This window comes from Pleomorphochaeta sp. (assembly GCF_050031695.1).
Lineage (GTDB): Bacteria > Spirochaetota > Spirochaetia > Sphaerochaetales > Sphaerochaetaceae > Pleomorphochaeta.
Window position 1 is genome coordinate 1 of record NZ_JBNAIC010000005.1, and the last position, 57,671, is coordinate 57,671.

The 57,671-nt window shown below is 28.1% G+C and carries 42 protein-coding genes and 2 tRNA genes (1 of these 44 running past the window's edge); 20 read left to right on the forward strand and 24 right to left on the reverse strand.

Annotated elements, in window-relative coordinates; genetic code table 11:
- Nucleotides 1-7 precede the first annotated feature (7 nt).
- The 7 genes from ACPKM0_RS00405 to ACPKM0_RS00435 all read left to right on the forward strand — a co-directional run bounded on the left by ACPKM0_RS00405 (nucleotide 8) and on the right by ACPKM0_RS00435 (nucleotide 8,151).
- Nucleotides 8-81: transfer RNA gene (locus ACPKM0_RS00405), tRNA-Arg, on the forward strand.
- A 123-nt stretch (nucleotides 82-204) separates the two neighbouring features.
- A complete protein-coding gene (locus ACPKM0_RS00410; protein ID WP_472472820.1) occupies nucleotides 205-972 on the forward strand; it encodes a tryptophan-rich sensory protein in 768 nt (255 codons plus the stop codon).
- Between the two features lie 61 nt (nucleotides 973-1,033).
- Nucleotides 1,034-2,002, forward strand: coding sequence for a Rieske 2Fe-2S domain-containing protein (locus ACPKM0_RS00415; protein ID WP_472472821.1), 969 nt, complete (start codon nucleotides 1,034-1,036; stop codon nucleotides 2,000-2,002).
- A 45-nt stretch (nucleotides 2,003-2,047) separates the two neighbouring features.
- Nucleotides 2,048-3,646, forward strand: coding sequence for a phytoene desaturase family protein (locus ACPKM0_RS00420; protein ID WP_472472822.1), 1,599 nt, complete (start codon nucleotides 2,048-2,050; stop codon nucleotides 3,644-3,646).
- Between the two features lie 277 nt (nucleotides 3,647-3,923).
- Nucleotides 3,924-6,119, forward strand: a complete 2,196-nt coding sequence (gene katG / locus ACPKM0_RS00425) for a catalase/peroxidase HPI (RefSeq protein WP_472472823.1) — start codon at nucleotides 3,924-3,926, stop codon at nucleotides 6,117-6,119.
- 58 nt (nucleotides 6,120-6,177) lie between these two features.
- Nucleotides 6,178-7,437, forward strand: coding sequence for a UV DNA damage repair endonuclease UvsE (gene uvsE / locus ACPKM0_RS00430; RefSeq protein ID WP_472472824.1), 1,260 nt, complete (start codon nucleotides 6,178-6,180; stop codon nucleotides 7,435-7,437).
- A 15-nt stretch (nucleotides 7,438-7,452) separates the two neighbouring features.
- On the forward strand, nucleotides 7,453-8,151 hold the full coding sequence (locus tag ACPKM0_RS00435) for an alpha/beta fold hydrolase (RefSeq protein ID WP_472472825.1): 699 nt from the start codon (nucleotides 7,453-7,455) through the stop codon (nucleotides 8,149-8,151).
- 5 nt (nucleotides 8,152-8,156) lie between these two features.
- Here the strand turns inward: ACPKM0_RS00435 and ACPKM0_RS00440 are convergent, their stop codons facing one another.
- The 8 genes from ACPKM0_RS00440 to ACPKM0_RS00475 form a co-directional block, all read right to left on the reverse strand.
- Nucleotides 8,157-8,786: a D-sedoheptulose-7-phosphate isomerase gene (locus ACPKM0_RS00440; RefSeq protein ID WP_472472826.1), complete on the reverse strand. Its 630-nt coding sequence runs from the start codon at nucleotides 8,784-8,786 to the stop codon at nucleotides 8,157-8,159.
- On the reverse strand, nucleotides 8,779-9,687 hold the full coding sequence (locus ACPKM0_RS00445; protein WP_472472827.1) for an ROK family protein: 909 nt from the start codon (nucleotides 9,685-9,687) through the stop codon (nucleotides 8,779-8,781). Before ACPKM0_RS00445 ends, ACPKM0_RS00440 begins: the two co-directional genes overlap by 8 nt.
- A gap of 77 nt (nucleotides 9,688-9,764) precedes the next feature.
- A complete protein-coding gene (locus tag ACPKM0_RS00450; protein ID WP_472472828.1) occupies nucleotides 9,765-10,667 on the reverse strand; it encodes a substrate-binding domain-containing protein in 903 nt (300 codons plus the stop codon).
- A gap of 25 nt (nucleotides 10,668-10,692) precedes the next feature.
- The gene (locus ACPKM0_RS00455; protein WP_472472829.1) at nucleotides 10,693-11,706 is read right to left on the reverse strand and encodes an ABC transporter permease; all 1,014 of its coding nucleotides are present in this window, start codon (nucleotides 11,704-11,706) and stop codon (nucleotides 10,693-10,695) included.
- A gap of 12 nt (nucleotides 11,707-11,718) precedes the next feature.
- Nucleotides 11,719-13,227, reverse strand: a complete 1,509-nt coding sequence (locus tag ACPKM0_RS00460; RefSeq protein ID WP_472472830.1) for a sugar ABC transporter ATP-binding protein — start codon at nucleotides 13,225-13,227, stop codon at nucleotides 11,719-11,721.
- Nucleotides 13,228-13,326: 99 nt separating this feature from the next.
- On the reverse strand, nucleotides 13,327-14,787 hold the full coding sequence (locus ACPKM0_RS00465; protein ID WP_472472831.1) for a sugar ABC transporter ATP-binding protein: 1,461 nt from the start codon (nucleotides 14,785-14,787) through the stop codon (nucleotides 13,327-13,329).
- A 7-nt stretch (nucleotides 14,788-14,794) separates the two neighbouring features.
- A complete protein-coding gene (locus ACPKM0_RS00470; protein ID WP_472472832.1) occupies nucleotides 14,795-15,817 on the reverse strand; it encodes a sensor histidine kinase in 1,023 nt (340 codons plus the stop codon).
- Nucleotides 15,810-17,348, reverse strand: coding sequence for a response regulator transcription factor (locus tag ACPKM0_RS00475; protein ID WP_472472833.1), 1,539 nt, complete (start codon nucleotides 17,346-17,348; stop codon nucleotides 15,810-15,812). The genes ACPKM0_RS00470 and ACPKM0_RS00475 overlap by 8 nt, the downstream gene beginning before the upstream one ends.
- A 119-nt stretch (nucleotides 17,349-17,467) precedes the next feature.
- Here ACPKM0_RS00475 and ACPKM0_RS00480 point away from each other — a divergent pair, with 119 nt between their 5' ends.
- Nucleotides 17,468-20,338, forward strand: coding sequence for a DEAD/DEAH box helicase (locus ACPKM0_RS00480; RefSeq protein WP_472472834.1), 2,871 nt, complete (start codon nucleotides 17,468-17,470; stop codon nucleotides 20,336-20,338).
- On the opposite strand, the gene ACPKM0_RS00485 is transcribed toward ACPKM0_RS00480, so the two are convergent.
- The gene (locus tag ACPKM0_RS00485) at nucleotides 20,325-20,720 is read right to left on the reverse strand and encodes a (deoxy)nucleoside triphosphate pyrophosphohydrolase (RefSeq protein ID WP_472472835.1); all 396 of its coding nucleotides are present in this window, start codon (nucleotides 20,718-20,720) and stop codon (nucleotides 20,325-20,327) included. The genes ACPKM0_RS00480 and ACPKM0_RS00485 overlap by 14 nt on opposite strands.
- 118 nt (nucleotides 20,721-20,838) lie before the next feature.
- Here ACPKM0_RS00485 and ACPKM0_RS00490 point away from each other — a divergent pair, with 118 nt between their 5' ends.
- From ACPKM0_RS00490 to ACPKM0_RS00500, 3 genes are read left to right on the forward strand one after another with little or no spacing between them, the layout of a single operon-like run.
- The gene (locus ACPKM0_RS00490; RefSeq protein ID WP_472472836.1) at nucleotides 20,839-22,425 is read left to right on the forward strand and encodes a response regulator; all 1,587 of its coding nucleotides are present in this window, start codon (nucleotides 20,839-20,841) and stop codon (nucleotides 22,423-22,425) included.
- Between the two features lies 1 nt (nucleotide 22,426).
- On the forward strand, nucleotides 22,427-24,196 hold the full coding sequence (locus tag ACPKM0_RS00495; protein WP_472472837.1) for a sensor histidine kinase: 1,770 nt from the start codon (nucleotides 22,427-22,429) through the stop codon (nucleotides 24,194-24,196).
- Between the two features lie 2 nt (nucleotides 24,197-24,198).
- Nucleotides 24,199-25,173, forward strand: coding sequence for a sugar ABC transporter substrate-binding protein (locus tag ACPKM0_RS00500; protein WP_472472838.1), 975 nt, complete (start codon nucleotides 24,199-24,201; stop codon nucleotides 25,171-25,173).
- A gap of 54 nt (nucleotides 25,174-25,227) precedes the next feature.
- Here ACPKM0_RS00500 and mglC read toward each other — a convergent pair whose 3' ends face one another.
- The 3 genes from mglC to ACPKM0_RS00515 form a co-directional block, all read right to left on the reverse strand.
- Nucleotides 25,228-26,250, reverse strand: a complete 1,023-nt coding sequence (gene mglC / locus ACPKM0_RS00505) for a galactose/methyl galactoside ABC transporter permease MglC (RefSeq protein WP_472472839.1) — start codon at nucleotides 26,248-26,250, stop codon at nucleotides 25,228-25,230.
- A gap of 13 nt (nucleotides 26,251-26,263) precedes the next feature.
- Complete coding sequence (locus ACPKM0_RS00510) at nucleotides 26,264-27,769, reverse strand: sugar ABC transporter ATP-binding protein (protein WP_472472840.1); 1,506 nt, start codon at nucleotides 27,767-27,769, stop codon at nucleotides 26,264-26,266.
- 72 nt (nucleotides 27,770-27,841) lie between these two features.
- A complete protein-coding gene (locus ACPKM0_RS00515; RefSeq protein ID WP_472472841.1) occupies nucleotides 27,842-28,858 on the reverse strand; it encodes a galactose ABC transporter substrate-binding protein in 1,017 nt (338 codons plus the stop codon).
- 216 nt (nucleotides 28,859-29,074) lie between these two features.
- Here ACPKM0_RS00515 and ACPKM0_RS00520 point away from each other — a divergent pair, with 216 nt between their 5' ends.
- Nucleotides 29,075-30,292 carry an aminopeptidase gene (locus ACPKM0_RS00520; RefSeq protein ID WP_472472842.1) on the forward strand — a complete coding sequence of 406 codons (1,218 nt, stop codon included), beginning with the start codon at nucleotides 29,075-29,077 and terminating at the stop codon, nucleotides 30,290-30,292.
- Between the two features lie 69 nt (nucleotides 30,293-30,361).
- Here ACPKM0_RS00520 and ACPKM0_RS00525 read toward each other — a convergent pair whose 3' ends face one another.
- Both ACPKM0_RS00525 and topA read right to left on the reverse strand, forming a co-directional pair.
- Nucleotides 30,362-31,411 carry a PIN domain-containing protein gene (locus ACPKM0_RS00525; RefSeq protein WP_472472843.1) on the reverse strand — a complete coding sequence of 350 codons (1,050 nt, stop codon included), beginning with the start codon at nucleotides 31,409-31,411 and terminating at the stop codon, nucleotides 30,362-30,364.
- A gap of 87 nt (nucleotides 31,412-31,498) precedes the next feature.
- The gene (topA, locus tag ACPKM0_RS00530; protein ID WP_472472844.1) at nucleotides 31,499-34,051 is read right to left on the reverse strand and encodes a type I DNA topoisomerase; all 2,553 of its coding nucleotides are present in this window, start codon (nucleotides 34,049-34,051) and stop codon (nucleotides 31,499-31,501) included.
- Nucleotides 34,052-34,404: 353 nt separating this feature from the next.
- Between topA and ACPKM0_RS00535 the strand changes: the two genes are divergently transcribed.
- Nucleotides 34,405-35,112, forward strand: coding sequence for a hypothetical protein (locus tag ACPKM0_RS00535; RefSeq protein WP_472472845.1), 708 nt, complete (start codon nucleotides 34,405-34,407; stop codon nucleotides 35,110-35,112).
- Between the two features lie 92 nt (nucleotides 35,113-35,204).
- On the opposite strand, the gene ychF is transcribed toward ACPKM0_RS00535, so the two are convergent.
- A complete protein-coding gene (ychF, locus tag ACPKM0_RS00540) occupies nucleotides 35,205-36,311 on the reverse strand; it encodes a redox-regulated ATPase YchF (protein ID WP_472472846.1) in 1,107 nt (368 codons plus the stop codon).
- A gap of 107 nt (nucleotides 36,312-36,418) precedes the next feature.
- On the opposite strand from ychF, the gene hflX reads away from it, so the two are divergent.
- Nucleotides 36,419-37,714: a GTPase HflX gene (gene hflX / locus ACPKM0_RS00545; protein ID WP_472472847.1), complete on the forward strand. Its 1,296-nt coding sequence runs from the start codon at nucleotides 36,419-36,421 to the stop codon at nucleotides 37,712-37,714.
- 31 nt (nucleotides 37,715-37,745) lie between these two features.
- Here hflX and ACPKM0_RS00550 read toward each other — a convergent pair whose 3' ends face one another.
- The gene (locus ACPKM0_RS00550) at nucleotides 37,746-38,228 is read right to left on the reverse strand and encodes a hypothetical protein (RefSeq protein ID WP_472472848.1); all 483 of its coding nucleotides are present in this window, start codon (nucleotides 38,226-38,228) and stop codon (nucleotides 37,746-37,748) included.
- Nucleotides 38,229-38,490: 262 nt separating this feature from the next.
- On the opposite strand from ACPKM0_RS00550, the gene rlmN reads away from it, so the two are divergent.
- The 3 genes from rlmN (at nucleotide 38,491) to ftsH (ending at nucleotide 41,992) form a co-directional block, all read left to right on the forward strand.
- Complete coding sequence (gene rlmN, locus ACPKM0_RS00555; protein WP_472472849.1) at nucleotides 38,491-39,516, forward strand: dual-specificity RNA methyltransferase RlmN; 1,026 nt, start codon at nucleotides 38,491-38,493, stop codon at nucleotides 39,514-39,516.
- Complete coding sequence (locus tag ACPKM0_RS00560) at nucleotides 39,516-40,064, forward strand: DUF3267 domain-containing protein (protein WP_472472850.1); 549 nt, start codon at nucleotides 39,516-39,518, stop codon at nucleotides 40,062-40,064. Before rlmN ends, ACPKM0_RS00560 begins: the two co-directional genes overlap by 1 nt.
- Nucleotides 40,065-40,132: 68 nt before the next feature.
- A complete protein-coding gene (ftsH, locus tag ACPKM0_RS00565) occupies nucleotides 40,133-41,992 on the forward strand; it encodes an ATP-dependent zinc metalloprotease FtsH (protein WP_472472851.1) in 1,860 nt (619 codons plus the stop codon).
- Between the two features lie 96 nt (nucleotides 41,993-42,088).
- Here the strand turns inward: ftsH and ACPKM0_RS00570 are convergent, their stop codons facing one another.
- The 5 genes from ACPKM0_RS00570 to ACPKM0_RS00590 all read right to left on the reverse strand — a co-directional run bounded on the left by ACPKM0_RS00570 (nucleotide 42,089) and on the right by ACPKM0_RS00590 (nucleotide 48,199).
- Nucleotides 42,089-42,970: an ABC transporter substrate-binding protein gene (locus ACPKM0_RS00570; RefSeq protein WP_472472852.1), complete on the reverse strand. Its 882-nt coding sequence runs from the start codon at nucleotides 42,968-42,970 to the stop codon at nucleotides 42,089-42,091.
- A gap of 20 nt (nucleotides 42,971-42,990) precedes the next feature.
- Complete coding sequence (locus ACPKM0_RS00575; protein ID WP_472472853.1) at nucleotides 42,991-43,620, reverse strand: ABC transporter permease; 630 nt, start codon at nucleotides 43,618-43,620, stop codon at nucleotides 42,991-42,993.
- Between the two features lies 1 nt (nucleotide 43,621).
- Nucleotides 43,622-44,761 (reverse strand): betaine/proline/choline family ABC transporter ATP-binding protein, encoded by a 1,140-nt coding sequence (locus tag ACPKM0_RS00580; protein WP_472472854.1) that lies wholly within the window; start codon nucleotides 44,759-44,761, stop codon nucleotides 43,622-43,624.
- Between the two features lie 611 nt (nucleotides 44,762-45,372).
- Nucleotides 45,373-47,172 carry an alanine--tRNA ligase gene (locus tag ACPKM0_RS00585; protein ID WP_472472855.1) on the reverse strand — a complete coding sequence of 600 codons (1,800 nt, stop codon included), beginning with the start codon at nucleotides 47,170-47,172 and terminating at the stop codon, nucleotides 45,373-45,375.
- 91 nt (nucleotides 47,173-47,263) lie between these two features.
- A complete protein-coding gene (locus ACPKM0_RS00590) occupies nucleotides 47,264-48,199 on the reverse strand; it encodes a DNA-processing protein DprA (protein WP_472472856.1) in 936 nt (311 codons plus the stop codon).
- Nucleotides 48,200-48,441: 242 nt separating this feature from the next.
- Between ACPKM0_RS00590 and ACPKM0_RS00595 the strand changes: the two genes are divergently transcribed.
- From ACPKM0_RS00595 to carB, 3 genes are all read left to right on the forward strand, one after another.
- Nucleotides 48,442-48,514, forward strand: a tRNA-Phe gene (locus tag ACPKM0_RS00595).
- A 217-nt stretch (nucleotides 48,515-48,731) separates the two neighbouring features.
- Entirely contained in the window at nucleotides 48,732-49,862 is a 1,131-nt protein-coding gene (gene carA, locus ACPKM0_RS00600) for a glutamine-hydrolyzing carbamoyl-phosphate synthase small subunit (protein ID WP_472472857.1), read from the forward strand.
- A complete protein-coding gene (carB, locus tag ACPKM0_RS00605) occupies nucleotides 49,855-53,064 on the forward strand; it encodes a carbamoyl-phosphate synthase large subunit (protein WP_472472858.1) in 3,210 nt (1,069 codons plus the stop codon). The genes carA and carB overlap by 8 nt, the downstream gene beginning before the upstream one ends.
- 71 nt (nucleotides 53,065-53,135) lie before the next feature.
- Here the strand turns inward: carB and ACPKM0_RS00610 are convergent, their stop codons facing one another.
- The 3 genes from ACPKM0_RS00610 to purD form a co-directional block, all read right to left on the reverse strand.
- The gene (locus ACPKM0_RS00610; RefSeq protein WP_472472859.1) at nucleotides 53,136-53,807 is read right to left on the reverse strand and encodes a hypothetical protein; all 672 of its coding nucleotides are present in this window, start codon (nucleotides 53,805-53,807) and stop codon (nucleotides 53,136-53,138) included.
- Between the two features lie 129 nt (nucleotides 53,808-53,936).
- The gene (locus ACPKM0_RS00615) at nucleotides 53,937-57,614 is read right to left on the reverse strand and encodes a phosphoribosylformylglycinamidine synthase (RefSeq protein WP_472472860.1); all 3,678 of its coding nucleotides are present in this window, start codon (nucleotides 57,612-57,614) and stop codon (nucleotides 53,937-53,939) included.
- A 22-nt stretch (nucleotides 57,615-57,636) separates the two neighbouring features.
- Nucleotides 57,637-57,671, reverse strand: the final stretch of a protein-coding gene (purD, locus tag ACPKM0_RS00620) for a phosphoribosylamine--glycine ligase (protein WP_472472861.1). The gene runs 1,219 nt beyond the window's last position; the window shows 35 of its 1,254 coding nt (coding positions 1,220-1,254); the start codon falls outside the window, past its right edge; the stop codon is at nucleotides 57,637-57,639.

Genomic DNA, 57,671 nt, shown 5'->3' on the forward strand with positions numbered 1-57,671 from the left:
ATTAACCGCCCTGTTAGCTCAGCTGGATAGAGCACTTCCCTCCTAAGGAAGGGGTCGGACGTTCGAATCGTCTACGGGGCATTCTTTTTATTCAAAACAAACTCCACTTTATTATATGTATTATCACCTTATTTGTTAGGAATGAAATTTTTTCTACTCCACATATGTTTTTATGGTATAATAAAATAAATGGAGGCAAAATTCATGAAAAAATCAACTCAAATATTTGTATTACTTACCTATATCTTAATGATTGTAGTTAATACATTAGCAAATACTTTACCAATTAATGGAGTAGATACAGGTGTTATATCAGACTCTTATCCTAATCTTTTTGCCCCAGCTGGTATAACATTTGCAATTTGGGGAATAATATATATTCTTCTTGGCATGTTTACTTTCTATCAATTAGGAATAATTAATAAAAATGATGAAATAAGTAATGAATTATTAAATTCGGTTGGTATCACTTTTACAATTTCTTCTATAATTAATGCTTGTTGGATTTTTGCATGGCATTATCAAATTATATGGTTATCATTAATACTAATGCTATTACTATTATCATCATTGATGAAAATAGTAATAACTATAAAAGAAGAAAAATTAAATGCAAAAGAAAAATTATTTGTTAAAGTCCCTTTCAGTGTATACTTTGGATGGATAACAGTTGCAACTATAGCAAACGTAACTATATTTTTAGTTTCTCTTAATCTAAAAGGCTATGGTTTTTCAGAACCACTTTGGGCAGTACTTATTATTATTGCAGGAGCACTTATTGGTAGTGTAGCTCTTCTTAGAAATAAAGATTATTTTTATGGCCTCGTAATTATATGGGCATATTTAGGAATATTAATAAAACATACAACTGTTTTTAATTCAATGTATACATCTGTAATAGTAACAACTATAGTTTGTCTAATTGTCGTATTAGCAGCTACAATATATGCATTTACAAAAAAAGAATATTAATTGAAACTAGCTGATTTAAAATAAAATTCTATCAATAATTACAAACTTTGGAGACTGCTAAATGATAAGAAACCAATGGTATGCAATACTAGATTCAAAAGAAATACCTAAAAAAGGCATAATTGGTACAAAACGCTTTGGTGAAAAACTTGCTCTATGGAGAGATGGAGATGAAATCGCATGCATTTTTGATAGATGCTGCCATAGAGGAGCTTCAATAAGTAAAGGAAAAATAGTAAATGGACATGCACAATGTCCATTCCATGGTTTTGAATATGATAAAAATGGGAAAGTAACATTAATCCCAGCAAATGGCAAGAAAAAAGAAGTCCCAGATAGATATAAAGTAAATGCTTATATAGCAAAAGAAGAATATGGTTTTATTTGGATTTTTTGGGGAGATAAAAAAGAAAATTTACCCAATATACCCTTCTTTGAAGATTTGAAATCAGGATTTTACTACTCGCAGATAAAGGATCACTGGCCAGTTCATTATACTAGATGTATTGAAAATCAAATGGATGTAGTTCACATCCCTTTTGTTCACCACAACACCATTGGCCGAGGTAAAAAAACAGTAGTTTATGGACCAAAAATAAAATGGGAAGGAAATAAGCTAACTTGGTATGTTAAAAACCTAGTAGATGATGGGAAAATTGAAGCTAAAGGCCCAAATGAAATGGGAGATGAAGAAGACCTATTCTCTCTTCAAATAATTATGCCAAATATTTGGCATAATATAATAGCAAAAAAAGTTAGAGTATTTGCTGCTTTTGCACCTATTGATGAAGAAAACACCCTTATTTACTTACGGTTCTACCAAGCATTTATGCCTATATGGGGTCTTAGACATATAGTAGGATTTTTTGGAAAAGTATCTAGTAATATTATTTTAAAACAAGATAAACGAGTTGTAATAACACAACAACCAAAATATTCAAACATGAAAATGGATGAAAAATTAATTCAAGGTGATAGACCTATTGCTGAATATAGAAAAAAAAATGAGGAACTTAAGAACTTAAAATAATCATTATTTTAAGAAAATAAATATTATAAAATGAGGTATCTCTAAATGGATAATAAGAACAAAATTATAATAGTAGGGGCAGGAATTTCCGGTCTAACAACAGCCACATCTTTAGCTATGAAAGGACACAATGTAACAATACTTGAAAAAAATGATACTTGTGGTGGTTTGGTTAATTCTTTTGAAAGAGATGGTTTTATTTTTGATGGTGGAATAAGAGCTGTAGAAAACTCTGGCATGTTAATACCCATGTTAAAGGAATTAGAAATTGATTTAGAGTTATTACAGAGTAAAGTATCAGTAGGAATAGAAGATAAAATTATAGTTGCTGATAATAAAGATAGCATTAATGATTATGAAAGAATATTAAAAGAGCTCTATCCAAACAGCACAAACGATGTTGAAAAAGTTATAAAAGTAATTGCTAAATTTGATACATACATGCAAGTATTATTTGGAAATGACAGCCCTTTTTTCAAAGATGTAAAAAGGAATCTTGGTTACTACTTTAGTACCTTTATTGTTTGGATATTTAAATTCTTAGCTACGGGTGCTGCAATTATGAGAATGCAAATTCCTATGGAAAAATTCTTAAATGACTTACTAGAGGATAAAGCTTTAAATGATATTATTTCACAACATTTCTTTAAAAAAACTCCTGCTTTTTTTGCTATGAGCTATTTCTCTTTATATCCAGATTATTATTATCCAAAAGGTGGAGTTGGATCCCTTCCAAAAGCATTAGCTACTAAAATTATTAAACTTGGATCAGAAATTAAAAATAATACTGAAATAATAGATATAGATGCAAAAAATAAAATTCTAAAAGATACTGATGGCAATGTATATGAATATGACAAACTTATTTGGTGTGCTGATATGAAACATCTATATAGTAAGATTAATCCTGAAGATTTTACTTCTTCAATAAAAGATAAATTAATAGACGAAAAAAATCGTATACTATCTAGTCATGGCGCTGAATCAGTATTCACTTTATTCTTAGAAGTTAATCTACCATATGAATATTTTAAAAATATCTCTGCCGGACATTTCTTCTATACTCCATCAAAAAAAGGTTTAGGAGAACTTCATAGAAAAGATCTTAATAATATTTTAAACAATTGGGACAATCTTGATAAAGAAGATTTTTACAAATGGTTAAAAGCATATTGTGATTTAAATACTTTTGAAATATCAATACCAGTGTTAAATGATATTGATGCAGCACCTAAAGGAAAAACAGGTATTATTGCAAGTTTCCTCTTTGACTATGAATTAACAAGAAGAATTAAAGAAGAGGGCTGGTATGATGAATTTAATGAAAAAATCTGTGAATACATAATTGATACTTTAAATTCATCAGTATATAAAAAATTAAAAGACAATATAATTAGCTATTTCAGTGCTAGCCCATTAAGCATTAATCAAAGGGTTAATAGCTCTGAAGGTGCAATTGTTGGATGGTCATTCGAAAATGAAATTCCAATAAAAGCTTCAATGCTAAATATGAAAAATGCCATTATTACCCCTATCCCAGATTTATATCGCGCTGGACAATGGACTGTTAGCCCTGCAGGATTACCAACTAGCATTATGACAGCAAAAATGGCTGCTGATTTAGTTCATAAAGAACTTTCATAAAAGGCCTATCATAAAAAGTTAGCTAATAGTTCTATAAAAAACAAATAGAATTATTAGCTTTTTTTATCCTTGAGAAATATTTATAGTCTTTTGTTAAGATTTTACAATTTAATTTCGTATATTTATTATTTCTCCATACACTTATAAAAAAAGTAATGGTACAATTAAATGTTAAAAAGAAATTAGTTGTGCTTCTTTATTTAACATCCTTATTATATTTTTTAACTTTATATATTTTTTATATAAATCGTCTCACACAGAAAATAGGTAGGTTAAAATGAGTAATGTAGAGAAATGCCCGGTTACGGGTCACACAAGACATGGGGACACTAAAGGTACATCCAATAAAGAATGGTGGCCAAATCAATTAAACTTGAAAATTCTCAATCAAAACTCTTCTATGATTAATCCCTTAGGAGACAAATTTGATTACAAAAAAGAATTCGAAAAGTTAGATTTAAAAGCAGTTAAAAAAGATATTTTTTATACCTTAACTGATTCAAAAGAATGGTGGCCAGCAGATTATGGTAATTATGGTCCATTATTTATTAGAATGGCTTGGCATAGTGCTGGAACATATAGAGTAAATGATGGTAGAGGTGGAGGAAATACGGGAAATCAACGACTTGCTCCATTAAATAGTTGGCCTGATAATGTAAATTTAGATAAAGCAAGAAGACTATTATGGCCTATTAAGAAAAAATATGGGAAATCATTATCTTGGGCTGACTTAATGATTTTAGCAGGTAACTGTGCACTTGAATATATGGGCTGCAAATTAATTGGTTTTAGTGGTGGTAGAGTTGATATTTGGGAACCAGAAGAAGATGTTTATTGGGGCCAAGAAAAAGAATGGTTAGAAAAAGGTAGAACAACTAAAGATAAAGAACTAGAAAATCCTTTAGCTGCTGTCCAAATGGGTCTAATCTATGTAAACCCTGAAGGTCCTAATGGAGAACCAATACCTAGAGATTCAGCTAGAGAAATAAAAGTTACTTTTGAAAGAATGGCAATGAATGATGAAGAAACAGTTGCATTAATTGCAGGAGGACATACATTTGGTAAATGTCATGGTGCAGGTGATGCTTCTAATGTTGGCCCTGAACCAGAAGCAGCTAAATTAGAAGAACAAGGCTTAGGTTGGATAAGTAAATATAAGAGTGGCAAAGGATCTGATACTATCAGTAGTGGAATTGAAGGAGCATGGACCCCAAACCCAATTAAATGGGATGATGGATATTTTAAAGTTTTATTTAAATATGAATGGGAACTTGTAAAAAGCCCAGCTGGAGCTTATCAATGGCTTGCTAAAGATGTTGAAGATGAAGATATGGTAGATGATGCTCACATAAAAGGTAAGAAACATAGACCAATGATGACAACTGCTGATTTAGCTCTTAAATTTGATCCAATTTATAACAAAATTGCTCTACACTTTTCTAAAAATCTAGACGAATTTGCTATAGCTTTTGCTAAAGCATGGTTTAAACTTACACATAGAGATATGGGACCTTCGACAAGATATTTAGGATGCGAAGCTCCTAAAGAAAATTTTATTTGGCAAGACCCTATTCCAAAAATAGATTATACAGTTATAGATTCTAATGATATTTCTAAATTAAAAGAAATGATAAATGAAAGTAACTTATCAATATCTGAATTGGTATCAACAGCTTGGGCATCTGCTTCAACATTTAGAGTTTCAGATTTTAGAGGTGGAGCGAATGGCGCAAGAATAAATTTAAAACCTCAAATAGAATGGACAGTTAATGAAAGTGGTAAATTAATTCCTATCTTAGATAAATTAATTACAATAAAAGAAAACTTTAATAAAAAATGCTCAGAAGGTAAAAAAGTTTCTTTGGCTGATATAATAGTCTTAGGAGGCTCAGTAGGTATTGAGAAAGCTATAAAAAATGCAGGTTATGATATTGAAGTTCCTTTTGCCCCTGGAAGAAATGACACCACTCAAAGCTTAACTGATATTAATTCCTTTAAATATTTAGAACCTATGGCTGATGGTTTTAGAAATTATTCACATTCCTCTTATTCTAATATTAGTGAAGAATTATTAATTGATAAAGCTCAACTTTTAACTCTAACAACTCCTGAAATGACTGTATTATTAGGAGGATTACGAGTATTAGGTATAAATTACAATAATTTAGAATTAGGAGTTTTAACAAAGAATAAAGGTGTATTATCAAATGATTTCTTTGTAAACTTATTAGATATGGAAACTAAGTGGCTTCCTATGAATGAAGAAGGTACTACTTTTATTGGTATTAATAGAAAGACTGACAAGAAAATGTGGACAGCTTCAAGAGTAGATTTAGTTTTTGGTTCAAATTCAGAATTAAGAGCAGTTGCAGAAGTATATGCAGCCGATGATGCAAAAGAAAAATTTATTAATGATTTTATAAAAGCTTGGCATAAAGTTATGAATCTTGATAGATTTGACTTACATAATTAAAAAATAGCTAGTAGTAATTAAATTTTAATTACTACTAGCAAACACACTAGGAGAAATAATGGCAATAGGTTATGCATGTATTCATTTAGGTGATTTTGAAACAAAATTATCAACAATACAACTTAAATATTATGCAGAAGAGAAACTCATAGAAATCATCAATAAAAATCTTGATGCATTTCAGTCAATTCTTAAATATAATATCGAAAATAATATTAAATTGTTTAGACTCAGCTCAGATATTATTCCTTTAGCTTCACATCCTATCAATACACTTTCTTGGTGGGAAATTTTTCAAGATAAATTTGAAAAACTATCATCATTAATTCATGAAAATAATATTAGAATTACTATGCATCCAGGACAATACACATTAATCAATTCCCCAAAAGAAGATGTAGTAAGAAAATCAATATTGGATTTAGAATACCACAATAAGCTATTAAAATGTCTTAATTGTGATAACACTAGTAAGCTTGTTTTACATATCGGAGGTGTATATTCTGATAAAGAATCTGCAATGGAGAGATTTATTTTTAATTTCAACAAATTGGATAATGAAATAAAAAATAGACTAATTATTGAAAATGATGATAAATCATATACAATAGATGATGTATTATATATTTCTTCAAAAATAAACATTCCTGTAGTTTTTGACAATCTACATCATAAATTAAATCATAGCTCAAATAATAGCTCAAATGAGTTTGAACTAATCAATAAATGTAATCAAACATGGAAAATAAGCGATGGAAAGCAAAAAATTCACTATTCTCAATCAGCAAATAACTATAAAAATGGAGCACATTCAAAAACTATTAATTCAAAAGAATTCTTATCTTTTTATAACAATTTAATTAATAAAGATATTGATATTATGCTGGAAGTTAAAGATAAAAATCTTTCAGCTATCAAATGTAATCTTCTTACAACTGAAGAAAAACAAATAAAATATTTAGAAAGAGAATGGGCTAAATATAAATATTATGTTTTAAGTAATTCGCAATCAAATTATAATAAAATAAGAAATTTACTTAAAGATAAGAAAAGTTATGAAGTAATAAAGTTCTATGAAATAATCGAAAATACTATGCAAATAGAACTCTCTAAAAATTCTCAAATTAATTCAATAGATCATATTTGGGGATATTTTAAATCTTTTGCAGATGAAAAAGAAAGAAATAAATATATAACATTAATAACTGCTTATAAAAACAATAAAAAGAGTTTATCTGCAGTAAAAAATTATTTGTATAAACTTGCATATAATTACAATGTTGAATATTTATTAAATTCATTATATTTTTACATCTAAAGGTAAAAATTAAGAATGAAAAAGAAAACAACTTTATTAAAAAAAATAATATTTTCACTTATATCTATATTAATAATTATTTTCATCGCTTTTTATATCTATACGCTCAATTACTATAGAGCAGATGATACTGCTCTTTCTATATTAAATAATGATAATATTACACAAGAAAAAAATATAACAACAATCACACCTGTTGGTGAAAATAGAAATATTGGTGTTATATTCTATCCTGGAGGTAAAGTTGAAGATATTTCTTATTTACCTCTTCTAAATGATCTCTCTTTAAATGGTATTACAACATTCCTTGTTGATATGCCTTTTAATTTAGCTGTTTTTAATGTAAATGAAGCAAATGAAATTATAGAAAAATATCCTAATATTGATTCTTGGTATTTAATGGGACACTCTTTAGGTGGTGCTATGGCATCAAGTTATAGTGAAAAGAATGGATCAAAATTGAAAGGCTTAATTCTTTTAGCTTCTTATCCACTTAATAATTCAGTTGAAAATACAATTACAATATATGGATCTAATGATTTAGTTCTAGACCAAAGTAAAGTAAATGATATGGCAAATGTATATATAATAGAGGGTGGAAATCATGCATATTTTGGAAATTATGGAGAACAAAAAGGAGATGGTTCTGCATTAATTACTAGAGAAGAACAACAAGATATTACATTATCAATTATCTTAAATCATATATTTTAAACGAATTACCACATTATATCTTCTAGCATTAAACATAAACTATGATAAATTGGTAAATGTAACTCTTGTACCTTATAGGTTTCATTTTCAGGCACTTTTATAATTACATCACAATATTTATCAATATCGCCTTCCTTACTACCTGTCAAAGCTATTACTTTTAAACCTTTAGCTTTTGCTACAATACTTGCCATAACAACATTTTTAGAAGAACCTGATGAAGAAATACAAATTAAAATATCATTCTCTTTTCCATATCCAATTATTTGTTGAGCAAAAATTAATGACGCATCTACATCGTTCGAAAAAGCTGTATTAAGTGCAGAATGCTGAGATAAATTAATCGCTGAAATAGTATCTTCTAATTTCGTATTTAATAAAGTAGCATTTTCAGGAGATAGCTCTTCTATTTTAGATTGTAAATCACTATTTATTTTTCTCTTTTTCACAAAAGATTTCATTAATTCCCCAACAATATGATCACTGTCGGCACTACTACCACCATTTCCACAAACTAATATTTTTTTATTATTTAATGCGGCTTCCTTTAATAATAAAAAGGTTTGAAAAATATTTTCTTCACAAATTTTAAGTTTTGGATACCTATCAACTAAATCATTAATATATTTATTCACTTTTCAATCCTTCTTGGGCTACTGTTATACTTGCTACATCTCCAAGAGATTCTCCTAAAGATGAGATTCTAATTCTACAAAGACCTTTATTAATATCTAAAATTTCCTTGTCTAATATTGGCAACATATATTTATTAATTATCTGTGTACTTCTTGTATATATACTACCAATTACGATGCAATCTAATGCTAATAAATCAATAAGTAATGCTAATGTATAACCTAATTTTTCAGAACTAATTTTTATTGTATTTATTGCTTGTTGATTATTCTTTTTTTCAGCAAGATCAAAAATCTCTTTTGTTGATAAATTTTGATTAGTTAATTCTTTATGAAGTTTTGAGATCCCGTCACCACAACAAAAACTCTCAATACAACCTCTTTTCCCATAACACAATGGACCATCATTGCTAATTCTTATATGTCCAATCTCGCCAGCTTGATAATTAGACCCTTGATACAATTTACCACCAAAGATAAACCCAGCACCTAATCCCGTACCAAAAGTTAAAAAAGCAAAATTATCACTATTTTTTCCATTTCCATAATAGTATTCTGCTAGTGCGCAAGCATTTGCATCATTTTCTAAAAAGGTCAAAATATTAAATTCTTTTTCTAAGATATTTTTAATATTTTTACCATGCCATGTTTTTAAATGTGGAGGAGAAATAAATACTCCATTTTTACTATCTAACGGACCTCCGGCACTAATACCGATTGCTTTGACTCTATCTTTATCTTTTATGATAAGTTTATTTATCGAATTTATAATTAATTCAATGTTCTCTTCAAATGTAGCTTTAGTTAGAAATTTGATTTTATTTAAAATAATAGCCTTTTCATCTGCTAATACTATTGATATTTTAGTTCCACCAATATCTAAACCTATAAATAAATCCACCTAAATCTCCAAAAATTATAAATTGAATAAATAAAAATAATGAGGCATCATGCGATGCCCCATAAAATAAATATTTATTATTTTTTGATTACTGAAACACCTGTATCAACATATTTTTGTGAAATAGTTTTTCCATTTAATACATCAACAGCTGTTTTAACACCTTCATAACCCATAACATCTGGATTTTGTGCCATTGTACATAAGATATAACCTTTTTCAATTAATGAAAGAATCATATCAGATTTATCGAAACCAACACCAACTACAGCATTACCAGCTTCTTGAATTGCATTACCAACACCTACTGTTGAACCTTCATTTGCTCCAAATAAACCTACAACACCTTGTGTAATAAAGTTAGCACTCATATCTTTAGCAATAGCTGCATCACCATTACAATATTGTGTTTCTAAGATTGTATAACTAGAACCTTCAAAAGCTTTTCTAAAACCAGCTTCACGAGCTACTGTTGATGCTGTAGCAGCATTAACATTGATAATACCAATTGAACCTGAAGTAACACCATTAGCTTTTAATTCTGCTAACATTTCATTACCAGCAGTTGTACCAGCTGCTTCATTATCAGTTGCTAAAATTTGTTCACCAGGATAGTCAGCTGCACTATCAACATAAACAATTTTTACACCAGCTGAAGTAGCTTCTTTTAATGCTGAAGTTACAGCATCTGGGCCATTAGCTGCTAATAAAATAACATCAGCTCCACCTGCAACAGCATTGTTTATAGATTCAATTTGTTTATTATCATCTTTAATATCTGGTGCTAACCATTTATAATCAATACCACCAAGTTCAGCTACAGCTTTTTCACAACCTGCATTAACATTTTGCCAATGTTGGTCCATTTGGTCCATTGTGATTAAATAAACTTTTTTATTCGAAGATTCAGTTTGCCCTTGAGCAAAAACTCCCATTACTGTAATGACTGAAAGTGCAACAATTAATAATGCTTTTTTCATATCTTTTCTCCTTTTCTAATAGCTTTTAGCTTTTATTTTTTAATATTTTCCAACTCTTGCCTTTATTGCTTCTAACAATAACGTCAAGAAGTACTGAAACCACTACGATAATACCAATTACAATATTTCTTATTGCAATCGGAGCTCCTGCGAATTGTAGACCGTTTTGTAATACACCCCAAATTGATGCACCAATTACAGTACCAAATAACAATCCTTGTCCACCTAATGTTGATACACCACCAATAACTGATGCTGCAACAGCATATAATTCATAAGACATACCAGCATCCATAGTACCCATACCACTTGTTGCAGTAGTTATTAAACCTACAACACAACTTACAAACGATGATACTAAATATGCTTTTATTGTTGTTTTTACAACAGATACTCCAGATAATCTTGCTGCTTCAATATTAGATCCAACAGCATATACATGACGACCTGTTCTTGTTCTAGTTAATATAAAATTGAAAACTATCCACAGAGCTAAGGCTATCCAAATTGTATTGTATAATCCTAAACTTTTACCATAATAGAAGAAGTTTCTAAAACCTTCAGCAGCTTCTCCAATTGAGTCAGTGTTATAGTTATTATTAGCAATTTGAGCAATACCTCTAGCAATTGTCATTGTACCAAGAGTTCCAATAAATGAAGGGAGTTTACACCAAGCAACTAAGAATCCATTTACTAAACCAACCATTAGTGCACAACAAATTGTAATAACTACTGCAACTAAAGGATTAACACCTCTTGTCATTAATGTTGCACTGATCATACAACTCATTCCAACTACAGAACCAATACTTAAGTCAATTTGTCCAATTAATAAAACATAAGATTGACCAATACCAATAAGTAAAATAGGAGCAATTTGTCTTAATAAGTTTGATACATTTCTTGAAGAAAAGAACATTGGGTTCATTAATCCAAATACTATACAAAGAATAATTAATCCTACTGATACGGTTAATACTTGTCCCATTCCCCTAATTGCTAATAATCTCTTGTAGGGACTTTCTAATTTCTGATTCATTATTTACACCTCTTAGTCAATCTTTTTTTCAAATTTTGTTGCATATGATAATATTTCTTCTTGATTGGTATCTTTAGTAATAAGAGAACCTGTTACTCGACCATCACACATTACAACTATTCTATCAGAAATACCTAGAACTTCAGGCATTTCACTAGAAACAAAAATTACGGCAATACCACTTTGTTTTAAATTATTCATTATATTGTAAATTTCAACTTTTGCGGCAACATCTATACCTCTTGTTGGTTCATCGAAAATTACAACTTTACTATTTCTTGCAAGCCATTTTGCAACAACAACTTTTTGCTGATTACCTCCTGAAAGGCTTGCAGCATTTACTTCAGATGTTGGTAATTTTATTTTTAGATCATCAATTGCTTTTTTTACAATTGCTTTTTCTTTTTTTCTATTTACAACGCCACCTTTCGAACATAACTCATCAAGATTAGCAAGTGCAATATTTTCTCTAACTGACAATTTAGTACACAAACCATCTTTCTTTCTATCTTCAGGGGCTAAAACAATACCATGTCTTATTGCATCCATTGGACAACTTATTTCAATTTTCTCACCTTGAATATAAACTTCACCACTTTCTTTATGATCTACGCCAAAAATAGCTCTAGTTGTTTCTGTTCTACCTGCTCCCATTAATCCAGCAATACCTAAAATTTCACCTTCATAAGCTTCAAAACTAACATCTCTAACCATTTTTCCAGCATTTAAGTTTTTTACAGTAAAAATCTCTTTTCCTTTAGAAGTTTCTACTCTTGGAAATTGTTCTTTTATTTCACGACCTACCATGTTTGCAATTATTTGCTTCATAGAGAAATCTTTAAAAGGCCCTTCAGTTATATACTTTCCATCTCTCATTATTGTAACGTAATCAACAATATGTTGAAGTTCTTCTAATCTATGAGAGATATAAACAATACCACAACCTTGAGCTTTAACTTCTTTTATTATTCTAAACAAATCTTCGATTTCTTTAGTTGTAAGTGCACTTGTTGGTTCATCCATTATGAGTACTTTTGCATTGGCTTCTAAAGCTTTTGCTATCTCAACCATTTGTTGTTGGCCAACACCTAGAGATCCAACTACAGCAGTAGGCTTTATATCAATTTGAAGTCTCTTTAATACATCGTTAGCTCTTTTTATCATAGTTCTATCTCTTAATAGACCTTTATTATGCAATTCTTTTCCAAGAAAAATATTTTCTGCAACTGTTAAATGAGAACACATATTTAATTCTTGATGAATAATAGATACACCTATTTCTTGAGCACTTTTAGGATTTAAATGCCCTTTAATTTCTTCATTAAAAATAGTCATATCACCTTCATCACGAGTATATACTCCTGATAAAATTTTCATCAAGGTAGATTTCCCAGCCCCATTTTCTCCGAGTAAAGCCATTACTTGACCTTTTTGTAGATGAAAAGAAACATCATCTAAAGCTTTTACACCAGGAAAAGATTTACTAATATGATTCATTTCAACAATATATTCATTACTCATGGATTATATTTCTCCTTTAGATACTTAATGTTCTCATGAGAAATACAAGTTGAAAAGAGTTGTAAAATTTTGAAAAGGTGGGGTATTTTTATGATTTAACTATTTTATTAACATTGAACCATGTAAAAAAGATAAAGAATCAAACTCAGTTCTATCATATTGATTAACTATTTTCCCTTCTTGTGCAAAGTATAATCTATCTGCAACTTGAAGTGTATCAGAAAGAGATAAAGCTAAAATAATTATAGAAACACCCCTTTTTTTAAGTTTATCAAAATATTCAATATTCCTTATTCTTTGATATAAATCTAAGAAAGAAAAAGGCTGAACTAATATTAAAACATCAGGATTTTGAAAAAGAATCTTCTGTTGTAGGATTTTATATAAATCTACTTCATCTAAATTTAATAAATCCTTCTCATACACTATATCCCCTAATTCATTTTCTAATTTTTTAGCTATTGATTTTTCAATTCTATGATCTAACCAAAGTTTCCTTAATTTATGATCTGAACAAAATAATATATTATCAATAACCGATAGAGAATGGAATAAATTTGATTTTAATGGTTTTTTTTCTATAAAAGCAATTCTTCTATCTTTATGTGATATTTCTTTTTTATTTAATAAAAGCGTCCCTTTTTCTATTAAAACTTCTTTTCTCAAGACAGAAGATAAATCCTCAATTACAGTATTATCACTATCTAAAATAACAACAGTTTCTCCTCTATGAAGCTCTAAATTAAAATTAGTTAATTTATCATAATTTAAATTATTTATAGTAAAAACAACTTCTTTTTCACCAATATTTTCATATAATTCTTTTCTTTCTTCTGTTGAAAGACTTCGATTAAAGACGTAACTATAATGCTCCATTATGTTATCAGTCATTTCATATGGTAATAAATTCTTTACCATATGACCTTCTTTCATTAAATAGCAACGATGGCTTAATAAAAACGCTTCTTGATGATGATTACATATATATAAAAAAGCCATACCTTTATTACTTAACAATTTAATTAATTTATGCAATTTCATTATATCTTTTTCATTAACAAAACTTGATATATCTTTGAGAATAACTAGGGGAGCTCTATTAATTTGAGCCTTAACTAATTGCAAAATAACCTTTTCATAAATATCTAATGATTCGACTAATGAATCAGGATTAATATCTATATCTACTTCACTTAATAATCTTTTTGCTTGCTGATAAAGCATTTTTTTATTAATAATATGTTTGTTAAATCTTTTACGAAGCACAAATAGATTTTCATAAACACTTAATGAATCAATTAATGTTGATTCCTTATCAATAATTACAACATTATTAGTTTTAGGATTAGGGTCTAAATAATCATTTACGATTTTACCATTATAAGAAACATAACCATAATGAAGAGAAATACCATCACATATTAATTCTATTAATTCATCTACTCCTAAAATATTTATTGGAATTAAACCAACAATTTCTCCTTGAGTAATATATAAATTAACATCATCTAAAAATGGAGGACATGAAACTTTTTCTAAACAAAGTATTTCTTCTTTCATATATTTCCTAGCTCTTATATTCAATTGGAAGAGATATCAAAACATCAGTACCAACATTCTCAGTACTATTTATTTCCAAACCATATCTCTCCCCAAATAATATCTTTATTCTGTTATTTACATTAATTAAAGCTATACCACCAGCTTCTTTATTATCTAGTTCATCAGAATGTTCTAATAATAAAGCGTCTCTTAATTTCTTGAGTGCTTCTTCATGCATACCAATACCATTATCTTTGACATTTATTAATAATCTTGATTTTAATAAGCTAATATAAATATTTAAAATAGCATTATCTTTCTTACGTTCAAGGCCATGCACAATTGCATTTTCAACAATTGGCTGAAGTGTTAATTTTGGAATCTTAATTCTAACTGCTTCATCTTCACAATCATCGTTAAATATGACATTCATAGACAGTCTTTCACCAAATCTAAATTGTTGAATATAAAAATAATTTTTGGTATTTTCTAACTCTTGAGATAAAGATACCAAGTTTTGGACATGTGAAATTGTGTATCTAAAAAAAGTTGCCAAAGCTTCACACATTGAACTAATTGAATTATTACCCGCTATTAAAGCTTCAGATCTAATTCCTTCAAGTGTATTATATAAAAAATGAGGATTAATTTGATTTTGCAGAGCCAAATATTGAGCCTGTCTTTTACTAACACTCATTAATATATCACTATCTAGAATTTGAGAAAGTCTATTATCCATATCTTCAAATTCCTTACTTAATGGATTTTTTAAATCCGAAAAATGAGAATAAGTTTGGCCTGAATTAAAAAGCCTCATCAAGTGTGTAAATTTTTTATAGGGTTTATAAATTTTATAATATCCATAAAGGAATAATACTAATAATAAAGAAAAAGGTAAGAAAAACCATAAATCATTATCCATTCTTCCAAAATGTGATAAAAAAACGAAAAATAAAGTTAAACCAATTAAAAACAAAGTCATATAAAATAAATAAATAATTTTTGTTTCTACATATTTATATTTACTTCTATTCTTTAGCTTAACCATATAACTTCCTATAATCTTGAGGCTTTATTCCTATTTGATTTTTAAAACATTTTGTAAAATGCCGTGGATCTTGATACCCAACTTTCTTAGCGATTTCTTTAATTGGTAATGTAGTAGTAGTTAAGAATTTAGCAGATTCCTCAATTCTAATTTCTCTTAAATATTCAGCAAAGCCTTTATTAGTTTCTTTTTTAAATAAAGAACTAAAATATGAAGGAGATAAATGGACTAAAGAAGAAATATAATCTAACGATAACTGATTATCATTATAATTTTCACTAATATATTTTTTAGCAACTTTAATTGGTTTAACACTTTCATTTTGTTGAATGTTAATTATGATATTATAAATTTTAATAAATTGTTCTTTTAAGAAACCTATTAATGCTTTCTTATTATTATAATAATTAATCTCTTCAAATGTGATATTTTTAAAACTATCTTCCCCTATTTGTGAATAGAAAACTGATTTAACTTTTTCAATTATTGTGGTAATTGTAAAAAAGAAATATATATTATCTAAAGAATTTAATTTATTCATTAATAAATCAAGTTCGTTCATATTTAATTTAGACTCACTTAGTATAGAATTTAAAGAAATAATAAAAGAATCAACAAAACGATCATCAATTTTAAATAAAATATCTTTATCTAAAATATAATTATCGCATGATTCATCAAATCTAAATAAACTTTGCTTTTTTATAAAATCCAATTGCTGATTAATAGTTTCTAATTTGCTAAATATATTACCTTGAGAAATATATAGATTATTATCATCAAACAATTGTGTAGAACTAATTTTAGCTTCGTTAAAAGCTTTCTTTTGAAGACTAAGGACTATATCCTTTTCTTCTTCATCAAAGGATAAGAATAATAAATATCCATGAAATTTAGTAGAAAAAACAAAATCCCATTCTATCTCTTCTTTAAAAAAATGAACAAAATAATAGTTTATTTTTTCCCGAATTGCAGCTCTTGCATCTAAATCATATTTTGCAAATTCACCATCAATAACAAGTAAAGAAATCAAAAAATATTGTTTTAAAGAAAAGAGTTCTTCTAATTTATCTTTATTAACTTCATTTTCTAAATAAGATAATAAGTAATGCCTTCTAAGCTCATCTTTATTTGTTAAATAATTTGAATAGTTTAAATTTTCATTTAATTTACTTATCATTTTTTTTAGCGCATTAATTAACTCATCTTGTTTAATAGGTTTTAATAAATAGTCAGATACTCCAAATTTAATTGCTTTTTTTGCATAATCAAATTGCCTATATCCACTGATAATAATTACTTGTAAATTAGGATTACTTAACTTTGCTTGTTCTAATAACTCAAGACCATCGAGTGATGGCATTCTAATATCAGTAATTAGTATATCAGGTTCTTTTTCTTTTATTAATTTTAAACCATCAAGCCCATCACCAGCTGTACCAACTAATTCTAATCCTAATTCTTCCCACTTAATTAAAGCACATATAAGTTTTAATACTTTCTCTTCATCATCTAAAACAACAACTTTCATAAGTTACATGATACTCTAGAGATATTAAGTAAGCAAGTTAATAAAAATCAAATAATTCTTGATAAAAACAAATTATATAGATCTTTACAGATACTAGGGTGAGTGCTAAGCTGCTATTTATGGACTATAATTCTAATTTACTTTTAAAAGCTACTGAATATGGACTAATTAATAAAGAAAAGGAAGCTAAATTAAGCTTTTCTCCTCAACTTGTAATCAATGACTATGATAAAGGCTTAAAAGTTTTAACGCAAATTAATAAAGAACTAAACGCATGTTGCAGTTTTTGCTTTTCAGTTGCATTTATAACTTACAGTGGTGTTAACATATTACTAGAGACTTTTAAAAATTTAGAAGAAAAAGGCATAGAAGGGAAAATATTAACTTCTAATTACTTAAACTTTTCAGAACCGAAAGCATTACAAAGATTGAGTGAATTCAAAAATCTAAAAATAAAAATCTATGACAAAAGCTCTTTCCATATTAAAGGTTATTTATTTGAACATTCTAACTATTTATCTATACTAATAGGAAGTTCTAATATAACACAACAAGCGCTTCTTTCTAACAAGGAGTGGAATTTAAAGATATCTGGTGAAGAAAATGGAGCATTATTATCTAATACAATATCAGAATTCAATAGAATTTGGGATGAAGGCACACCGTTAACTAAAAAATGGTTAGAAAAGTACGAAAACAACTATTATAAAACTAAAAAATTACGTAATGAAGTTACTAGCTTTAATATAAAAACTCTTTCCCTAAAGCCTAATGCAATGCAAATAAATGCAGTAAAAGCGCTCACAAAAATTAGAGAAAAAGGAGAAAATAAAGCTATTTTAGTTTCTGCAACTGGAACAGGTAAAACATATCTTTCGGCCTATGATGTAAAAAATTTCAAACCAAAAAAACTCCTTTTTTTAGCACATCGTGAACAATTATTGATACAAGCTGAAGAAAGTTTTAAAACAGTTCTAGGACCTGAAATAAATACAGGATTTTTATCAGGGAAATTTAAAGATTATAAAAGCAAATATTTATTTTCTACGATGAATATGATGGCAAAAGACTTAATTTATAAAAAATTTAGACCTGATGAATTTGATTATATTATAATTGATGAAGCACATAGATCTGCATCAAATAGCTATCAAAAGATAATTAATTATTTTAAACCTAAGTTCCTATTTGGAATGACTGCAACTCCAAGTAGAACAGATGCTAAGGATATTCTTCCAATATTTGATAGAAATATTGCTCTTCGTATCGATTTAAAACAAGCAATGGAATATGACCTATTATGTCCTTTTCACTATTTTGGTATATCAGAAATTAAAATTAACGGTGAAATAGTAAATGACAATACATCAATAAATAAATTAAGTTGTGACGAAAGAGTAAAAAATATCATAGAGAAAATAAATTTCTATGGGTATTCTGGAAACAGAGCTAAAGGATTAATTTTTTGTAAAAATGTAGAAGAGGCAAAAATTCTTTCTATAAAGTTTAATAATCTTGGTTATAGAACAATAGCCCTTTGTGCTGAAAACTCTATAAATGAAAGAGAAGAAGCAATAGAAAGATTAGAAATGGATGAAAAAACTGAGAATTCTCTTGATTATATATTTAGCGTTGATGTATTTAATGAAGGCGTAGATATACCAAGTATAAATCAAATAATATTATTAAGACCAACTGAATCTGCTGTTATTTTTGTACAACAGCTTGGTAGAGGATTAAGAAAATATAACGATAAAGAATTCTTAGTTGTATTAGACTTTATCGGGAACTATGAAAAAAACTATTGCATACCTATGGCATTAACATCCGATAAATCTTTTAATAGAGAAATAATAAGAAAAACTGTTAGCGATGGCTCTTCATTTTTAGCAGGGTGTTCAACTATAGAGTTTGATCAAGTTTCAAAGCATCAAATATATAATGCTATTGATAATAGTAAATTAAGTGCAAAGCGTAATATAAAAGAAGAATACTCCTTTTTAAAAAGTGAATTATCACATATCCCATCTTTTTTTGAGTTTAATAAATTTGCAGAAGTATCTTTTGATTTAGTAATCGATAATTATGAATCCTATTACCAATTAATTAAAGAATGTGAGAAAAACAACACACCATATGATTTAAATAGGGATGAACTATATGCTTTAAATTATTTAACAAAAAAAATAGCAAAGGGAAAAGATATTGAAACCATAAATCTACTAGATTCAATAATAAACACAAGCCCTAATATAATTAATGAAACAATAGTAAACTATAATACTAAAAACAACCAAGTTGCTATAAAAGTATTGGCACATGAATATAATACAGTTCTTAAGACAAAAAATAGCTTAATTAAACATGAAGCTTGTAAATTAATTCAAATTGACGATAAAAAGATAATCCCGACCAAAAATCTAATATCTTACTTAAAAAATCCTACATTTTTACAATGTAGTAATGAAATAATTAATTATGCTAAAGAGCAAAATAAAACATATTTTAGTAAAAAATATAAAGATACAAAGCTAACTCTTTTCCAAAAATATTCTTATGAAGAAGTTTGTAAATTCTTAAATTGGGAAAAAGACCAATCTGCAGTAATGAATGGATATATGTTTGACAAAAAAACTAATACACTCCCTGTCTTTATCAATTATGAAAAAGAAGATTCTGCTATCAATTATCAAGATAAATTTATTTCTAAAAGTTTAATAGTTGCAATCTCAAAAAAAAATAGGACTAAATACAGTAAAGATTGGAATTATATTTACAACTCCAAAGCCAATAAAACTAAAATCTATTTATTTGTAAGAAAAAATAAAGCAACAAACAATTCTAAAGACTTTTATTTTTTAGGAGAAATAACTCCTATTGGTGAATCAAGTGATTTACTTATAGATAATCTTCCCGCATTTCAAATAAATTATAAACTAGAAACCCCTGTTAGAGACGATATCTATGAGTATTTTACTACAGCTGAATAGAGCTTATAATATTTTTCACTATAGGTATATCAGCTGGAGCCCAATCCAAAGTTGATAGCTTATCAGTATCTAGCCACCTATCCTCCACATGCTCATTTCTGATTAATTTACCATCAACAATAGAACACAAATAACTATGCATTGTTACGAAGAATGATTCATATTGATGTTCAACACTCATAAAATATTTATTTACTTTGATTGTAGCATTCAATTCTTCTTTAATTTCTCGAATCAAAGCATCCTGTGGGTCTTCATTTTTCTCAACTTTTCCACCAGGAAATTCCCATTTTAGTGCTACTTCGCCTTTATTAGCTCTTCTTGCACAATATATCTTTTTATCTTTAATTATTATTGCTGCTACTACTTCAATTTTCTTCATTTTGAATCCTCAATGTTGATAATAATACATTATACTAAGAAAGATCAATTTATAAAACTATATATATTTATCTATGAATTTTGTTGCTAAAACAATAGCTATAAATTAAAATAAATGCATGTATTCAATTATAATCGTAGATGACGAATCAAGAATTAGAGACACAATTAAAAACATAATTCCATGGAATGAATATGGTTTTGAAATAATTGGTGTTGCTGAAAATGGATTAGATGCTTTAACATTATTAGAAGAGAATTCTGTCGATGTAGTAATTACCGATATTAAAATGCCATACATGGATGGAATAGAATTAATAAAAGAAATACGCAAGAATAATCCAACAACTAATGTAGTAATTTTATCAGGCCATGATGAATTCTCATATGCCCAAACTGCAATAAAACTAAATGTAACTGAATATGTTCTCAAACCTGTTTCTAAAAATGATATTATTGAATTATTAAAGAAAATTAAAGCTAACTTAGATACAGAAATAGCTAGAAAAACAGACAAAGAAAGATTAATGAAATTATATAATAATCTAATTCCAGCAATGAAAGAAAAGATTATTAATGAACTTTATCTCGGAAACCTTAATTCTGTAAAAACACAAATAAAAGAATATGAATTACCATATGATAATGATTATTTTATGACATGTATAATTGAACCTGAAAAAAAAGGCAATAATGAATTAAATTTATTAACCATCCAAGACATAATTAATACTAATTTCACGAAAAACCCAAATATAATAAAATCAATATTAAACAATACCATGGTATTAACCTTCTACTACAAAAATAAGGGTAAAGAAGATATAGAGAGGCCATTGTTTAAGAAAAGAACTTTAAAACACATAGAAGAAATAAATCAATTTATTCAATTTTATACAAAGAATAAATGTAATATAGGAATAAGTAATATTACTGAAGATATAGAAAACTTAAGCCTTTCATATAAGCAATGTATTAATGCACTAAATTATAAAATATATTATAAAGATCAAAATATATTTTATATTGAAGACTTAGAGCCTATAAATTCAATAGAAGTAACAGATAATATTCAAGATAAATATATTGAAGATATTTTAACATTAATAAAACTAGGAAATAAAATTGAAATAGAAAAAGCTATAGATAATTTATATAGTAAAGAAGCTACATTAAATCCTCTAGATATTGAAACTATAAATTTAAAGGTAATTTCTTCATTAACAAATTTAGCACTAAGCTATAATTTAGTACTATCTAAATATTCTTCATTAATCAAAAAGATATCAGAAATAAATACAGTCAATGAAACTTTATCTAAAATAAAAGAATTAGCAAATAAACTAAATAGTGAAATTCAAGAAAAAAGAGAATCAAGTAATATCAAATTTGTAGAAGATGCAAAAAGACTAATCGAAAAAAACTATAAAGATAAAAATTTTAATCAAGATATAATTTGCGATATTTTAGGTGTAAGTAATGCCTATTTTAGTAGCACTTTTAAAAAAGAGACAAACACACCGTTTACTAAAGCATTAACTATAACAAGAATAAATCAAGCAAAAAAGCTAATTAATCAAGGTTCGTTTAAATCATACCAGATTGCTGAGGAAGTTGGGTTTTCTGATTCCAATTATTTCTCCTTTTGCTTTAAAAAAATAACAGGAGATTCTCCATCTGCATATAAACAGAAAATGAAAAAATAATATGAAACAAAAAGAATCATCAATTAATAATATATTTTCTAGAATCCTAATACTATTTACAATAATAGTTGTAACAGTCGTCACAGTTACAATTACTTTTCAATTTTATAAATCTACAAAAAACAACATTGAAATAAATACAACACAAACGGTTTCTCAATCAAATATAAGTATAAGTTCTTTTATAACAGATGTTATGCAAATCGGTGATTATTCACATGACTATTTTTCAAATATGAAAACTTTTGATAAAGAAAGTATAGAATTAAAGCTAAATACAATTATAGATTCAAGAAACGATATAGTAACAATTAATTTTTTTAAATCAGATGGATCAATAATTGCAGGAACAACAACTCAAAACTTAAGAGATAAAAATGAAATTAGTAATCAAAAATGGTTTATAAAAGCATTAAATGGGAATGGCGATTATTATTTCTCATCCTCTCATGTTCAAAGATTAGCTACTCTAAGATATCCTTGGGTTATTAGTTATAGTAAAAGTTTTAATTATACAGACGAAAAAGGTGTTGAAAAACTTGGAATAATGCTGATAGATTTCAGTTATTCAAAATTAAAAGAAGTAATGAGCTCAGCTACAATTGGTAAAACAGGTTATGTATTCATTATTGATCAAGATAATAAAATAGTATTCCATCCAAAACAAACTTTAATAAACTTTGGCCAATTTGAAGAAAATACAAATGATATTAAAAAAGAGATCTATGGAACATATTATTCTAATGAAGGGACTATTTCAAAATTAAAAGTAATACAAACTATTGACTATACTAGATGGAGAATAGTAGGTGTTGCTTTCCCAAATGAACTTTTATTAGAAAGTTTTAACTCCTTTACGATTGCAATAATAATCATATTAGCTGCAAGTATTTTTATTACAATACTTATAGCTAAAATAGTATCAAACTATATCACAAGCCCTATAAGAATACTTGAAAAGCAAATGGAAAGTATACACAAAGAAACTTTCTCTCCTCATGTTATTAATAGAGCTTCTTCAGAAGTAAAATCTTTATCAAAATCTTTTGTTGATATGTCCATCCGTATGAAGTCATTAATGGAAAGAATAATTGAAGAACAAGAATTAAAAAGAAAAAGTGAGCTTGATGCTTTACAAGCTAAAATTAACCCACACTTTTTATATAATACCCTTGATTCAGTAATTTGGTTAGCAGAACAAGGTGATGATGAAGGTGTTATAACATTGGTAACAGCTTTAGCAAGACTATTTAGAATTTCTATTTCAAAAGGACATGAAGTTATAACACTAGAAGAAGAATTAGAACATTGTAAGAATTATTTAGTTATTCAAAAAATGCGATATGTTGATAAATTTGTTTTTTCTATCGATATAGAAGAGGATATAAAACAATGTCAAACAATTAAATTAATTACACAACCTATAGTAGAAAATAGTATTTATCATGGAATTAAATATTTAATGGATCCTGGAATAATAGAGATAAAAGCTAAAAAATTTGGATCTGATAAAATCAAAATTATTATTAAAGACAATGGAAATGGGATGAGTGAAGAAGTTCGACAATCACTTCTTACTACTAATAAAACTCAACATATAAAAGATGGGAATGGTATTGGAGTTTATAATGTTAATATGAGATTAAAACTCGCATATGGAAAAGAATATGGTTTAAATATTGAATCAGAAATAGAAGAAGGCACTACAGTAATTATTACAATTCCTCTTTTAGAAAAAATAAAGCCAATAACACCAACAAAAGGAAATTAATTATGAATAAAAAAATGACTATAACATTACTACTATTAATTATATTATCAACCTTTATTTATATATCTAATAATATTCTTTTTGGTGATAACGATGAGAAACAATACAAAATAGCTTTTATCAGAATGAAAGAAGGTGGTCAATTTTGGAGTTCTATGAGAAATGGAGCTAGAGAAGCTAGAACAGATACCAAAACCTCAGTAGAATTCTTTTCAACAATTAGTGCAGGTGATATTAACGACCAAACAGAATTTGTAGAAAATGCAATCGAAAAAAAAGTTGATGCTATTGTAATTATACCTAGTGATACAAAAGCTCTAGTAGAACCACTTAAACAAGCTAAAGAAAGCGGTATTAAAATTATTCAATTATTTAATGAAATTGATGACGAAGAAAATATTATTGATTTTTCTGTAATGACAGATACTAAAGAAATTGGGATTAAAATTGCTGATAAAATAATTGATAATGCTAATGATAAAAAAGTAAATGTCTTATTAGTTAGCAGAAGCCCTAAAGTAACTTCAAGTAAATACATGGAAGAGAGCATTATGCAAAAATTTAAATCTACAACTAATATTAATTGTAGTTCTCTTTATGCTGGAAGTTCAATTAATTTAATAAGTGAAAGAATAATGAATTATATAAATAATTATCAAGCTCTTGATTACATAATAGCCTTAGATGATGATTCCTCTGAAGGTATTGCCCAATATTTTAATCAAGAAGGAACAAAAAAGAATATTTATTTTTTTGCAACAAGTCACTCATTATCTAATATTCAAAATTTAGAAAAAGACATTATTGACGAATTATTAATAATCAATGGATTTGCAATGGGTTATCAAGGTGTAAATACAGCTTACAATCTATTATCAAGCAATACTATCGATAATCAGAAAATAGATTATAATTTCGTTACAAAAGAAAATATGTTTGATGAAGACATTCAAAATAAACTATTCATTCTATATTAAAAAGCTCTATGAAAATAATATCTTCATAGAGCACATAAGGAGTTATTTATATAATTATTTCTTTTGTACGTATTTTTGAATATCAAATGCAACTGCAGAAACAATAATCATACCTTTAATAATATTTTGCCAATAAGGATTAACCCCAATAAAAGTTAAACCATAGTTAATAATTGTGAAAATTAATACACCAGTAATAACACCACTGACTTTACCAACACCACCGGTTACTGATACACCACCAACAACACAAGATGCGATAGCATCAAGTTCATATCCTACACCATAGTTATTTGTAGCTCCACCAGTTCTTGCAGCTTCTAATACACCACCAAAAGCAATTAATGAATCACAAACTACAAACAAACCAATGATAATACCAGTAATATTAATACCAGAAACAATAGCTGCTTCTTTATTACCACCAACAGCATAAATGTTTTTACCAAAAACAGTTTTATTTAATAGAACCCACATAAATATTATAGCTGCGAGAGCAAATATAACAATTATAGGAATTGGACCTATCGAACCAGAACCTAAGAAAGTAAAATCACTTCTTAATCCACCAATAGGTTGTGAACTATTAGGAGGCATATTAAAATATATTGAGTTAACACCATAAATAATAAGCATAGATCCTAATGTTGCAATAAAAGCTGGAACTTGGAATTTTGCAACAACCACACCATTTAAAACACCCCAAATTGCACCAATTACAACTGCCAATAAAATAGGAACAATAATTGGTAAATTACCCATTTCAGGATAAAAACGTCTAACATAATCTTGTGTTTGTAAAAGGGAAGCTGAAACAACTGCAGACATACCAACAAGTCTTGAAGCACCTAAATCAACACCACCAATTAAAATAACAAGCATCATTCCTAATGCAATAATTATTTTTGTTGAACTTTGCATTAAGATATCTCTTAAAACTCTAAAACTTAAAATTCTTGGATTAATTATTGCAATTACTACAATTAATACAACTAATACAATTAATATAGCTTTATCCATTAAAACAGATTTTATATCGCCTTTAGAAAGGCTATTTTTCTTTGCTAATTTTTCCATTTTCATTTACTCCCTAACCAACATATTTTGTTGCAAGTGTCATTATTTCTTCTTGATTAGTTTCACTACTATTTACTGTGCCTGCAACACGGCCTTCACTCATAACAACAATTCTATCTGTCATACCAATTAATTCTGGCATTTCAGAGCTAATCATAATTACACCTTTTCCTTGTTCTGCTATTTCTTTCATCAAGACATATATTTCATATTTTGCACCAACATCGATTCCTCTTGTTGGTTCATCCAAAATTAAAATATCTGGTTGAGTTAATAACCATCTAGCAAAAAGAACTTTTTGTTGATTACCACCGGAGAGTGATCTAATTAAAGTTTTAGTATTAGGTGTTTTGATTCTTAATTTTTCAATTTGTTTAACACTATCACTTTCCATACCATCATTAGATAATAAACCATTTTTAACATAATCTTTTAAATTGGCAATTAACAAGTTTTCTTTAACAGAAAGTAAAGGGAAAATACCAGTTCTTCTCCTTTCTTCAGTTAATAAAGCCATTCCTTTATTCATTGCATCTCTAGGCTTATTAATAGTTATTTCTTCACCTCTTAAATAAAGGCTACCTGTAGTATGAACTCTCATACCATAGATAGATTCCATAACTTCAGTTCTTTGAGCTCCAACAAGCCCTCCAATACCTAAAATTTCACCTTTCTTTAATGTAAAAGAAACATCTTTAAATGATAAAGGATTAGGAGAAGTATAATTTTCAACTCTTAATAATTCATCACTAATTTTTGGATTTCTTTCAGGGAATCTATTTGTTAAATCTCGACCAACCATTTTCTTGATTATTAAATCTGTTGTTAAATCTTTAGCTTCCCAAGTTCCTACATATTGGCCGTCTCTCATTATTGTAACATCATCTGATATTTGAAGAATCTCTTCCATCTTATGAGAAATATATATTATTGAGACACCCCTATCTCTTAATCCATTTATAATTCCAAATAGATGAGCAACTTCAGTTTCAGTTAATGAAGAACTTGGTTCATCCATAATAATAATTTTCGAATCATAAGAAACAGCTTTTGCAATTTCTACACTTTGAGCATGTGATACAGATAAACTTCTTAATAAATCCGTAGGTTTCATACCAAGATTTAAACTTTTTAATAGAGCTTCTGTATCCTTATACATTTTTTTATGATCTACAAAAGGAGATTTTGCTCCACCAACTTTTGGGAATCTACCAAGCCAAACATTTTCCATTACACTTCTATGAGGATTTGTATGAAGTTCTTGGTGAATCATTGAAATACCAAGATGTAAAGCTTCTTTTGCATCATTTATTTGAACCGGTGAACCATTATAAATAATATTTCCTGAGTCCATTTTATAAAGACCAAATAAACATTTCATTAATGTTGATTTACCAGCACCATTTTCTCCCATGAGAGCATGTACAGTTCCAGGTCTTACTTTTAATGTAACATCGTCAAGCGCTTTTACACCTGGAAAAGTCTTTGTTACATTATTCATTTCTAAAATATAATCCATCTTAGATCCTTTTTATGAAAACAGCTCTAGGAAGGTTTCCCAGCCTAGAGCCTAATTTATCAATTCTATACTCTACATGAAATCTTCGTAGTTATCTGAAGTTACCATTTGATAAGGAACCCAAACATATCTACCATCAGTAATTTCATAACCAATAGAGTCAGCAGTAGGAGTATTACCTTGTGCTAATTCATAAGCGATATTGAAAGTAGCTGTACCTTGGTTAACAGCATCATTTAATACTGTACCTAATAATGTACCTTCTTTTAATGCTTGAAGAGCAGGAGCTGTAGCATCAACACCAACAACTGGCATGAATTTATCGCCTGAGAAATAACCTGCAGCTTTAAGAGCTTCAATTGCACCTAATGCCATATCATCGTTATTAGCGAATACTGCTTCAATTGCATCACCTTTAGAAGTTAAGAAAGCAGCCATTTTTTCTTGACCTTTAACACGGTCCCACATACCTGTATCTTCAGCTAGTTTTTCAACAGCAATTCCATTATCTTCTAAACATTTGATTGAATATTCAGTTCTTAATTCAGCATCTTGGTGGCCAGGTTCACCCTTAATCATTACATATTGTAATACACCATCGCCATTCTTATCTGCTTCTGGATGAGCTTTCCAATAATCAGCAACAATTTGACCACTCATAGTTCCAGATTCTTCAGCTTTAGCACCTACATAATAAACTTTTTCCCATTTTGCCATATCTTCATCAAAAGGTTGTCTATTAAAGAATACTACAGGAATATCAGCAGCTTTTGCTTTTTCAATTTCAACACCAGCAGCAGCTCTATCTACAGGATTTAATGCTAAAGCATCTACACCTTGTGTAATAAATAAGTCTACTTTTTCGTTTTGTGTAGCTTGTACATTCATTGAGTCAACAATGTTAACCTTAGCTTTACCTACAGCAGCATCTGCAAATGCATTACGAGTATTTGTCATAAATGTGTCATCAAATTTATAGATTGCACATCCAATTTCAAGTTCATCACTTCCACTTTCACTTTGACCATTAGCAAACATAGGGCTAACTAAAACAAGAGATAACAATAATCCTATTGTTAATTTTTTCATAAATCTTCCTCCTTTGGAATTCTACTGTAATTATTCTTACATTGTTTATTTAATAAAAACATAGAAAATTTTTAGCACTTTATTAAAATTTTTTAGATTATTAATTATATAACAAATAATTTTAAATAAATATTACATTTTATATATTTCTTTTTAATTGAATTATTAGAATAAAAGTAATACTCTATTGATAATGACTAAAATGAGGAGTTTTTTATGACAAAAAACCATTTTGATAATTTATATTCTAAACTTATTCTAGAACTCGGTCTTCAATTTGAAGAAGGTATGAGTTTAGTAATTAGATGTGCTCCAGATTATTATAATTTTGCTTCAAAAATAGCAATTGATGCTTATAAAAAAGGAGCAGTAAATGTTGAAATAGATTTAGCAGATGCTAAATTAATTAAAGCAAGATGTAAATACCAAGATATTGACCAGATTTCAAAATTACCTAAATATTTAGAAGCTCAAGATAAAGAAAGATCAAACGAAAAATGGGCTTTCTTAGCTATTAGTGATACTGAGAATAATACTGTCTTAAATAAGACAAATAAAGATAAATTAGCAGAATACACTAAAGCTAAATCCGCATTAACTCTTACAGGTAGAGAAGGAAGAATGAATTTCCAAATTCCATGGTGTATTGTATGTTATCCTATGAAAAAATGGGCAAAACAAGTTCTAAATTCTTCAACAGATGATATGAGAGACTTATTAAGTAAAATATTATTACTAGATAAAGATGATCCTGTAAAAGCTTGGCAAGATTTTGACATTGAATTTAGAAAAGGGAATGACTATTTAAATAATCTAAAAATCAAGACCCTTCATTATGTAAGCCCAATTACTGATTTAACAATTTCGCTTAGAAAAGAAGCTATTTGGTTAGGTGGAAGTGATGAATGTAATGGAAAACCATTATTTGTTAACATCCCTACTTTCGAACATTTTAGCGTTCCAGATAAATTATGTGTAAATGGATATGTAACAACTACTAGACCTGTTTCAGTTTTACAAACCTTATGTAATGACATTAGATTTGAATTCAAAGATGGAAAAGTTGTTAAATGTGAAGCTAAAGAAGGCCAAGAAGCATTAGATCAATATTTAAAAAGTGATGAAAATGCTTGCTATTTAGGTGAAGTTGCTTTAGTAGATGAAAGAACTCCTATTGCTCAAAGTGGAGAAGTATTTAATACTATTCTTTATGATGAAAATGCTTCATGCCATATAGCAATTGGAGCAGGTTACCCAGTGTGTCTTAAAACAGAAGAGACTCTAGATTCTAAAGAAAAATTAGAAAGTTATGGATGTAACACTTCAAGAGTTCATACTGATTTTATGATTGGTTCATCTGATTTAAATATTTATGCAACAACTTATGATGATCAAGAAATACAAATTTATAAAAATGGTGAATTTACATTTTAATAAATAATAATTAGATATATTAAAGGCTGTTATTTTGATATTTACCATATCATTTTAAACAGCCTTTATTTATATCAAAAAATAAGAAACCAACGTTAATATAACTAAAATAATTATTACAATCAAAGTAAATCGTTGTTGCTTTTTCTTAATAAGATTTCCAACAGTATTTATATTCTCTTCTAAATCCCTTTTTTCTTCTATTTCTTTAAGTTCTTTTAATCTCTTTTTATCTTGAAGTTCTTTTTTTACTTTAAATTTTTGCTTCTTTTCTTCTATTTCATAATAGCAACTTGAACAAAGAACAAAACCACCACAATCATATAATTTATCATAATAGCTATCACCACAATGCTGACAAATATATAATCTTAATAAATCACCATTTTTTAAAAGTTCACAGACAACTACTTTCTTAACTATATCTTCATCAACTTTTTTCCAATGAATTATTCTATCAAAAGGAGTATGGTGTGGAATTTCTATATTTTTATTTAAGTTTTCACCAACTTCTACAACTCGTTCACTTAAATATCTATCTTGAGTAATTAATAATATATTATGGGTTTTTCCTCTTCTTCTTAATATATTAATTAGATGGTCATCAGCAATACCTTTGCTTCCAGTATCTATTTTTCTCAAAAAACCTTTTTTTGCCAAATCTTGTAATAAATAAGGTCTTACCTTTGCTCGAAGTCTAACTTCAAAATCTTTTTCTTCATTATGAGAAATGCCATACATTTCTTCCATTGTTTTTTCTAATACAACAAGTTTCTTACGCCTACGCCTTAAATGTGGAATAACATTTGCTATAAAAAAGAGAAACCAATCTTCATGAATAATGGGAGCTGTATCTACATATATTTCATCATATCTCTTTATTTCATTATCCAATTCAATACGATTTTCATCAGATCTTATGTAACTATCTAAAACACCATAGTAAGAACAAACTACATCTTTTACTAATAAATATCGCTTTATAAAATAAGGATCTTTTAAATCTATAGAAAATTTAGAACAACATTTTTCAATTTTATAGCTTTCTATATTTATTTCTTTAGATAGTTTATCAATTATATTTTGATTATTTCTTTGATTAGAATTCTTTTTATCCATTTATATCCCTTTATATAACAATATACTATCACTTTACAAAAAAGCAATAATAAATAAAGCTGTGTTAAAAAACACAGCCTATATACTTTACTTACCTTTAGATTTCTTTTTCTTAAGAGATTGTTCAATTATCTCTTTCGATAAATTCATCGCTAAGTCTTCATCTGATCTTGCTTTTTCATCATCTATTGGAATATTTGTCTTTCCTTGTTTTAAATAATATCCATAACGACCAACATGAAGTTTAACACTTTCACCATTAAATTCTCCAAAATCTTTTAATGCAGTTTTTGCTGCTGATTTCTTTTTAGAACCTTTTGTTGAGCCGTTTTTAATCAAATCTAAAGCTTCTTCTAAAGTAACAGAAAATAATTGTTCATCATGGTCTCTTTTATTCAAATTAACATTTAAATCACCGCAATTTAAATAAGGACCATATTTTCCTTTCATTGCAAAAATAGTTTGCCCATTTTCATCTTTTCCTAATTCTCGAGGAAGGGATAAATATTTCTTAGCTATTGTTAAATCTTTTTGAGCCGTCTCTTCTTTTTGGTACCAAGAAGGAATACTTGCTCTTTTTGGTTTATTAGCTGAATCTTTCCCTATTTGCCAATATGGCCCAAATCTACCTGAACATAAATAAATTTCATTATTATTATCATCTTCGCCTAATAAAATAGGTTCATTTTTAACTTTTCCTTTTTTTATTAAAGCTTTTACCTCTTCATCAGTAACAGTTCCTGGTAACATTTCTTTTGGAAGATTTATATACTCTTGTTTATCATTAACCACTTTTCCTAATACATATGGACCATAAGGGCCTATCATTATAGGATTAGCTTCATCAATCTGAGGAAGAATTAATGTTTTAGCAACAACTTTATCCTTTTTACTTTTTTCTTCTTTTACTCTAGATTGTAAACCTTTTTCACCGAGATAAAAATCTTTTAATAGTTTTGTTTTTTCAATCTTATGATTTGCTATGTCATCTAAATCAGCTTCTAATAATCTAGTAAAATCATAATCAACATATTTTGGGAAAGAATTACTAAGATATTGGCAAACAGCGAATCCAACAAAAGTTGGAACTAAAGCACTGCCTTCTTTTACTAAATACTGTCTGTTTAATAGAGTATCTATAATTGATGCATAAGTTGAAGGTCTACCAATTCCTTTTTGCTCTAATTCTCTAACTAGACTTGCTTCAGTATATCTTGCAGGTGGTTTAGTTTCGTGTTTTTGACTAATTAATTCATTTAATTCTAACTCTTCACCTTTCTCTACTTTTGGTAACAATGTTTCTTTATCATCTAAAGCTGCTTCTGGATCATCTTTAGCTTCAACATAGGCCCTCAAATAACCTGGGAAGATTATTTGGGTACCACTTGCACTAAAGATAGCCCCATTAGATTGTATTTTTATAGTAGTAATTCTTTTCTTTGCTTCAGCCATTTGACTTGCTAAAGTTCTAGCCCAAATCAAAGAATAAAGAGATAATTCTTTTCCAGTTAATCCTGAGTTCTTTGGAGAAACAAACTTTTCACCTGATGGTCTAATCGCTTCATGTGCTTCTTGAGCTTCAGCATTTTTAGCTTTAAACTGTCTTACTTCTTTTGAAAGATACTCTTCCCCATATAGCTCTTGAACACTAGTCCTAGCACCATTGATACCTTCTTGGCTTAAAAATGGACTATCAGTTCTCATATATGTTATTAAACCATTTTCATATAATCTTTGAGCTACTCTCATAGTTTCTTTAGAACTAAAATGCAACTTCTTGATTGCTTCTTGTTGTAATGTGCTTGTAATAAAAGGTGCAGTTGGCTTTGAACTAATTGGTTTACTGATAATATCATTAACAGTAAAAGGACCATTTTCAATATCCTTTATAATATCATCAATACTTTTTTCATCTAATAATAAAGTATTATCGTTTTTATATTTACCAGTTGTAGAATCAAAACTTTTACTTGAAGCCAAATTTTTATTATTATATTCTACTAGTTTTGCTTCAAATTTTCCTTCGCTAGTATTAAATTTTGCTTTTGCATCAAAATAGATACTCTTTATATATGAAATTCTTTCTTTTTCTCTTTCTACTGTTAACATTAATCCAGGAGATTGAACTCTACCTGCACTTAACTTTCTTGAGGATAATTTTTGACCAACAATCGATGAAACATCATAACCAAATAATCTATCAATAATTCTTCTAGCTTCTTGAGCATGGACCATATCAACATCCAAATCTCTACCAGAATTTAAAGCGTTCTTAATAGCTTTATTAGTTATTTCATGAAATACCATTCTTTTATAATCAACTTTTGGTTTTAGGACTTGCAATAAATGCCAAGAAATACTTTCTCCTTCCCTATCTTCATCAGTTGCCAATAATAAATATTCAGATTTTTTTAATTCTTCTTTCAGTGATTTGACCAAAGCTTTCTTTTCACTTGGTATTATATAATGTGGTTTAAAGTTATTTTCAACATCAACCGCATTTTTATCAGAATCTAAATCTCGAATATGTCCATTACTTGCAACAACTGTACAATTAGCAGGTAAAAATTTTTTTATTGTCTTAGCTTTAGTAGGCGACTCAACGATAATTAACGTTTTCTGGTCATCCAAATCTTGCATTCAATCCTCCATCAATAGCAAATTCAAAAATTGTCTATATTATAAAAGTTATAAAAAGGGATTCTATTTTTGTCAACGCTATACCTAATATCTTAGCAGAATAAATTATATAGATATAAAAAACTATTAGTTTTAACTTAAAATAGTTAACATATATATAGAAAATATTCATTTATATATATTACACTATTTAAAAAAATAATCAAATTACTATTTATTAATATTATTTGTAATCAATATTAAGTATACTTGTTATATTTATGAAGAGATATATAAAACCCTTGAACCCTTAATCCTTTTATAATATTGTGTACTATAATGTATTATAGAGAATTATGATGTAGGAGCACTTAGTGAATTTCAAAAAATATATTTTATTTCTAATGATTACTTTCCCATTTCTTATCGGTTGTGTAGTTACAGAAGATTTATCCATTAATGAAGATGAAAGTGGAAGTTCTCAAATAGAAATTAGCGTTGAAGATTTTTTTATAACTGTTTTAAATGACTTCTCTGAATTTTCAACAGATGATAATAATAAACCTATTATGGATTTAGCTATAGATGATACAGCTAATAAATTAACTAAAAATGATACAACAACTAATGTATTATTTACAAAAGTTGGGAAAAATAGTTACGAAGGATATTTTGATTATACTTCCCTCTCTACTCTAATTTCTGATTTAGGTGAAACAGAAAATCAAACTATAATGGTTGTAAATGATAATAAACTTAACTTTTATTTAGATTTAGATAATTATTCACAATTAACAAAAGCAATTCCTTTCTTAGCGGATCCTAATTTTGAACCTTTTGGACCTGAATATAATGAAGGACTAACTGAAGATGACTATTTAGAAATGATTAGTTTTATGTTAGGAGAAGAAGGTCCTGATGCTATTAGAAATTCAGTAATAACATTAAACTTTGAGACACCAAGTCCAATTGTTAGTTATTCTGGTGGCCAAAAAATTTCTAGTACACTTTTTCAATACAGTTTCCCTCTAATAGACTTCTTATTACTCGCAGAACCTTTAGAATTTGAATTAGAATGGTAAATAATTAGATTTAGTAATTACTTATTATTTAATGACAAAAGAGGCTATACAAAAATGTATAGCCTTTATTATCATTATATTTTTAAATAAATTTAAACATTGAATCTAAAATGCATAATGTCCCCATCTTGAACAATATACTCTTTTCCTTCCATTCTAAGTTTTCCTTTTTCTTTAACTTTTTGCTCACTACCCAATTCAAATAAGTCATCACAATTATAAACTTCTGCTTTAATAAAACCTTTTTCAAAATCTGTATGAATAACACCTGCAGCTTGAGGAGCCTTATAACCTGCTTTAAAAGTCCATGCTCTATCTTCATCACTACCAGCTGTGAAGAAAGTTCTCATTCCTAAAGTATGATAAGCACTTCTAATTAATGAGTTTAATCCTGATTCTTCTAAACCTAAAGCTTCTAAAAATTCTTTTTTATCTGCTTCATCTTCCATTTCAGCAATTTCTGCTTCAATTTTTCCACAGATAACAACAACTTCCGAATCTTCTTCTTTAGCAACTTCTCTAACAATTTTTACATATTCATTATCTTCTTCAAGATTATCTTCATCTACATTACAAACATAAATTACAGGTTTTAATGTAATAAGGTGTAAATCACTAATTGCTTCTAATTCTTCTTCATCAAGATTTAATGTTCTTGCCAATTTTCCTTCACTAAGACAATCTTTCAATTTCTCTAATATTGGCAATACTTTTGTATTAATCTTTTGTTGTTCTTTATTAATTCGACCCATTTTAGCCATTTTTGCATAACGTTTTTCAACAGTATCTAAATCTGAAAAGGCTAATTCAATATTAATAGTTGAAATATCTCCAATAGGATCTATTTTATTATTAACATGAATGATATCTTCATTATCAAAACATCTAACAACATGTGCTAAAACACCAACTTCCCTTATAGAAGCTAAGAATCTATTTCCTAAACCTTCGCCTTTAGAAGCACCTTCAACTAATCCTGCAATATCTACAAATTCAAAAGTAGCAGGAATTATTTTTGCAGGGGGAATTAATTCAACAATTTTATCAAGACGTGGATCTGGAACATTAACAATCCCAACATTAGGATCAATTGTACAAAATGGATAGTTAGCTGATTCAGCTGGTGCACTTGTTAAAGCTGAAAAAATAGTTGATTTACCTACATTAGGAAGACCTACTATACCACAATTTAAACTCATAAAATTATACCTCACTTAGATAAGTTCTGACGCTTGAATATATCATAGATTGACAACTTAATAAACCATGAGTAATCTAAATACTATAAAAAAGGATAAATAAAATATTGGCAAAAACAAAAACAATAGAAGTAAATACAAATATTAAATTAAAAAAAGCAATTATTATAATAATTAATAATTATAAAAACACAGAGTCTCCTCTTTTAAGAAGAGAAGAATTAATATCATTAGCAACAACTATGAACGTTGAAGTTATAGATTCAATTATAGTTCCTTTAAAAAAAGAAAATAGTCATACATATATAGGAAAAGGCAAAGTCATTGAATTAAAAGAAATAGCAGAAGAAAATGAAATTGATCTATTTATCTTTGAAACTGATTTATCGCCAAATATTCAAAGAAACTTGGAAAAAGAATTAAATGTTTGTGTAATCGATAGACGTGAAGTTATTTTACAAATATTTAGTGATAGAGCTTATACAAAAGAAGCAACTCTTCAAGTTGAATTAGCAAAACTTGAATATTCTCTTCCTAGATTAACTAGAGCTTGGACAAACCTATCAAGGCAAAGAGGTGGAACAAAAACAACTAAGGGGGAAGGTGAAACTCAATTAGAAATTGATAGAAGACTAGTTTTAAATAGAATAACTCGTTTGAAAAAAGAGTTAGAAAAAGTAAAAAAAATAAGAGATACACAAAGAAAAAATAGAATTAACTCTAATGTTCCAACTGTAGCTATCGTAGGTTATACAAATAGTGGAAAAAGTTCTTTATTAAAATACTTATCAAAATCTGAAATTTTTGTTGAGAATAAACTTTTTGCAACCTTAGATACTACTAGTAAAAAGATTAAAATGCCTAGCCATAGAGAAATGATATTTATTGATACTGTAGGCTTTGTTAGTAATTTACCTCATAATTTAATTGAAGCCTTCAATTCAACACTTGAAGAAGTAAACTATGCGGATGTAATTTTGATAGTCTTAGATCGCTCTCACCCAAATCTTATGGGATGTTATCAAACAACCATTGATACACTTAAAGAATTAGGTTGCGAAAATAAACCTACTATTATAATGTTAAACAAATGTGATCTAGAAAGAAATGAATTTGATTGTGTTAGATTAAAAACTATAGAGCCAAAAATTATAGAAACAAGCGTAAAAAAAGAAATTAATATTAATAAATTATTAGAAACTATAGAGCAAACATATGAAAAGGATGAAATAATAACACTTTTTGAAATTCCATTAAATCGACATGATTTAATATATTATGCTAAAAGAAATTCTTTAGTATTAGATATAAGATATGAAGAAGAATATATATTGCTTCAAGCAAAAGTAAAAGATAGATATTTAGGTGAATTAAAGAATTATAAAAAAACAACTCTCAATTGAGAGCTGTTTTAATATTAATAAATTATAAAATTTACATATCAAATCTATATAGACCTTGTAATGAAGCTTGAATAACAAAACTAGGATCTACGCTAGAACCTGTAAATGCTAATGCTAAACCTGGTTCAACACGGAATAATACATCGATAGGTAAATCACCTTCAAAGCTATAAGAAACTTCACCCATAGCTAAAGCTGAAATACTAAAAGCTCCACCACTTAATGGGATATTGAATGATAATCCTCCACCCGCATTTACATCAAAATCTTCTTTTTCAATTGAAAATTCACTTACATTATAAACTGCAAAACCTTCAGCATTAAGAGTTTTATCTCCAATAATATCAAAACCTAATGTACCACCTACTGTAAGATCTCTATCTACATTATATTTAAATCCTACACCATTTATTGTTCCCAAAGCTAAACCAGCACTCATGTCTGAACTTTTAGCAAAAGTAGGAGCCACAACCAATACCATCAATGCAACAATTGTCAAAATTCTTTTTTTCATAGCATTCTCCTTAATTAATTTTATATCTTTTACGCATTATACCAAATAAAAGTATACTTGAATAGAGAAAATATTAAATTACAAAAATATTTTAGTTTTAAAAATATATTTTTTATGTATTTTTTTTGTTAAGTAACTCACATCTTTATTAAATTGTGTAATAAGCTTTTGTAATTTTTGACATAAGTTTTTGCTCTATTTAGTGATTTTATCTCTTTTTATTTTTTTATTTTATATATATAGTACATTCAGAGGAAATGATATGGTAAATAAATCTCTTTATGGATTAAACAGTAATGAAATTTTTGAATTATTAAATTTAGAAAAAAAATTCCAAGCTAAACAAATATATCAATGGTTAATTAAAGGTGTATATAATTTTGATGAAATGACAAATCTCTCAAAAGCACTTAGAGAAAAATTAACTAAAAAGTATAAAAGTGCAATATCTTCAAAAGTTATAGATACACAAATCGACGATACTGGTGCCACTAAGCTAGCAATAGAGCTAAGTGATGGTTCTATTATCGAAAGTGTAATGCTTGTTGATAAAAATGATAGAAAGACAGCATGTATTTCATCTCAAGTTGGCTGTGCTATGGGATGCAAGTTTTGTAGAACAGGAACTATGGGCTTAATTAGGAATTTAAGTTCATCTGAAATTATAGAACAATTTGTACATCTTCGAAAACTTGGCAATATTACACATATTGTATATATGGGTATGGGAGAACCATTAGCGAATTTTGCACCTGTTTTAGATTCAATTAATTTCTTCCATAGAGAAGATGCTTTCTATATTAGCTTAAGAAGAATTACAATCAGCACCTGTGGTGTTGTAAGTGGTATTAATAAACTAACAGAACAAAATCTTAATGTTAAATTAGCAGTATCATTAGTTAGTGCAGACAATCCATTAAGAAATGAAATTATGCCAATTAATAATACTTATAACTTACAAAAATTAAAGCAAAGCTTATTACATTACCAAAACAAATGTGGTTCTAGATTTACTTTAGAATATTGTATGCTTAGTGGACTTAATTGTGATTTAAATGCGGCTAAAAAATTAGCAAGTTTTTATAATGGACTTGATGCAGTAGTAAATTTGATCCCTTGGAATCCCGCTGCTGAATTACCTTATAAAACACCAACTAATGAAGAAATAAATAAATTTACATCATATTTAGACAAATTCAATATCAGATATGCTAGAAGATTTACTAGAGGTAGAGATGTTAATGGTGCCTGCGGCCAATTAGCAACAAAAACTAGAAAGAATAAATAATGAAAGCATTTTATGAATTACCAAAAGAATATCAAATATATAAAACAATAGATCTTAACAAGAAAAAGTATTTAATTTTATTTAATCTTTTTGTAATTTTAGTATCATTAATTATTTTTTCAACTTTTAAAATTAATAGTTGCCCTCTTTTTTCTATTCGAAGTTTTATAGTTTTAGCAATTGGAATATATTTATCAATAATTATTCATGAACTGATACACGGAATTTTTATTTGGCTGTTTTCTAAAAAAAGAGCCAAATATAAGATTTCATTCTTCTATGCTAGTGCAGGTGCTAAAGATCGGTATTTTGATAAGTATTCTTATATCATAATAGCTATTGCTCCACTAATAATTTTATCTTTTTTATTATTTATTTTACTTTATTCCTTACCTCTTGAATACTATAATTCAATACTCTTAATTCTAGCCTTAAGTGCTTCAGGATCTATAGGAGATATATATATGACCATCATTACCCTATTATGTCCTGACAATATCTTAATAAATGATTCTGGCGAAATCATGCACTTCTACAAAAAAACATAAAACAAAACTTGCCGATTATAGTTAAAATAAATACCTTTTATACATTGTTTGTAAATATGGAGGTATTCATGGCAAATAACAACAATAAAACTAATAATAAGAATAATAGACCTATTATTCGGTTTTATTTAATAATGTTGGCGGCAATTTTATTAGTAAATATGTTCGTTGTCCCATATATGAACCAAGCTCAATATCAAGAAGTTGATTACGGAACATTTTTAACAATGTTAGATAATAAAACTATTAGCAAAGTTGAAATAAATGACAATAATATATACTTTACGGCTAATAATAGTTATGACCAAGTATATACAACTACAACATTCCAAGATCCAGATTTAGTAAACAGATTATATGCATCTGGTTGCGAATTTGGAAGGGTCGCTCCAACAGAAGCTTCTCCTTTAGTAACTATGCTACTATCTTGGCTATTACCTTTCTTCGTTATTTATCTGCTAGGCAGATATTTTCAAAAAAGAATGGCTAATTCTGAATCCGGTGGTAACCCTTTTATGGGATCTATGTCTTTCGGTAAAAGTAATGCAAAGCGATATGTACCAAGTGAAACTGGAATAAAATTCAAAGATGTAGCAGGAGAAGATGAAGCAAAAGATTTATTAACCGAAATTGTTGATTTTCTACACAAACCTGAAAAATATACTCAAATTGGTGCAAAAATACCAAAAGGAGCTTTATTAGTTGGACCTCCAGGAACAGGAAAAACCTTATTAGCAAAAGCTGTTGCAGGAGAAGCTAATGTCCCTTTCTTCTCTATTTCTGGTTCAGAATTTGTTGAAATGTTTGTCGGTATGGGAGCAGCAAAAGTTAGAGACTTATTTAAAGAAGCTGCAAAAAAAGCTCCTTGTATAATATTTATTGATGAAATTGATGCAATTGGTAAAAAAAGAACAACCTCTCCACAAGGTGGAAATGATGAAAGAGAACAAACACTTAATCAACTTTTAACCGAAATGGATGGATTTGATAGCACTAAAGGAATTATCCTATTAGCAGCAACCAATAGACCTGAAACTTTAGATCCAGCATTACTTAGACCAGGAAGATTTGATAGAAGAATTCCTGTTGAATTGCCAGATGTTATTGGCCGTGAAGAAATACTTAAAGTTCATGCACAAAATATAAAAGTTGCAAACAATGTTAACTATCATGATATTGCTAGAGCTGCAGCAGGAATGAGCGGTGCTGATTTAGCAAACATTATTAATGAAGCTGCTCTAATCGCTGTTAGAAATAGAAGATCTAAAGTCATTCAAACTGACTTAGTAGAAAGTATTGAAGTTGTTGCAGCAGGCTATAAAAAGAAAAACAAAGTTCTAAACGACAAAGAAAAATTAATAGTAGCATATCATGAAGTTGGCCATGCACTTGTTGCAGCATTACAAACTAATACAGCACCTGTTTCGAAGATTACTATTATCCCAAGAACCTCTGGTGCATTAGGTTTTACTATGCAAGTAGATGAAGAAGAAAAGAATTTATTAAGTAAAGAAGAATTAGCTAATAAAATTGCAATATTTACTGGTGGTCGTGCAGCAGAAGACATTGTTTTTAATTCAATCACTACTGGCGCTAGTAATGATATTGAACAAGCTACCAAATTAGCAAGAGCAATGATAACTAGATATGGTATGAGTGATGAATTTGGAATGGTTGCTTTCGAAGCTCAAGGATCACAATATTTAGGAGGAGATTCTTCATTAATTTGTAGTGAAAATACTAGTTCTAAGATTGATAAAATGGTTACTGAATTAGTAAGTAAACAGTATGAAAAAGCTAAAAACTTATTAACAGAAAACATTAACAAGCTTCACGAAATATCAGAATATTTATATAAAATGGAAACCATCGATGGTGAACAGTTTATGGATATCTTTATTAACGGGAAAAAAGAAATTACTCAATAATTATTATTAAAATAAAAATACCTCTAAAGTAGTTTATATCTACTTTGGAGGTATTATTTTATAGTCATAAGGTATTATCTTAATATAATAAAAGTCTTAAATTAGCCCTTTATCACTAAGCATTTTAGTTGCAGCATCTTTTACACTTCCACCTTCATCTACCATTAAATTATATTTTTGCATATCAGATTCTGTGAATTTATTAGTTAGTTCATTTAGAGCTTCAACAACTTCAGGATGCTCATCAGCATATTCAGTTTTCATAATTGGTGTTACATAATATGGAGGGAAAACATTTTTATCATCAACTAAATTAACAAAACCATATTTTGCTATTCTTCCATCAGTTGAATAATATGTATTAATATCAATTTGACCTTCGATTAAAGCTTGAGTTGTTAAACCTTGATCCATACCCTTATATTCTTTAAATTCAAATCCATAAGTTCTAACAACAGCTGGTAAACCATCACCTTCTCTAACAGGGAATTCTTGATCTCCTCCTAAAACTAATTGATCAGCAATAGGTGCTAAATCAGAAATTGTTTCAAGGTTATACTTATCAACTAATTCTTGAGTTGTTGAAAAAACATATGTATCATTAAAGCCTAGAGGGCCTAACCAAGTAATTCCATACTCTTCTTCACATCTTTCTTTAACATAATTATATGTTGCTTCAGGTCCAATATTATCTGTTTGATTGAAAATTGATCCATAAGCAGAACCTGTATATTCACAATACATATCAGCATCACCATTTTTAATTGCATTAAAACAAAGTAATGTTCCACCAAGCTCTTTAACTTCTGTTTCAAAACCCTTTGACTCTAAAAAGATTCCAATTGCTTCACCAACAATTCTCTGTTCTGTATAATTCTTATGAACAACAGTAATTTTATCACTTGATGAATTACAACTTGTAAATAAAGATGCAATTGCCATTATTGTAACTAATATAATTTTGTTTTTATTTTTCATATATTTTCTTCTCCTACTTTTTAATCTCTTAACCCTTTAGAAGTTAATGCTTTTTCAACTAAACCTAATAAAAAATCTACAATTAATGCTAGAACAGCTGATAAAATTGCTCCAGTAAATATCATAGGTTGGTTAAAGGTACTTAATCCTCTATAAATCAAATCTCCTAATCCTCCAGCAGCAATAAGTGTTGCAATTGTTGTAATACCAATACATGTAACAGCAGCAATTCTAACACCACCCATTATTACCGAAATAGCTAAAGGGACTTCGACTTTAAACATTATCTGCGTTTTAGTCATACCCATACCAGTTGCAGCTTTAATTATTCCAGGATCAACATTTTTAATACCAATTAATGAGTTTTTTACTATAGGTAATAATGCGTATAAGAATAAAGCAAATACAGCGGGTTTTGTTCCTATACCAAAAATAGGCATTGCAAAAGCAAACATAGCTAAAGATGGAATAGTTTGTATTATGTTAGCAACACCAATAACAATTTTAGCTGCTTTTTCATGATTCACAATTGAAAAACCGACAGGAATTCCAACTACACATGCTAATATTACAGCAGTAAATGATAAGCTAACATGTTCTAATGACTTCTCTATTATTAAGGCCCAATTATTTGTTAAAAATTCAATCATCTTAATAGTCCTCCGTTCCTGGCATTATTTGACTCAATACATTTAAAATACTTGTATTTGAGATTATTCCACATAAACACCCTTCATCATCTACTACAGGAATATATTTAAGACCTTTTTCATTCCTAATATTAATAACATCTGTTAAACTTGTTTCAGGAGATACTGAGACAAAATTTGTCTTCATAATATCCATCATTTTTGTATTATGTTCTGAAATACCAACAAACCTATTGGCACCAACTAATCCAAGTAATTTTTTCTTTTCTTTTTTCATTGGCTCTACTACACATAGCATAGTTGTTTCTTTTGTTGCCATTCTTTCAATAGCTTGTGCAACTGAACGAGTTTTAGAAATTGTAGGAAATTTTTTAATCATAACATCTTCAGCACTAAGCATATCAGGAGTTTTCCATAATCTATTTTTTCCAACAAAATTTAATACAAAATCATTTATAGGATTTTTTAATATTTCTTCGGCACTATCACATTGAACGATTTTACCTTCTTGCATTACAGCAATTCTATCGCCAACTTTTATTGCCTCATCTATATCATGAGTTACAAAAATAATAGTTTTACCTAATTCATCATGAATTCGAACAACTTCGTCTTGCAATTGTTCTCTAGTTATTGGATCTAATGCAGAAAAAGGTTCATCCATTAATATTATATCAGGATCATTAGCAAGAGCTCTTGCAACACCTACTCTTTGAAGTTGTCCACCAGATAATTCTTTTGGATATCTAGAAAGATAAATATCTGGATCCAAATCAACTTTATCTAATAAATCTCTAGCTACTTTTAAATTTTTCTCTTCGTCTTTAGAGGTTAAACCTAAAACAGCTACAACATTTTGACCTATTGTCCAATGAGGGAACAAACCAATTTGTTGAATTACATATCCTATTCTTCTTCTTAATTGAATTTTATCAACTTTTGTTATATCTTCACCATCGATATATATTTCACCTGAAGTAGGATCTACTAAGCGATTAATCATTTGCATAGTAGTTGTCTTTCCACAACCACTTTCACCAACTAAAACCATAAACTCGCCATCATTTATAGTTAAATCAAGGTCATCTATAACCTTTGTCTTTCCATCATAAGTTTTTACAATATTCTTTAACTGAATCATTTTATTCTCCTCAATACTTTTTTATTCTAACTTTTGCAAATTTAGGTATCATGTAGAATATTTTTGATCAAAAAAATTTGTTTTTCGAATGCGATTCCTTCAATATAGATTGAACGAAATTTGAAGCTTTTTAAATCAATCAAAACAGCCTCCTAAATAATTTCTTAGTTGAAAAAAACCAAATAAATTAAACGCAATTGAATTCATTATTCGCGAAATTTAAATTTGAAATAAATTTTTATTTTTAGTTTTTTTTAAGTTTAATTTTTTATTTTCATATCTTATAAAAAATTAATATAAATTAATAACTATTTAATCAAAAAAGAATGTATATAAAATACAAAAAAATAAATATTAATCTTATTATAAAGAGTAATATAATTAAATAATAAACAGTTATATTAATATTGAGTTAAAAAGAGGTAAATCTACTCAACTCTTTTTAAATACTAACACATATAAAAACTTTATTAAACAATAATGGAAAGACATTTTAGGGATTTTTTTAATTTATTAAAAATTGTAACAATAAAAAAGAAATAAAAAACTGCTGTAAATTAATGATAATATATATCAAATACAGCAGTAAATTATTATTATAGTATTTTTTATTAATCTTTGATTAATACAGCTTTTATCCTTCTAACTCCAGCAGAAGAGGATTGTTCTTTTAATATTTTAAAACGACCCATTTCTTTAGTATTAGAAACATGAGGACCACCACAAACTTCTTTAGAAAAATCACCTATAGAATAAACTTTAACTTGTTCACCATATTTACTATCAAAGAAAGCAATAGCACCTTTTTCTTTAGCTTCTTCTAATGTCATTGTTTCACAGACAACATCAAGATTCTTTTCTATTTCACTATTTACAATATCTTCAACTTTTTTCAAATCTTCTTTACTTACTTTTTCAGGATGAGTAAAGTCAAATCTTAATCTTTCAACAGTAATATTAGAACCTTTTTGTCCAACATGATCACCTAACACTGTTCTTAATGCTTTATGAAGCATATGAGTTGCAGTATGTAATGCTGTTGTTTTTTCACTGTGATCTGCTAGACCACCTTTGAACTTTTGTTCAGAACCACTTCTACTTTGACTTTGATGTTTTTCAAAAGCTTTTTTAAAACCATCTTCATCAACAGTTAAACCATTTTCTGCAGCAAGTTCTTTTGTTAATTCAATAGGAAATCCATAAGTATCATACAATTTAAATGCCATTCTACCTGGAATCATTTTAGCTTTACCTTTTAGAATATTAGGAATCATTTTCATGAATTCTTTTTCACCCTTTTGTAAAGTTTTGCTAAATTTATCTTCCTCTTGAGCTAATTCTGTAAATATAAAGTTTTTATTATCTAATAATTCTGGATAAGCTTCATTATATAAATCTAAAACAATTGTAGCTAATTCACCTAAGAATACACCTTCTATACCAATTTTTCTTCCATGTCTAATTGCACGTCTTATTAATCTTCTTAGAATATAACCTTGGCCTACATTAGATGGAGCTAAGCCTCTTTGGTCACCTAAAATAAAACAACTTGTTCTAATATGGTCGGCTACGATACGAATAGAAACATCAGTATCATCATTATCGCCATACTTAACATTAGATAATTTTTCTATACCTTCAATGATAGGAGTAAACACTTCAGTTTCATAAACATTCTTTTTACCTTGAAGAATAGCAATTGTTCTTTCAATACCCATTCCGGTATCTACACATTTTCTATCCATTTCAACATAAGAACCATCTTCTAGTTTCTTATAACCCATGAAAACATCATTCCAAATCTCAAAGTATTTACCACAAGAACAACCTGGTTTACAATCTTCACTACATTTTTCACGGCCAGTATCAATAAACATTTCACTATCTGGTCCACAAGGTCCTGTTTCACCAGCAGGTCCCCACCAGTTATCTTTTTTTGGTAAGAAATAAATTCTTTCTTCTGGAATTCCTCTTTTTTTCCACTCTTCAGCAGAAACATCATCACGAGGTACTAAATCATCACCAGCAAAAACAGTTACTGATAGTTTTTCAGGATCAATATTTAATTCTTTTGTCAAAAAATCAAAACTGAAATCAATAGCTTCTTTTTTAAAATAACTTCCTAATGACCAGTTACCCAACATTTCAAAGAAAGTTAAATGATGAGGGTCACCTACTGCATCAATATCACCTGTTCTAATACATTTTTGATAATCACATAATTTATTTCCAGATGGATGCTCTGCTCCTAATATGTAAGGAACTAGTGGATGCATTCCAGCAGTTGTAAATAATACTGTTGGATCATTTTCAGGTATCAATGAAGCACCACTGATTTGTTTGTGGTCTTTTGATACAAAGAAATCTATAAATTTTTTTCTTAATGCGTTTGCTGTTAGTTGTTTTTCCATACCATTGATAGTAAATTTTGAGCAATATTTAGTCAAGATTTTAATCAATTATTTCTTTAATAAACCGCTATATATTAAAAAATTAATACTATTAAAATAACGTTAATTGCTTTACTTCTTCTCTCTTTATATTATTCTCTACTTTTTTTAGAATATTATTATTAATTACTTTTGGCAATTCACTTGGATATCTAATTGTTTTAGCACCATGTTCAATCAATTTTTTTGGCCATGTAATTGACTCATTTTTTTTAAGGGCACTTAAAAACAACACTTTTCTTTCACGAGATAGTGCATAATCTGCTAATTGAATTGCCCCACCCCCATCTACTTCTTCTAAAACAAAGATAGCTGTAGATAATTCACACATCAATCTATTTCTAAGCAGAATATTCCATTTTAAATTTGTATCACCAGGTGCAACTCTAGTTACAACAACACCACCCTCTTTAGCTATATAATCTTGAATTTGTTTATGACCTTTTGGATAATAAACATTTAAAGGTGTTGCTAAAACCGCTATTACAGGAGAAAAATTAGATAGACTCTTTACAGCAGCATGCCCTTGAGTCCCTAGAGACAATCCACTAGTTACTAGAATTTCTTCTTTGATTAAATTAGAGATTATTTTATCTAATTTTTCAACATTTTCTCTTTTTGGAGCTTTAGATCCTATTATTGAAACATTTTTCTTTTTTAATAAAGAAACATTGCCTTTACAATATAATACTTTGGTTGGATATGGTAAGTCATTAATTTGATTTGGCCAATCAGGATCTCCATATATTAATATTTTTACCTCCTTATCAAAGTCATTAAAACTATCTTTTACTTTATTATATTCTCTATATAAATCATTTATAGAAACTTTTAATTTAGAGGCCCATAATGTAAATTCGCTACTTATTTCAAATAAAAACATATGCCTATATTTATTCCATACTTCACAGGCTTTATCATAATCTTTATTATATATATTTAAAATTGTTTCCCAATTTATAGCTTGTATCAAATTATCACGATTCATAAACAAAGATTAGCATATCAATTATTACATTTACAACAATTTTACTAAAATTATTTTTCTTCTATAAAAATCTTTATAAATATAATTATTATTAGGCTTAAATAAAAAAACTTTTTTTTTGAACAATTACATGAAAATATCAAAAAATGTTAAATAAAACACTTTTTTTCTCAAAAAATAACTTTTTTTTTATAAAGGTGTTGACAATAAATTCTCTACAGTGTATAAACAACATCGTTAACGCCGCTTTAGCTCAGTTGGTAGAGCAAAGGACTGAAAATCCTTGTGTCCCTGGTTCAATTCCTGGAGGCGGCAACTAATACAGAAACTAATTTGTTTCTGTATTTTTTTTGTCCTTTTTCTGTATATTTTCTTAAAATAATCCTATATTTATTCATTTTCAACAGTTTTGCAACAAATTTTAAATAAATATTCAAAAAATATGTATAATATGTTGCCAAAAGTCTTGAATATGCAACAATAATAATATAATATAACACCAATTTAAGTAAATTATAAAAAGGACAACATTTTGGCAACATTATTTTTAGAAGACGGCAGTAAATTTAATGGTATTTCTTTTGGTGCAGATATTCCTAAATTAAAAGATATTCATTTAAATAAAAGTGCTAGTGAAATTGTATTTAATACAAGTATGTGTGGATATCAGCAGATATTAAGCGATCCATCCTATACGGGACAAATGGTTTGTTTTACATATCCTCAGATAGGTAATTATGGAATAATAACTAATGAAGAAGAAACCATTTTAGAAAAAAAAGTTCATGTTAATGCTATTGTTGTAAAAGATTATTATCGTGGGAAAGTTGATAAGGACAAATCTAAAATAGATAAATATTTGAAGGATAATGATATTATTGGTATTTCAGATATAGATACAAGAAAATTAACACTTCATCTAAGAGATACAGGTTTTAAAAGAGCTATTATTATAAAAGAAGACAATTTAGGAAAGGACGAGGAATTATTTATTAAAAATTACCTTTTATCCTTTCCTTTTATTTCAGCAAATAATCAATGTGAAAAAGTTTCTACAAAAATCACATTAAAAAATCCTTTAAAAAAACTATATGAGAAAAATAATAAATCTATAAAATGTGCATTAATTGATTTTGGAATAAAAAAATCAATTATTTGCGAGCTTAACAAAAGAAATGTAGATGTGACTTTGTTTAACTCTAACACTACTAAAGATGAAATATTAAACTCTAATTTTGACTTATTATTTTTAAGTAATGGCCCTGGTGATCCTGAGACTCAAACTTCAGCAATAAAACTAGTTCAAGAATGTCAAAACAAAATTCCTATTGTAGGAATATGCTTAGGACATCAAATAATAACTATTGCATTAGGTGGAGAAACGTCAAAAATGAAATTTGGTCACCATGGAGCTAATCAACCTGTAACAGATATTGAAACTAAAAAAATCTTTGTAACAAGTCAAAATCATAGTTTTGTTTGTTCTAAACTACCAAAAGGTGCAAGACTTTGGTTTATCAATTCAAATGATAATAGTGTTGAAGGTTTAAAAATAGATAATAAAAATATTAAAAGTGTTCAATTTCATCCAGAAGCTAGTCCAGGACCAAGAGATAGTCTTTGGATTTTCGATGAATTCTTAAATGGAGTAAACAATGGGTAAGAGAGAAGATATTAAAACAATATTAGTAATCGGTAGCGGACCAATTATTATTGGACAAGCTTGTGAATTTGATTACAGTGGAGTTCAAGCTATAAAAGCTTTAAAAGAAGAAGGCTATAAAGTAATTTTAATTAATCCTAACCCTGCAACTATGATGAGCACCCCTTCTTTAGCTGATAAAGTATATATGGAGCCATTAACTCCTGAATATGTTGAAGCTATATTTAAAAAAGAAAATATTGATGCTGTACTTTCTACGGTTGGAGGACAATCGGCTCTTAATCTAACTCTTGAATTAAAAGATAAAGGTTATTTAGAAAAATATAATGTTGAAATTATTGGAGCTAGTGTAGACTCAATAGAAAAAGCAGAAGATAGAGGATTATTTAAAGAATTAGTTGAAAAATTAGGTTTACATTCTCCTAAAAGCGGAATTGCAAATAACATAGATGAAGCAATAATCTTTTCTAAAGAAATTGGTTTCCCTTTAATTATTAGACCAAGTTTTACTCTAGGGGGTAGAGGTGGTGCAATTGCTAATACTGAAAAAGAGTTTTTATCTTTAGTAAAAAATGCTTTATTAGAAAGTCCTACATCTCAAGTTCTTATCGAACAATCTCTTATTGGATGGAAAGAATTTGAAATGGAAGTAATGCGTGATAAACATGATAATGCTATTATTGTATGTTCCATAGAAAATATTGATCCAATGGGTGTTCATACAGGAGACTCAATCACAATAGCACCAATACAAACATTAAGCGATAATGAATATCAGAAAATGAGAGATGCTTCAATCGCTATTCTTAGAGAAGTAGGAATTGATTGTGGTGGCTCAAATGTTCAATTTGCTATGAATAATCAAACTGACGAAATGGTGGTAATTGAAATGAACCCAAGGGTTTCTAGATCATCCGCTTTGGCTTCAAAAGCTACTGGATTTCCAATCGCCCATTGTTCTACTAAACTTGCTATAGGCTACACTTTAGATGAAGTCGTTAATGAAATTACTGGGAAAAGTGTATCTTGCTTTGAACCAGCCCTTGATTATTGTGCTGTAAAAGTACCTAGATTTGAATTAGAAAAATTTCCTTTACCACCTTCTGCTATAGGCTCTCAAATGAGAAGTGTTGGAGAATCCTTAGCTTTAGGTAGAACTATCTTAGAATCTCTAAATAAAGCTATTAGATCTATTGAATTTGGATTCGAAGGATTAGAAACAATAGATGAAAATGTTGAACTATATCTAACTAACGCACATCCTCTTAGAATTTTTTCAGCTTATACTAAAATATTTAATGAAGGTGAAAAAATAATTGATGAAATTGAAGAAATAACAGGATTTCATAGATTTTTCTTATATCAATTATTAGATCAAGCAAATCTTGATAAAGAAATTATTAATAATGAATTAGATTATAATCTTCTACTTAAAGCAAAACAATATGGAATGAGTGATAAACGTATTGCACAACTTAAGAGACAATGTGAAAAAGATATTTATAATTTAAGAGATAAATATAATATTCATATTACTCCACACTACGTTGACACATGTGCTGGAGAATTCGAAGCATTAACACCTTACTTGTATAATACATATGGTGAAGAAGCTGAAGGTGAAATTTTAAAAGAAGAAGGTATTGCAATACTTGCAAGTGGACCTAATAGGATTGGTCAAGGATTAGAATTTGACACTTGCTGTTCTCTTTGTTCCCTTACATATAAGAAACTTGGCAGGAAAACTATAATAATCAATTCAAACCCTGAAACAGTTAGTACCGACTATAATACAAGCGATAGACTATATATTGAGGCATTAAATAGCGAAAGTGTAATTGAAATTTTAAGAAGAGAACAAGTAAAAGATGTTATTATTCAACTTGGAGGACAAACTCCTTTAAATATTGCTGAAGAGATAGAAAAAGCTGGATTTAATATAGTTGGGACAGCACTATCAGGTATTAATGCGAGTGAAGATAGAGCAATATTTAAAGATGCTATAATAGATTTAAATCTTAACCAAGCTAAGAACAGTATTGCATATAGCAAAGATGAAGTGTTTAAAATTTCTAATGATATTGGATATCCTGTACTAATTAGACCCTCTTTTGTATTAGGCGGGAAAAGCATGTATATAGCTTATGATGCAAAATCCTTAAATAATTTTTTAGATTCTCAAAACGTCATTATAGATAAAGATAGGCCTTTAATAATTGATGAATTTTTAGAAGATGCATTTGAATATGATTTAGATGGGGTATTTGATGGTGAGCGTCTTTATGTAGGTGGCATTCTTCAACATATTGAAGCCGCGGGGATTCACAGTGGTGATAGTGCTGCAGTTTTTCCACCTTATAAAGTTGATAAAAAACATTTAGAAGAAATGAAAGAAGCAACATATAAATTATGTAAAAAATTTAATATTGTTGGTCTTGTAAATATGCAATTTGCTCTAAAGAATAATAAACTCTATGTTATTGAATTAAATCCTAGGGCAAGTAGAACAATTCCTTTTATATCTAAATATTCACAAATTAATCTTATTGAAGTTGCAACAAAAGTCTTTTCTAATATTAATTTAGTAGATCAAAAACTAGTTAATAATGATGAAAAAATATCAAGTGGATCTTGTAAAATAGGATGGGCTATTAAAGAAGCAGTTTTCTCTTTTGATAGATTTGTAAACATTGATCCTGTATTAGGGCCTGAAATGAGAAGCACTGGCGAAACTACAGGCAGTGGAACTACTTTTGGGGAAGCTTTTGCAAAATCACAAATGGCATCCGGAAATAAACTTCCTATAAAAGGAAAAGTTTTAATTAGTGTAAATAAAAAAGATAGAGAGACAATTATCCCTTTAGCTAAAGAATTACAAAATTTAGGTTTTGATATTGCTGCTACTCGTGGAACGGCAAGAGATTTATATAAAAATAATATTCTTTGTGAAGTTATGCTTAAAACAAAAGATGGACATCCAAATATTGTTGATTATATTAGAGCAAAAAAAATTGATCTAATAATTAATACACCAATGGGTTTCCATTCAATATCTAGTAATGATGAAATTAGAAGTGAGGCTTTGAAGTTAAAAATTCCTTATACAACTACTACTAGTGCTGCTATTGCTGCAGTTGAAGCAATTAAATACATGATGAAACATGAATATAATGTTGAAGCAATTAAAAACTTTATAAACTAAATAAAAAAGTCCTACTATTAAAAATTTTCAGTTTTTTATTAGTAGGACATTTTATTAATTTAGTTATTTGCTTATAAAGCAACAATTACATTTAAATCGTCATCATTCCAATCTGGAGCAAACCATCTATAAGTAAAGCCAACATAACCACTAGCTGAATATCTAAATTCTCTTGGTGTTACACCAGAAAGAGTTGGATTATAGCTTGATTCAGAATCATACCACAATGCTTTAGCACTAGCTCCTACATCTACTGTAAAGTAAGGCATACTAGGAGAATAAACTCTATAACCAATATTTGCACCAACACCCCAATATATTAATACATATGGGTCATCAACAGCTGTTTCATCTTGAGTTATTGCAGATAGAGCCGGTCCAATGTTAAAATATGTTTCTTTATTAACCTCACTTTTAAAACGAGTTGCTACACCAAATATAAAATCAAAGATATATGCATCATCTTCTAAAACTGGTATCACATCCATGGAGAAATATCCACCAACTGGTGAACCCATAAAAAATACAGATGAATTAAAATTAGCACCAAACAAAGTTAAATCTTCACTATCATTTTCGTCTATTGCTTCAGTATATGTACCTGTAAGTTGTAAAGTTGAATAAATATCATTAAATAAAGGATTAGCTCCTTCATCAGAATATGAAGTCACATATGTAGTTGCAAATAGATTTACATTTAACAATGCAATAACGATTAGAGATAAAAATAATTTTTTTTTCATAAAAACTCCTAAAATTTTCTTTTGTTTATAAAAATATAAATACATAAAAACTATATTTAGTTACAACTAATATAACAGATTAATTATATTTTCACAAATTTTTATAATTATTTTATTTTTAGGCACTTTTTACTTGTAATAAGAAATCGCACCCTTAAACATTAAGTTATCTGATTTATAATCTTTTACATTTTTATATAATCCAATTTTACTTCTTTCTAAATGCCCCATTCTTCCTAAAATTCTACCATCTTCACTCACAATTGACTCAATAGCTAAACAACTACCATTAGGATTATAATTTATATCCATAGTAGGTTTATTATCATTATCAACATATTGAGAAACTATCTGTCCTTTTTCAATTAATTTTTTTGCATGATAATCATTACATACAAAACGACCTTCTCCATGGCTTATTGGAACCAATAACGTTTGACCAACTTCATAATGCATTAACCATGGGCTATTAATTGAAGAAATTCTAACTTTAACTAAAGAAGACTGATGTTGATTTATTTTATTATAAGTTAATGTTGGACTATCACTATTTATATCAGAGATATTCGAATATGGTAACAAACCTGATTTAACTAAAGCTTGAAAACCATTACAAATTCCCAAAATTAATCCATCTCTATTTTTATACATTGTATTAATAGACTCTTTAACTTTAGGAGATTGAATAAAACTAGAAATAAATTTAGCACTACCTTCTGGTTCATCTGCAAAACTAAACCCCCCAGGAAAGAATAATATTTGAGAATTATTAAGCTTTTTAGAAAATTCATTAATACTATTATTTAGTGTTTCTTGGTTATAAGTATTTATTATAACCTCACTAACTTCTGCTCCCACTTCTTCAAAAGCTTTTCTACTATCATATTCACAATTTGTACCTACAAAAACAGGTAAAAGCACTCTAGGTTTTGAGAATTTAGAATTAGAGATTACAATATTTTTCTTTTTAAATGAATCAACATTAGGGATATCTATTATTTTATCAGCTACTTTTGTAGGATAAACTTTTTCTAAAGTATTATCAGATATTTGTTCAATATTTATTAAATCAATTTTTTCAAAACGATAATTAATTTGATAATCTTTAATAGTAGTTCCCACTAATTTATAGTCCAATGATAATTCTTCTAGGATATCATTTATACCCTTACAATCATCAACTTCAATCAAAATAGAACCAATTTCAAAATCAAATAAGTCTATATTATCATTAATATTTAATCCTATTCTGTTTCCAAAACTCATATTTACAATAGCTGAGACTAACCCACCTTTAGTTAATGAATAGCTTGATAATATATTATTTAAAGAAATAACCTTCTCAATTTTTTTAAAATATTCTCTTTTGTTATCTGTAATAGGAAGTAATATTATTTTCGATTTAGATTTTGTAAATAAAGACGGTTTTACATTTTCTATTTTTGTTGTTCCCACTGCAAAAGAAACTAAAGTTTTTGGCACATCGATATTTTCGAAGGTTCCACTCATAGAATCTTTTCCACCAATAGCTGCAACTTTTAAATCCATTTGAGCTTTATAAGCTCCTAATAAAGCACTAGTCACATTTCCCCATCTCTCTTTATTATTTTTAACAGAAGGGAAGTATTCTTGTAGTGATAAATATATTGAGTTTATATTAGCACCACTAGCTATTAATTTAGAAACGGAACTTAATATTGATAAATAACTGCCATAAAAAGGCGATTGATCAACTAAATAGGGATCGAATCCATAACTCATTAATGAAACAGTTTTAGTATCTCCATCAACAGGAATTTTAGAACAAATTACTTGTTCTTTACTCTTTTGATAAATACCACCATAAGGCATTAATACATTTGTTGCTCCAATAGTTGAATCAAAAATATTACTAAGTCCCTTCCCAGAACAATAATTAATATCAGAAAACATCACCTTCAAATATTCATCTAATGTTGTTTCCATTTTTTGAGAATAATTTAAAGATTGTTTATTAATTTTAACATCAGTATATTTTTCACTACCATTTGTATCTAAGAATTCACGACTTATAGAAACAACAGTATTATTTTCATATGTCATAGTTAATCTATTATCATCAGTTATAATTGCGACTATTGTTGCTTCAATATTTTCTTTAATAGCTTCATTTATTATGTAATCACTATCTTCTTTTCTAACTACTATTGCCATTCTTTCTTGTGATTCACTAATTGCTATTTCTTCAATATTTAAATTTTCGTACTTTAATGGAACTTTATCTAATTCAATCTTTAATCCAGCTGATAGTTCACCAATTGCTACACAAACTCCACCAGCACCAAAATCATTACATCTTTTTATTTTTTTAGTAATATCCCCATTTCTAAAAAATCTTTGTAATTTTCTTTCTTCTGTAGCATTCCCTTTTTGTACTTCTGCACCACAAGTATCTAAAGATTTTTTATCATGAGCCTTTGAGGATCCTGTAGCTCCTCCAATGCCATCTCTGCCGGTTCTTCCCCCTAGAAGAATTACAATATCTCCTTTTTGTGGAACTTCTCTAACTACATTTTCTTTTTTTGCTGAAGCAATTACAGCTCCAAGCTCCATATGTTTAGCTTTATATCCATCGTGATAAAATTCTTTTACTAATGGAGTTGCCAATCCTATTTGATTCCCATAACTGCTATTACCTTTAGCAGAAACCCTTGCTATCGTACGTTGAGGCAACTTATTTGGTAAGGTATTTTTAAAAGCTTCTCTAGGATCTGCTGAACCACTTAGTCTCATTGCTTGATAAACATATGCTCTTGAAGATAAAGGATCTCTTATTGCTCCACCTATGCAGGTTGCAGCTCCACCGAACGGTTCAATTTCAGTTGGATGATTATGTGTTTCATTTTTAAATAATAAAAGATAATCTTCTTCTTTTTCATCAACATCAACTTTTATATTTATAGAACATGCATTTATTTCTTCACTAACCTCAACATCTTTATTATATCCAGATTTTTTTAATATTTTAGAAGCTATTGTTGCTATATCCATCAAACAATCATTCTTATTAGAATTTAATAATTGTTTATTTTTTTTATAATCTAAATAAACTTCATTAATTTCATCACTTTCAATTTCAACATTATTAAATATAGTATTAAAAGTAGTATGACGACAGTGATCACTCCAGTAAGTATCAACAACTTTTAATTCTACAATTGAAGGATTTCTATTCTCTGAAATAAAATAAGATTGGAATAAAATTAAGTCATCAATATCCATTGCTAAATTATAGTCTTTGAGAAGCTTTTCTAATTTTAATTTATCTAAAGTAATAAAATCATCTAATATTTTAACTTCTATTTCTTCTTTAGAAATAGCTTCTATTTCTTCTCTTTCTTCTAAATTAGCTTCTTTTGATTCAACAGGATTTATTAAATAATTTTTAATTTTATTTATATCCTTTTTATTTAAATCACCTTCAATACAATATACAGTTGCATTCTTAACTTTTGGTTTTACGTTTTCGACAAGTAAAGATATACACTTTTTAGCTGAATCAGCTCTTTGATCAAATTGACCATCAAGATATTCTATAGCAAACATAATTTTAGATTTGGGGAGTTCAAAATAAACTTCATCTAGCTGAACTTCACTAAAAACATATTTAACACTTTTTTCGAAAATATCATCAGATAAACCATCTACTTCATATCTGTTATATGTAACAAGATCTTGTATATTTAAACTAAGTAATTGATTTATCTCATTTAAAAGAATTGTATCTTTAAAGTTATTCTTCTTCTTTACATATACTGTTTTAACCATATTTTCCTACTTATATTCTTACTTATAACGCTTTTTGACCGATATCTTTTCGATAAT

Excerpts from the sequence above, each read along its gene's own strand:
- ACPKM0_RS00410 (WP_472472820.1), top strand. The coding sequence starts at position 205 with ATGAAAAAATCAACTCAAATATTTGTATTACTTACCTATATCTTAATG.
- ACPKM0_RS00415 (WP_472472821.1), top strand. The coding sequence starts at position 1,034 with ATGATAAGAAACCAATGGTATGCAATACTAGATTCAAAAGAAATACCT.
- ACPKM0_RS00420 (WP_472472822.1), top strand. The coding sequence starts at position 2,048 with ATGGATAATAAGAACAAAATTATAATAGTAGGGGCAGGAATTTCCGGT.
- katG (WP_472472823.1), top strand. The coding sequence starts at position 3,924 with ATGAGTAATGTAGAGAAATGCCCGGTTACGGGTCACACAAGACATGGG.
- uvsE (WP_472472824.1), top strand. The coding sequence starts at position 6,178 with ATGGCAATAGGTTATGCATGTATTCATTTAGGTGATTTTGAAACAAAA.
- ACPKM0_RS00435 (WP_472472825.1), top strand. The coding sequence starts at position 7,453 with ATGAAAAAGAAAACAACTTTATTAAAAAAAATAATATTTTCACTTATA.
- ACPKM0_RS00450 (WP_472472828.1), bottom strand. The coding sequence starts at position 10,667 with ATGAAAAAAGCATTATTAATTGTTGCACTTTCAGTCATTACAGTAATG.
- ACPKM0_RS00455 (WP_472472829.1), bottom strand. The coding sequence starts at position 11,706 with ATGAATCAGAAATTAGAAAGTCCCTACAAGAGATTATTAGCAATTAGG.
- ACPKM0_RS00460 (WP_472472830.1), bottom strand. The coding sequence starts at position 13,227 with ATGAGTAATGAATATATTGTTGAAATGAATCATATTAGTAAATCTTTT.
- ACPKM0_RS00465 (WP_472472831.1), bottom strand. The coding sequence starts at position 14,787 with ATGAAAGAAGAAATACTTTGTTTAGAAAAAGTTTCATGTCCTCCATTT.
- ACPKM0_RS00470 (WP_472472832.1), bottom strand. The coding sequence starts at position 15,817 with ATGGTTAAGCTAAAGAATAGAAGTAAATATAAATATGTAGAAACAAAA.
- ACPKM0_RS00475 (WP_472472833.1), bottom strand. The coding sequence starts at position 17,348 with ATGAAAGTTGTTGTTTTAGATGATGAAGAGAAAGTATTAAAACTTATA.
- ACPKM0_RS00480 (WP_472472834.1), top strand. The coding sequence starts at position 17,468 with ATGGACTATAATTCTAATTTACTTTTAAAAGCTACTGAATATGGACTA.
- ACPKM0_RS00485 (WP_472472835.1), bottom strand. The coding sequence starts at position 20,720 with ATGAAGAAAATTGAAGTAGTAGCAGCAATAATAATTAAAGATAAAAAG.
- ACPKM0_RS00490 (WP_472472836.1), top strand. The coding sequence starts at position 20,839 with ATGTATTCAATTATAATCGTAGATGACGAATCAAGAATTAGAGACACA.
- ACPKM0_RS00495 (WP_472472837.1), top strand. The coding sequence starts at position 22,427 with ATGAAACAAAAAGAATCATCAATTAATAATATATTTTCTAGAATCCTA.
- ACPKM0_RS00500 (WP_472472838.1), top strand. The coding sequence starts at position 24,199 with ATGAATAAAAAAATGACTATAACATTACTACTATTAATTATATTATCA.
- mglC (WP_472472839.1), bottom strand. The coding sequence starts at position 26,250 with ATGGAAAAATTAGCAAAGAAAAATAGCCTTTCTAAAGGCGATATAAAA.
- ACPKM0_RS00510 (WP_472472840.1), bottom strand. The coding sequence starts at position 27,769 with ATGGATTATATTTTAGAAATGAATAATGTAACAAAGACTTTTCCAGGT.
- ACPKM0_RS00515 (WP_472472841.1), bottom strand. The coding sequence starts at position 28,858 with ATGAAAAAATTAACAATAGGATTATTGTTATCTCTTGTTTTAGTTAGC.
- ACPKM0_RS00520 (WP_472472842.1), top strand. The coding sequence starts at position 29,075 with ATGACAAAAAACCATTTTGATAATTTATATTCTAAACTTATTCTAGAA.
- ACPKM0_RS00525 (WP_472472843.1), bottom strand. The coding sequence starts at position 31,411 with ATGGATAAAAAGAATTCTAATCAAAGAAATAATCAAAATATAATTGAT.
- topA (WP_472472844.1), bottom strand. The coding sequence starts at position 34,051 with ATGCAAGATTTGGATGACCAGAAAACGTTAATTATCGTTGAGTCGCCT.
- ychF (WP_472472846.1), bottom strand. The coding sequence starts at position 36,311 with ATGAGTTTAAATTGTGGTATAGTAGGTCTTCCTAATGTAGGTAAATCA.
- ACPKM0_RS00550 (WP_472472848.1), bottom strand. The coding sequence starts at position 38,228 with ATGAAAAAAAGAATTTTGACAATTGTTGCATTGATGGTATTGGTTGTG.
- rlmN (WP_472472849.1), top strand. The coding sequence starts at position 38,491 with ATGGTAAATAAATCTCTTTATGGATTAAACAGTAATGAAATTTTTGAA.
- ACPKM0_RS00560 (WP_472472850.1), top strand. The coding sequence starts at position 39,516 with ATGAAAGCATTTTATGAATTACCAAAAGAATATCAAATATATAAAACA.
- ftsH (WP_472472851.1), top strand. The coding sequence starts at position 40,133 with ATGGCAAATAACAACAATAAAACTAATAATAAGAATAATAGACCTATT.
- ACPKM0_RS00570 (WP_472472852.1), bottom strand. The coding sequence starts at position 42,970 with ATGAAAAATAAAAACAAAATTATATTAGTTACAATAATGGCAATTGCA.
- ACPKM0_RS00575 (WP_472472853.1), bottom strand. The coding sequence starts at position 43,620 with ATGATTGAATTTTTAACAAATAATTGGGCCTTAATAATAGAGAAGTCA.
- ACPKM0_RS00580 (WP_472472854.1), bottom strand. The coding sequence starts at position 44,761 with ATGATTCAGTTAAAGAATATTGTAAAAACTTATGATGGAAAGACAAAG.
- ACPKM0_RS00585 (WP_472472855.1), bottom strand. The coding sequence starts at position 47,172 with ATGGAAAAACAACTAACAGCAAACGCATTAAGAAAAAAATTTATAGAT.
- ACPKM0_RS00590 (WP_472472856.1), bottom strand. The coding sequence starts at position 48,199 with ATGAATCGTGATAATTTGATACAAGCTATAAATTGGGAAACAATTTTA.
- carB (WP_472472858.1), top strand. The coding sequence starts at position 49,855 with ATGGGTAAGAGAGAAGATATTAAAACAATATTAGTAATCGGTAGCGGA.
- ACPKM0_RS00610 (WP_472472859.1), bottom strand. The coding sequence starts at position 53,807 with ATGAAAAAAAAATTATTTTTATCTCTAATCGTTATTGCATTGTTAAAT.
- ACPKM0_RS00615 (WP_472472860.1), bottom strand. The coding sequence starts at position 57,614 with ATGGTTAAAACAGTATATGTAAAGAAGAAGAATAACTTTAAAGATACA.